We start from the raw sequence: 57,671 nt of genomic DNA, 5'->3' as shown, positions 1-57,671 counted from the left end.
GCGTTTTTCAAATCATGGATCAATTGAGCCAAATCCTCGATTGAATAAATATCATGGTGAGGCGGTGGTGAGATTAGGCCAACACCTGGCGTAGAACCACGTACGTCTGCGACCCAAGGATATACTTTATTCCCTGGCAGTTGTCCGCCTTCTCCAGGCTTTGCACCTTGCGCCATTTTAATTTGCAGTTCATCTGCATTGACTAAATAATGACTTTTCACACCAAAGCGGCCAGAAGCAATCTGTTTAATTGCACTTCTGCGATCATCCCCGTGCTCATCTACTGTGAAGCGTGCAGGGTCTTCCCCGCCTTCTCCGCTGTTGCTTTTGCCGCCAATTCGGTTCATCGCAATCGCTAGTGCTTCATGCGCTTCTTTACTTAATGAACCAAATGACATCGCACCTGTCTTAAAGCGGCGTACAATGGATTCAGCAGATTCAACTTCTTCCAGACGAACTGGCTTTTGTTTTGAACGAAAAGCAAATAGATTTCTAAGGAAACCAATTCGTTCTTCATCCGCTGCCTTCGTATATTGCTTAAATAAATCATAATCTTCGTTGCGGCATGCCCACTGAAGGGTATGAATGGTTTTTGGGTTAAAGGCATGATGCTCTCCATTTTTTCTCCACTGGAATTCACTGCCTGATTCTAGCGTTTGATCAGTTGATGCCTGATACCCAGCCTCATGACGAAGCTTTGCTTCACTTGCAATGGTGTCAAGATCAATACCGCCTAACTGCGAAGCTGTTCCTGTGAAATACGCCTGGATGACATCTTCACTAATACCGACTGCTTCAAAAATTTGTGCGCCTCGATAGCTTTGGACAGTGGAAATTCCCACTTTAGACATTACTTTAACTACGCCCTCAGTCACACTTTTCCCAAACTTTGTGACAGCTTCATCAAAGCTAATCGCAATCGCTTCTTCAGCAATAAGCTGTTTGTATGTTTCGTAAACGAGGTACGGATGGATCGCATCTGCGCCGTAGCCAATCAGTGCGGCAAAATGATGAACCTCTCTTACTTCTCCAGATTCGACGATTAAGCTCACCTTTGTTCGTAAGCCTTGACGCACAAGATGCTGATGAAGTGCACTCAATGCAAGAAGTGGTGGAATCGGCACTTTTTCTTCTGTCATGTCACGATCAGAAAGAATTAGTAAAGATACCCCTTCACGAATGGCTTTTTCTGCCTCTTCAAACATCGCATCAAGACCGCGTTTTAGGTCATCAGTGAAAAGTGTATGAATCGTTTTGCTTTTAAAGGCGTTATGAACAATCGTTTTCAAGCCGTTGAACTGCCCGCTTGTTAAAACGGGTGTATAAAGTTTAATTCTTCGGCATGAATATTCATTTGGATGTAAAATATCTCCCTCAGCACCTAACCAAGTCATGGTCGATGTGACAAGCTGCTCACGAATGGCATCAATTGGCGGGTTCGTCACTTGAGCAAACAGCTGTTTGAAATAAGAAAACAGCGACTGCGCACGATCTGATAACACAGCAAGCGGTGTATCACTTCCCATCGAGCCTATTGGGTCCTTGCCTTCTTCTAGTAAAGGAATTAAATACTTTTGAATGTCTTCGTACGTATAATGGAAAGCACGCTGACGCGTTAACAAATCACTCATTATACTAGAATTTTCTGAATTTTCTTCCGAGCGATTGACGTGAACCATTTCTTCATCGAGCCATTTTTGATAAGGAAGTTCATTCGCAATCGAAGATTTCACTTCTTCATCAGAAATAATGCGTCCTTCTTCTAAATCGATTAACAGCATTTTACCTGGTTCAAGACGGTCTTTATACTTCACATCTTCTTCATTCGTGTCGATGACGCCAACTTCAGATGAGAAAATGATATGATCGTCATTTGTCACGTAGTATCTCGCGGGTCTTAATCCGTTACGATCTAAGATGGCGCCGATTTGTTTACCATCCGTAAACGAAATCGCTGTTGGGCCATCCCATGGCTCCATTAACGAACTATGGTATTCATAAAATGCCCGTTTCTCTTTTGACATGTGCGTATTCTCCGTCCACGGCTCAGGAATCAGCATCATCGCTGTATGAGCAGGAGTACGCCCTGCAAGCACGAAAAATTCAAAGGCATTGTCTAAAATGGATGAATCACTTCCGTCTGCATTCAGCACTGGCAAAATCTTGTCTAGATCTTCTCCGAAGGCTTCAGACACGAATTGTTGTTCTCTTGCTCTCATCCAATTGATGTTTCCTCTTAATGTGTTAATTTCTCCGTTATGAATTAAGTAACGGTTTGGATGCGCTCGTTCCCATGTCGGGAATGTATTTGTACTAAATCTTGAATGAACGAGTGAAAATGCAGAAACAAATGTTTCATCCTGTAGATCAAGATAAAAAGCATCAACTTGATCTGATGTTAAAAGCCCCTTATATACGATGGTTTGACTCGACAGGCTGACAAAGTAAAATTGTTTTTCCTCTGCTGTTCCCCAGTTTTCAGCCTGCTTACGGATGACGTATAATTTTCGTTCAAATGACAAACGGTCTGTTATGTTGTCGTTTGCTCCGATGAACACTTGCCGGACAACCGGACAGCTCTTCGCTGCAACCGTTCCAATTTTCCCAGCATCAACAGGAACCGTTCTCCAGCCAATTAATGTTTGCCCTTCTTGTTTAATGAAGCCGTTGATCTTTTGTTCGATCGCTTGACGCGTTTTGGCATCATCATCTTTTGAAAAGAACACCATTCCTACCCCGTAACGGCCCTTTTCAGGAAGTGCAAGGTCTTGACAGTTCTTTCTAAAAAAAGCGTCTGGCAGTTGTACCATTAAACCGGCACCATCACCTGTATACGGATCACTGCCTTGCCCGCCGCGGTGATCAAGCTGGCACAGCATTTGCAATCCCTTTTTGACGATACTATGTGTCGCCTCCCCTTTTAAATGGGCGTACAGTCCGATTCCACATGCATCATGTTCAAATTCAGGACGGTAGAGACCTTGTGGTTGTGGTAGTTGATTATAAGTCATCGTTTCTCTCCCCCGTTTAAAAGATCCGTTTTTTCACAGTAATAAAATCTCACAAACTCTGTAACTTATTTTAAGTTTTCAAATTAATATAAACAATATATAATTTAGATCAAAACAATCTCTTTTTGAGATAGATGGGTGTGAAGTGCAAAAATGGAGCTTCGTCAATTACGTTATTTTGTAGAAGTTGCTGACCGTGAACACGTGTCAGAAGCGGCTGAAAACTTACACGTTGCCCAATCTGCCATCAGCCGGCAGATTGCCAATTTAGAAGAAGAACTTGGAGTGGCTTTATTCGAACGAGAAGGACGAAATATCAAATTAACGAAAATCGGCAGACAATTTTTGGACCATGTCAGAACCGCCCTAAAAGCGATAGATTACGCCAAAGAACAAATTGATGAATACTTAGACCCTCACAAAGGGACAGTGAACATTGGATTTCCTACAAGTCTAGCAAGCCAAGTGCTCCCTTCTGTCATTTCCGCATTTAAGCTGGAATATCCAGAGGTCGATTTTTTACTTCGGCAAGGTTCCTATAAGTTTCTGATTGAAGCTGTCAAAAATCGAGACATTGATCTTGCCTTTTTAGGACCCGTCCCGACAAACGATCCTCAAATAGAAGGAAATATCTTGTTTTCCGAAAGCATTTATGCCCTTTTACCGGTTAGCCACCCCTTTAGCGGACAAAGGAGCATTCATTTAAGTGATTTAAGAAAGGATCATTTCGTGTTATTTCCTGAAGGGTATGTGCTGAGACAAATTGCGGTTGATGCTTGCAAGCAGGCAGGCTATGAGCCTACCATTTCATCTGAAGGAGAAGATTTGGATGCCATAAAAGGTCTCGTATCGGCAGGAATGGGTGTTACCTTATTACCCGAAAGTGCCTTTTATGAAACAACACCGCGATTTACAGTGAAAATTCCCATTGATTTCCCTCAAGTGAGAAGAACGGTCGGAATTATTGCTTCTAAATCGAGAGAGATGTCTCCTTCTGCCCATGATTTTTATATGTTTGTAAAGGACTTCTTTTCAAAAATTGAACAATATAAATAATTCATTAAAACAAGACATTTCATTTGTAGAAATAATCCCTCTTTGTATATGATGAGTTACAGAACAACAGACTATATGGAAGAAAGGTAATCGTATGAAATCAATTTTATCGTTTTTAAAGCCCTATCGGCTATCCGTTGTGTCCATTGTGATTCTCACCTTTTTAAGCAGTATGCTCCAGCTGTATTTACCAACTTTGACAGCAGATATCGTTGATGTCGGGATCGTCCAAGGAGATGTCGCTTATATATGGAAGGTTGGGGGCTGGATGGTGGCTTGTTCTTTACTTGCCATCTTACTCACAATTTGGAAGTCCTACTTGTCATCTAAGACGGCTCTAGGCTTCGGGCGTGATATGAGAAGACAGCTATTTGTGCATGTCGAACAATTTTCATTAGAAGAATTTCAAAAAATCGGGACATCTTCCTTTATTACAAGATCCACAAATGATGTGAAACAAGTTCAAGATGTCACGATCATGATCTTACAAATGATGACACGGGCGCCTCTTATGCTCGTTGGTGGAATTATTTTGGCTATATCTAGAGATGCTGTGTTATCTCTCATCTTTTTAGCAGCTCTCCCCCTTCTTGGCGGGTTCATTTATTTGGTGTCAAGAAAAGCGATCCCCCTCTTTGGACAGCTTCAGAAAAAAACGGACCGTCTGAACTTGATTATGAGAGAGTCGCTTTCAGGCATTCGGGTCATTCGTGCGTTTAACCGAGTAGATGACGAAAAGGAACGTTTTCAAGAAGCCAATACATCGTATAAGGATACTGGCCTTAAGGTCAATCGATTAATGGCGTACTTGTTCCCTTTTATGCTCATTATCATGAACTTCACGAATATCGGCATTGTCTGGATTGGCGCTAATCGGATTGATGCCGGACAGATGGAAGTCGGGAATCTGATCGCCTTCATTCAATATGCGATGATGATTTTAATGGCACTCATTATGCTGTCTATGAGTTTTATTATGGTGCCTAGAGCTCAGGCATCAGCTAAACGGATGAATGAAGTGTTAAATCTAGAACCAAGAATTAAAGACAAAAAAGAGGCTGTCACTAAACTTGATCAGCCAGCCCAGTCCATTCGCTTTGAGAATGTGTCATTTTATTATTCAAATGCTGAAAAACCAGCCGTTCAAGACATGACGTTTGAAGCCAAAAAGGGTGAAACGACGTCGATCATCGGCAGTACAGGTTCCGGGAAAACGACCCTTCTTCAGCTGATGACACGTTTTTATGAAGCCACAGAAGGAAAAATTACATTAGATGGTGTCGATATTAGAGAATTGCCTCAAGAGAAACTGAGAAGTCAGATGGGTTATGTTTCTCAAAAAGCCATTTTATTTAGCGGAACCATTGCTGATAATGTGCGCTTTGGCAAACGAGATGCAACAGATGACGAGATTTGGCAGGCACTGCGGACGGCACAGGCCGAAGGATTTGTTTTGCAAAAAGATGGCGGAATTCACGCAGAGATAGACCAAGGGGGTTCGAATCTCTCTGGCGGTCAAAAACAACGTCTTTCGATCGCAAGAGCACTCGTAAGAAAACCTGCATTCTACCTGTTTGACGATAGCTTCTCTGCCCTTGATTACAAAACGGATGCAAAACTTCGGTCAGCGCTAGAAGCTGAAAAAGAGCATGCTGCTTTGATTATTGTGGCTCAAAGAATCAGCACAGTGAAGCATAGCGATAAAATCATTGTGTTAGATGATGGAAAAATAGCAGGTATCGGTACACATGAACAGTTACTGAAAGATAACCTTGTCTATCAAGAAATAGTCGCATCACAGGAAGGTCAGGAGGTGGAGCAAGGATGAGTAAAAAAATGTCTTCTGGAATGGGACATAAAGGCGGTCACCCAAGGGGCCCAGTACAAAAACCGAAAGAATTTAAAAAAACACTTCTTCGTTTAACGGGCTATTTAAAACCGAGGAAATTTCAGCTGATCATTGTCCTGATTGCAGCGATCGGTTCAACCGTTTTTAATGTTGTCAGTCCAAAATTACTTGGGGATGCCACCTCTTCCCTATTTGAAAGTTTTACACAAGGAACTGGCGTTCAATTCGATGTCATTTCACGCATTTTATTGCTGCTTGTTCTATTATATGTCGTAGCATCTCTCTTCTCATTCGTGCAGCAATATGTAATGGCGGGTGTCTCGCAGCAGACTATTGCTGAATTAAGGCAAGAAGCAAATGACAAGCTCACACGTCTCCCCCTTCGTTATTTTGATAAAACAACACATGGAGACACGCTGAGCCGGGTGATGAACGACATTGATAATATTAATACTTCTTTACAGCAGGCACTCACGCAAGTGATCACATCTGTCATTACAGTCATTGGAATTGTCGTCATGATGCTTTTCATCAGTCCGCTGCTGACGCTGCTTGTTTGTTTGACGCTGCCTCTTAGTTTGTTTGCGATTCGAGGCATTACATCATTTTCGCAAAAGCATTTTAAAGCACAGCAAAAAGAACTAGGGATGATCAATGGACATATTAATGAAATGTTCACAGGACATCAGACGGTTCGTGCGTATGGCTATGAAAAGAAAGCCATTGATACATTTGATCAATTAAACGAACAACTATATGAATCTTCAAGAAAAGCACAATTTATCTCCGGCTTAATGATGCCGATGATGACCTTTATTGGGAATCTTGGCTATGTGGCGGTAAGTGTTGCTGGCGGAATTCTTGTCATTAATGGGAATATTCGTGTTGGGGATGTGCAAGCATTTATCCAATACACACAACAAATGTCGCAGCCACTTGTGCAAGCATCCAGTGTTGCAAACTTAGTTCAATCTGCTATCGCTTCTGCTGAACGGGTGTTTGAAATTCTAGATGAGGAAGAAGAACATGCGCAAGAAGATGCAGCGATTGATCTTAAATCCCTTTCCGGAGATGTGGCCTTTGAGCACGTTCACTTCGGTTATGAGAAAGATCAACCCATTATTAAAGATTTGAATTTACAAGTCCGAGAAGGACAAACGGTGGCCATTGTTGGGCCAACAGGCGCTGGAAAAACAACGATTATTAATCTGTTAATGCGCTTTTACGAGCTAGATCAAGGCTCCATTCGCATTGGCGGCGTAAAAACAACCGACCTCAGCCGAGAGCAAGTGCGTGACTTATTTGCGATGGTTCTTCAGGATACATGGCTCTTTGAAGGCACAATTTATGACAACATCGCATATGGCAGACCAAATGTTTCAAAAGAGGATGTGTTGAAGGCCGCTAAACATGCCTATGCAGACGATTTCATCCGCACCCTTCCAGATGGATATGACACACTCTTAACAGAAGATGCCGGCAACCTCTCACAAGGTCAGCGTCAACTGTTAACCATCGCCCGTGCCATCTTATCTGATCCGAAGATATTAATCTTAGATGAAGCAACAAGCAGTGTCGATACACGGACAGAGATGCATATTCAAAAAGCGATGAATCAACTAATGAACGGCAGAACAAGCTTCGTCATTGCACATCGACTTTCAACGATTAAAGATGCCGATCTCATTTTAGTCATGAAAGATGGCACGATCATTGAAAAAGGAACTCATCGTGAGCTTTTGAAAGAAAAAGGCTTTTATGCCGACCTCTATATGAGTCAATTTGCCGAAAACCAAGTCGGTTAAACAGCACCAAAAAGGATAGACAGCATGTGAAAATGCCTGTCTATCCTTTTTGTGATGCCTTAAGCTTCCCGTTTTCTGACTTTCACACTAAGTTTCGTCATGTAATCCGCTTCATTTTTAGACATCAGAGAATGAAGTAAATACTCCTCAAAGACATCACCATCCAGTATCATATCCTCTGCTTCGATTCGATCTAATAAACGTGAATAGGCAGTCTCCATCTCTTCATATGTTCCTTGTTGATACATGACTGCATATAGACCCGCAGGCTTTTTGACTGCATCCGGCCCTTCCATTCGGCAAAACAGCCTATCAGATTGATGATAATGACGCTGCAAAAACTGCTCCTTGTTTAAAACAGAACCATTTGCCGCGGCACCTTTAATACCAATCCCTTTCAGAAATTCTCCTACAATTCGAGAAATTTCTTCTATAGGTGTGTTTGAATCAATCGGGTTTGATGTACTAAGGACGATCGGTTCTTCTGGCAGTTCTTGAAACAAGACCTCCCCTGTTTTCACTGATGATAATTCATTCGTTGTCTCGATCACACGAAAAAGAAAAGATTGAATATCCTGTAGTTTTTGGATCTCCTCCCCGACCTTTTCTGCTTGCTCAACCGCAAGACTTTGCAATTTATCCTGAGAAGGCTCAGTAAAGTATTGTTTTAATTGTTTGATCGGAAATTGAACAGCACGAAGAGATTGAATGGCCATGAAATGATCAAACTGTTCAAATGTATAATAACGGTACCCATTTTCCTGAACACCTGCCGGCTTAAACAAATCGATCTTATCATAATAGAGCAGTGTATCTTTTTTCACTTCAAATAATGCCGCAAATTCTCCAGTTAAAAATGTTTTTTGAACATCGCTCATCATTTTTAGGGCTCCTTTCTTGACTATGGAGTTACTCCATCCTTTATGATAACATGCAGAAACACCACATATGTGGAGAAAGGATTTACACATGAACAAAATCGCACAAGATCAAGTCACATTATCACTTGCAAATCAAGAAGACTTCCCTTTGATGAAAAAAGAACTGCAAGATGCTTTCACAGCTGGCATCATTGATGCATTTGGCGATGCAGAAGGTAGACCAATTCCTCCTGATGAGTCGATTGATGAATCTTTTTATTCGACTGAGAACCTTGTCTATCATATTTTACTAAACGGTCAAAAGGCAGGAGGGGTTGTTTTAAAAATCAACCCTCTCACACACCGCAATTCGGTGGACCTGTTATATATCTCTTCATCATCTCACAGCCGAGGCATTGGTCAGGCAGCATGGAAAGCCATTGAGGCGCAATATCCAGAAACGAAGGTGTGGGAAGTTGTCACTCCTTATTTTGAAAAGCGCAACATTCATTTTTATGTGAACAAATGCGGGTTTCAGATTGTTGAGTTTTATCACTTGCACCATCCAGATCCGAGCTTGCCTCATGAGAACGATCAAGAAAATGACCCTTTAGCGCCTGAGACATTTGAATTTTTCAAATTTGAGAAAGTCATGAAAAAAGACCGTTCAAGTTCATAAAAAAACTAGATTGTTGACAAAGGGCTAAAATGGACTTCATTTTAGCCCTTTGTCTTCTTTTTCAAGAGTTGTCAGTGCTTCAGCATCGTTTCCATGTCGTTCCCCTTTTTTCTCTCTTCTTTTCTCATACACTAAAAAAACACTACCCCAAGTTAGAAAGGTAGTGTTCGTTACATTCATTCTAGCTTCTAATCTGACCATCACCAGATAGAAGCAGCTTTGTTGTTGTCAGTGCAGGAAGTCCCATTGGCCCTCTTGCGTGCAGTTTTTGAGTAGAAATGCCAATTTCAGCGCCATATCCTAGTGCACCGCCATCTGTAAAACGTGTAGATGCGTTATGATAAACAGCGGCCGCATCGACTTCGTTTAGAAAGATTTGTGCGTTTTTTTCATCCTCTGTTACGATGGCTTCTGAATGTTTCGTTCCGTACTGATCAATGTGGTGAATGGCGTCCTCAATTGAGTCAACGACTTTCACCGCAAGATCAAGACTTAAATACTCATCTGTCCAATCCACTTCCTCCGCAGGAACCGCTTCGGAAAAGAAGGATTGAGCGTCTTGATCTCCATGCACAGTGACTTGGTGCTGAAGCAGTGCTTCATTCAATGCTGCACCATTTTCTTTCAGCCAATCGCGATGAACGATCAGAGTCTCAAGCGCATTACAAACGGCCGGACGATTTGTTTTCGCATTGATGACAATCTGAATGGCTTTTTCTACATTCGCTGTTTGATCAATAAAGATATGGCAGTTCCCTGTCCCTGTTTCAAGAACTGGAATGGTCGATTCTTCTACAACTGTTTTGATTAAAGAAGCCCCGCCTCTCGGAATTAAAACATCAATCCACTCTTTTAGATGAAACATCGCTTGAACCGATGAACGGTCTGTTTGTTCAATAAACTGTACCGCATCACGAGGGATCTTTGTTTGATCCAATGCTTCATGAATGACGCGGACGATGGCTTTGTTGGAAGAAATAGCGGAGGAACCGCCTTTTAAAATCACTGAGTTGCCTGCCTTAAGGGCAAGCCCTGCTGCATCGACAGTGACATTCGGTCTCGCTTCATAGATCATCCCGATCACGCCGAGCGGTACTCTTCGGCTTTTCACATGTAAGCCGTTCTCAAGAGTCCATTCATCCAATATTTCTCCAACAGGATCTGTTAATCTCGTCACAAGCCGCAAACTTTCCGCAAACTCATGAATTCTCTCTTCATTTAACATTAATCGATCCATTAATGCTTCAGAGAAGCCCTTTTCTTTTCCTGCCTCTAAATCCTTTTGATTTTCCTGTAAAATAAAATCACTTTGCTGTTCGAGTGTTTCTGCTATTTTCAGCAGCGCCTCATTTTTTTCCTCTGTTTGAAGTAAACCTAGTTTTTTTGATACGTGCTTTGCTTTTTTCGCTTTTTCTTTGACCGTTGTGACAACTTCAGCTGTCAGTGTCATGAAATTCCTCCCTTATAATTAGCAAACTGGTATTGATAAATCTAAATGACAAACAAATGCTTCAAGATCTACGACATGCACCACTTCATCCTGTAGCAAGTCACCGTTCAGTGCGAGTTCGTCGGACGCATAATTGACAATGCCAAGCCCTATTTCTCTTTCATCTTGATCTAAAATACGGACAACATCGCCTTTTTTAAACGAACCCTTTACATCGACTATGCCGTCAGAATCCAGACTTTTCTCACGATGCATGAGAAGCTCCTGTGTTTTCTCTTGAACAACGATTTCGCCTTTTGGGCCAGAATGAAAAGCAATCCACTGTTTTTTATAATTCAGCGGCGCTAAATTTTCGTCAGCTGTAAAATAAGTGCCGTCCTCTGTCCCATTAATGGCTTTGTCTAAAATGTGAGGCGTATCGGCTTTTCCCAAAAAGCCATTGATGCCTGCGGCCATTGAAATTTTAAAAGCATCGAGTTTTGATTTCATTCCGCCTGTGCCAACGCTGCTTCCCGCATCTCCAGCGGCTGCTTCGATGTCTTCTGTAATTTCTGTGACTTCTAGAATTCTCTTCGCATTCGGGTTTGTATGAGGGTTATCTTCATACAAGCCGTCAATATCAGATAAAATAGCGAGGAAATCCGCATCAATCAGTCCAGCTACTTTTGCAGACAATGTATCATTATCTCCAAACTTCAAACGATTGATCGTCACTGTATCATTTTCATTAATAATCGGGATGATCCCTCGATCTAATAACACATTCATTGTATTTCGCACATTTTGATAGCGCGTTTCATCTGAAAAATCGCTTCTTGTAATTAATAGCTGTGAAGCAATATAACCGTGCGATAAAAATAAAGTAGAATATGACTCCATTAAAAGCCCTTGCCCTATTGAGGCAGACGCCTGTTTTTCTGGCAGTGTTTTCGGTCTATCAATAAATCCTAATTTTCGGTAACCAGCTGCAACCGCACCAGATGAGACCAAAATGACTTCGTGTCCTTCATCTTTGAGTTTTACAATTTGATTGACGAGGTTTTCTAGTTTTTTTAAACTAATCTCACCTTGAAAGCTAGTAAGAGAGCTGCTTCCGATTTTCACAACAATTCGTTTTCTCTCTTTATCTGCGTACACCTTATCACTCCTGTATTGAGGCTCTATTTATATCGTTACTTTTTGTTTTTGCTGTTCACTTATTTCTTTTGATCGATTGGCGGCATGTTTGACGGCCTGCTTGATGGCTTCTCCTCCGCCAAAATCATCTAATGCATCTAGTCCTGCAGCCGTTGTTCCATTAGGTGACGTAATTTTTTCTCTGAGGACAGAAGGATTTTCAGCTGTTTCTTGCAGCATCTTCGCTGCACCGAGAAGTGTCTGTGTACCGATTTGACGGGACATTTCTTTTGATAAGCCAGCTTCTTCTCCAGCCTCTTCGATTCTTTCCATTAAGAAATAAAAATAAGCTGGACCGCTTCCGGCAATTCCTGTGAAAATATCCATTTGCTCTTCCTGAATGGTATACACTTCTCCCATTTCAGATAAAAGAGCCCGACTCATGCTTACATGTTCATTTTTCACATCACGTCCAGCAGATAAAGCGGTCGCCGACGCCCCAATCGTACTTGACGTATTTGGCATTACTCGCATAACAGGCTGCCCTTCATGCAGCATGTCTTCAATATACGATGATTTCACACCTGCAAGTACAGACAGGATGAGCTGATCTTTCTGAATATGAGGTTTTAATGATTCAAGTGCTGTTTCAGCATCCTTTGGCTTCATTGCCAGGATCAACATATCCATTTCTTCAAAAGGAAATGAATCCATTGTGGCTGTTTGGATTCCGTAGCGTTTCGTTAGTTCGTTTAATCGCTGCTTATTTTGCTTGTTTGTTGCGTAAATTTGGCTGAGAGGCATCTGACCTGATCGCACAATACCTGCAATCATTCCTTCCGCCATAGAACCTGCTCCAATGAAAGCAACTTTCTTTTGATCAATGATATTGATCCTCTCCCTTGTTCGCTTTTTGTTCGTGTTTTTCGCACGTTAGTTATCGTAACATGATGAGAAATCGTGTCAAGAAAGAGCCAGCGCTTTTCAAAAGTCCCGAATACACGCTGAACAGCTTGCGGTATGTATGTTAGCCGTGTTTTTTAAAATCATCAATTTAGATCAAAGGAACTATACAGATTTGAATCATAGTACCCTTTCGTTCGACTGAATTCACCATTTTATTTTTGGTTTCGGTGACTTCAATTCTAGTTTTTAGAAAGCGCTATCATTTTGATGACTTTCTATTTTCCTATAGGATGAATGTGTTTGAATCTTTCGATTAGACTATTGACATATTTTAGAAAACATGTCCGTTGAAATGCGTTTTTCGTGGTGATACCGTGAAAGGGAATCAAGAGAAAAAGGAGCGTTCATAATGAAAGTAAAAGAAAATTACGTCAATGTCATCCCAATGAAAGAAATCCGATCTACAGATGACCTTCTTTTCCCATTCCCTATCTACAATGAATTAAGATCGCAGGGTGATATTCGATACGATGAAACGAGAAAGTGCTGGGATCTCTTTCGATATGCTGATATTCAGTCCGTTCTGAAGCAGCCAAAAGTGTTTTCATCACAGCGAGGAAGAAGTACATCTAAAACGAGTATTTTAACAATGGACCCTCCAAAACATACCAAAATGAGAGCACTCGTCAATAAAGCCTTCACGCCAAAAGCGATCAAACAAATAGAAGAAAAGATCAAAGACTTGACCCATGATCTATTACATCAAGTAAAGGATCAACGAACCTTCGATATTGTGCAAGATCTGGCCGCTCCCCTACCTGTCATGATCATCGCCGAGCTTCTCGGTGCAGAAGTGAAAGACAGAGAGCTGATCAAAAAACATTCAGATGCTCTAGTTGCAGGAGCCAAAGATGATTCAAAAGAAGCTATTCAAGCCGTTGTCGACATGCAAAAACAAGCAGAAAAAGAGCTGTCAGCGTACTTTGCTCATTTGATCCAAAAACGAAAAGAAACGCCAGCCGATGATTTAATCTCCCTTCTCATCCAAGCGGAAATTGACGGTGAGCGTTTATCAGAAAATGAACTACTTGGCTTTTGTATACTCTTACTCGTTGCTGGTAATGAAACAACAACGAATTTAATCACAAATGCAGTACGACTTTTAACAGAACAGCCGCATATCGCCGAATCAGTGAGGAAAGACCTGTCTCTCATTCCTCAATTGACAGAAGAAACGCTACGCTATTATCCGCCTGTTCAAGCGATTGGGCGAGTTGCAGCAGAGGATGTTCAGATTGCCGGTTCTCACATTGAAAAAGGAGACTATCTCATCAGCTGGGTGGCATCTGCGAATCGTGATGAACGGAAGTTTGACGATCCAGATACGTTTCGTCTTGACAGAAAATCAAATCCACATTTGAGCTTTGGCTTCGGCATCCATTTTTGTCTTGGTGCCCCTCTCGCCCGGCTTGAGGCTCATCTAGCACTTGAGATTTTACTCCGTACGTTTCGAGAAATCACCTGTACGGCAGATCAGCTGAAACCAATTCAAAGCACGTTTGTGTTTGGGGTCAAAGAATTCCCTGTGCAGGTCACCCGCTTTTAAAAGTCCCTTTCATTAGGGGCTTTTTTTCATATGCTTATCCTTACCTTCCTCGTCTGAACATGCTAAAATAAAGTCCATATGTACAGTGATCACGGAATTCGGAAAGGAAGCTAAACGTATGACCGATTACACAGCAATGAAAGACGGAATATTCAAATCAGTTTGTTCGTTAGATTGCCCTGACCAGTGCGGTCTTTTAATCCATAAAGAGAACGGAAAGATCGTTAAAGTTCAAGGAGACCCAGATCATCCAGTCACTCAAGGAAACATTTGCAATAAAGTGCGGAATGTCACAGCTCGTTTATATGATGAAAAACGTCTGACAACGCCATTAAAACGTGTAGGTCAAAAAGGTGACCGGCAATTTGCACCAATTACGTGGGAAGAAGCGATTGAAACCATTCGTCAAAAATGGACAAAGCTGATCGAAGAAAAAGGACCAGAAAGCATTTTGCCTTACAGCTTCTATGGGAATATGGGGAATCTTAATGCAGAAGGAATGGACCGCCGCTTTTTCTATCGACTTGGCTCAAGTCAGCTAGACCGAACCATTTGTCAGTCAGCCGGAACAACTGGGTATAAATATACAATGGGCGCAAGCATCGGGACAGACCCAGAAGAGACCATTCATACGAAACTATTTATCTTTTGGGGCATCAATGCGGTTTCAACCAATATGCATCAAATCACGTTGGCACAAAAAGCTCGAAAGCAAGGGGCTAAAATTGTCGTCATTGATGTGCACAAAAACCAAACGGGCCGGATGGCAGATTGGTTCATTCCGCTTCGCCCTGGCACTGACAGTGCGCTAACTCTTGGGATCATGCATGTCCTTTTTAAAGAAGACCGCACAGATGCGTCATTTTTAGAGACTTACACGGTCGGTCACAATGAACTTCGCGAGCATGTGAAGCAGTATGATCCAGAAACGGTTGAACAAATCACGGGTGTCCCGAAAGAAGACATCATCACACTTGCGAGAATGTACGCAGAGACAACGCCGTCTCTCATTCGTATTGGCAATGGGCTACAGCATCACGATAATGGCGGCATGAGTATTCGAACCATCTCCTGCCTCCCTGCCCTCACCGGTCAATGGCTGCACAAAGGCGGCGGTGCGATGAAATCGAACTCTTCTTTTCTTAGTTATAATGAAACCGCTCTTCAGCGACCGGAATTATTAAAGGAACGCGAACCTAGAACATTTAATATGAATCAGCTTGGCAGCGTGTTAACGAACGCAGAACCTTCAATTGATTCTCTTTTTGTCTACTCTTGCAACCCGGCTGTTGTGACACCTGAAGCAAATAAAGTAAGAGACGGTTTGATGCGGGAAGACTTATTTACGGTTGTCCATGACTTGTTCATGACAGAGACAGCCACTTATGCGGATATTGTTCTGCCAGCGACATCTGCCTTTGAAAACGAGGATTTTTATACTTCTTACTGGCATCATTACATTCAAATTCAAGAACCTGTTATAGAACGTTATGGAGAAAGCAAATCAAACACTGAAGTGTTTCGTCTTTTGGCTCATGCGATGGGCTTTGAAGATGAAGCCTTTAAAGAGACAGATGCGGAACTAATGGAACAAGCTCTTCATCATCCTGAAAACCCGCACTATGAAAACATTTCATATCAAGCGTTAAAAGAGAAAAAGTGGATCAAAGCAAAACGAGGGCCTTTCGAAGATTTAAAGCTCCCTACCCCAAGCGGGAAAATTGAACTTTACTCTGAACAAATGAAAAAAGATGGATATCCAGCCCTTCCAACCTATGTACCTTTATTCAAGGAAAGTGATTATCCACTAACGTTTATACCGGGACCAAACCATAATTTTCTTAATTCCACCTTCTCTCTTCATGAGAAGCATCAAAAGCTTGAGAAATTTCCGAAGCTTCATATGAATGAACAAGATGCAAAAGAAAGACAGATTGAAGATGGGGACATGGTTCGTGTGCTGAATGATCGAGGAGAATGCGAGCTGATCGTGTCAGTCGGACAAAATGTGTTATCTGGTGTTGTTGTCAGTCAGGGATTATGGGCAGACCAAAAAGGCAAAAAACATTTGGTGAATGGCCTCACACCTGATCGTTTGGCAGATATGGGCGGTGGTGCGACGTTCTTTTCCGGCAGAGTCGAAGTTGAAAAATTATGATAGAAAGAGCCAGGAGTTTTGCTCCCGGCTCTTTTCTTTGACTTTTTTAGTTGCCAATAAACAGCTGATTGGTCATCACATTTGCACTTCCGCTGCTTTGGTAGCCTTCTACAGTAAATGCCGTTTCATACATTTTCCCCATTGGCATCCCTAAGCTTTCCCATTTTCTAAAATGCGCACTGACGGAGACCGTTCCGCTTGTACGTTTCGTTTGACGTACACTCCAATATTGCTTGAAGGTTGCGATCCCGATAATGGAAGGCTGATTGACACGGGTTGTTTCATAAATGTCATATGTGCCTCCATCAGCATAAAATGATCCTTTATACGCTCCTGTTGGACGATACGTGCCCCATGAATCAACAATGTAATATTCTGCTAATGGAGATTGTGTCCAGCCATAGACACATAGATAGGAATTCCCGCCTGGGTTAAAACTTGCGTTGTAATTGATGGAGATGTTGCCAAGCTGATGGTGAGTTCTAGTGGAATCAAACTTTTTCCCTTTTCTAAATAAAGCATTTCCGATATTGTTCCAGCCTGCACTAAATGCCCCGCCGTTATTGAGTGTCATCGAGGTATTTCCATAATCCTTCCATAATTCATAATCGTACCCGCTATGGTTACCCATTTCATTATTCGTAATGGTTCTCGCATGGGCTGGTACAGCCGTCAGTATAAGCGTCAGTCCAATACACATCACAAACAACAGTCTTAATTTTCTCAAATTCATCGTCCATTCCTCTCCTTTTTCATCCTTTTGATTCTGTCATCTCTAAGATGAAACGAATTCATCACCTCCTTTCATGCCCCCACTCACTGCTAGATTATCGATACTTTGCTAGACCCGCATGAATGTCTCTTGTGTATGTATAAATGCTTTGATACAAACGAAAGAGATGATCATATACATCGACATGCTGTTGATTTGGTGTAAATACGGCCGCTTGATGAATAAACTGATCCGCGCACGCCTCAAGTGACTCGTACCAGCCGCATCCAACTGCTGCAAGCATCGCTGCACCTAACGCGGGCCCTTGCTCATTTTCAAGCTGAATCACTTCAGCTTGAAAAATGTCTGCCTGCATTTGAAGCCATGTATGACTTCTCGCACCTCCACCAATGGACACAATAGCATCTATTCTTTTTCCGGCCTGCCTGAATAAAGCGATCGATTCATTTAATGAAAAAGTGATTCCTTCAAGCACAGCTCTAACCATATGCGCTTTTTCATGCCGGCTGTCTAATCCAATGAAGCTTCCACGAATGACTGAATCTGCATGAGGCGTTCTTTCCCCAACTAAATATGGCGTAAATAGCAATCCATTTGCGCCAGGCGCTATATCCTTTGCTCCGGCTAAAAGGGCTTTAAACGAATCATTTGGAGCAAGTAAAGATTTAATCCAATCGAGGCTATAACCTGCTGACAAAGTGACTCCCATTGTATAAAAAGCGTCTTTTTTTGCATGATGGAACAAATGCAAGTTTCCATTCAGCTCTCTGTTATGATTTTCTTCATAGGAAAGAATGACACCTGATGTGCCAATGCTGCATAGTGTGTGACCTGATGATAAAATGCCGGCACCAATGGCACCGCAAGCATTATCCGCTCCACCCGCAAAAACCTTCACATCTTCTGTCATCCCGGTTGCCTTTGCGATCTGTGGCAAGAGTGTTCCAACCTCCGCCTCCGACGAAACGAGCGGCGGGCAAATACGAAGCGGAATATCAAAGGTTTTGCAAATCTCCTCACTCCATGTTTGTTCTCCAATATCCAACAGTAACGTACCAGCCGCATCAGAATAGTCCATATGAATAGCGCCGGTTAATCGATATCTGACATAATCTTTTGGAAGTAAAAACAAATGGATTCGTTGATCAATTTCTGGTTCGTGTTCCTTTACCCATAACAACTTTGGCAGTGTAAATCCTTCTAACGCCTGGTTTTTTGTGATCGCTTGCAGCCTGCCTCCTAGCTTTTCTGTCATGCGCACGCATTGCGGTGTTGTTCTTGTGTCATTCCACAAGATGGCAGGCCTGAGCACTTGAAGGGATTCATCCAATAAAACAAGTCCGTGCATTTGTCCAGAAAAACTGATGCCTTCTACTTGCCTTGACTGAACAGGCTTTCTCTCCATAAGTTCTGTCATCGCGGCCATCGTCTGCTCTACCCAGTCTTCAGGATTTTGCTCACAATAACCTGGTTTGCTTTGAATGAGGCGGTAAGATTTAGTTGTCTCGCAGCATACCTTCCCGCTCTCATCTACTAATATCGCTTTGACTCCGCTCGTTCCAAGATCAATTCCCATCACATACTTCATGTGTTCACTCCTTCAAAACATCCACCTGCTCCATTAATCTTCTAACAAATATTGATTTAATCTGGCTTTCAGCTGTTCCTCTCTGCCAGATTCGTTTCTGATGAGCGGATGTTTCAGTGCATATTCTTCTAATGTATGAAAGTTTGCCTTTCCTTCTGAAATCTCCCGTCCAATTCCTTCAGAAAAACTGCGGTACCGGTGCTTGATCACATCTTCAAACACACGGTCTTCTATGAGTCTATGAGCCACCCGCAGCCCTTTTGCGAATGCATCCATCCCCGCAATATGGGCATACAGAAGATCTTCCAGTTCAAAGGAGGCTCTTCTGACTTTTGCATCAAAATTGAGACCGCCTGTTCCAAGTCCGCCATTTTGCAAAATTTCATACATGGCGAGTGTTGTGGCATATAAATCCGTTGGGAATTCATCTGTGTCCCATCCTAGAAGGGAGTTTCCTTGGTTGGCATCAACGGAACCGAGCAGTCCATGAATTCTTGCTACACGCAGCTCATGCTCAAACGTATGACCCGCTAATGTCGCATGATTGGCCTCGATATTTAATTTAAAGTGTGAATCCAATCCATATTGTTTTAAAAAGGCGATCGATGTCGCTGCATCCGTATCATATTGATGAGTAGTCGGTTCCTTCGGCTTTGGCTCAATTAAAAATTGACCTGTAAATCCAATTTCTTTTGCATAATCGACCGCCATATGCAAAAAGGTCGCCAAATGGTCAAGCTCTCTTTTCATATCTGTATTCAGCAGTGTGTCGTAACCTTCTCGTCCTCCCCAGAAAACATAATTTTCTGCGCCGAGTTCCTTTGCTGTTTCGATGCCCTTTTTCACTTGTGCTGCTGCATAGGCAAATACATCTGCATGACAGGATGTCGCTGCACCGTGAACAAATCTTGGATGCTTAAACATATTAGCCGTGTTCCATAGAAGCCGAACCCCGCTTTGCTGCATGTAATCTTTCATTCTTTCTATGATGATGTCTAACTGCTGATTGGTCTCTTGAAGCGTGTCGCCCTCTGGTGCAATATCACGGTCATGGAATGAAAAATACGGAACATCCAATAGATCAAAGAGCTGAAAGGCCACTTCCAATCTAGCTTTCGCCAAATCCATTCCACTATAAGAATCCCAGGCCCTTTTCATCGTGCCAGTTCCAAACATGTCTGTTCCATCAGCAGTCAATGTATGCCAATAAGCGACGGAGAATCGCAGGTGATCTTTCATTGATTTTCCGCCAATCATTTCGCTCGGATCATAATATTTAAATGCGAATGGGTTCTTTGAATGTTTTCCTTCATATTGAATGTTGCCAATCCCTTGTAAACTACTTAACGAAGTCATATTTGATTTGACCATAAGTGATTCCCCCTATATATTCACTTAGTAAGTTGATTCAACAAACAAATGAACAAGTTGACCAACTAATCTCTTTGAATTTTCCATATTTTTTAGTTTTTTAGAAATATTTTCGTTATAATAAAGTGAAAAGCATGTTTTATAGAGAATAAACACGACAAAAAATGGCTTTTCTTCACTTAATCTAAAGACGAAACAAATGGAGTGGATACAATGGATATTGCGGATCAGAACTTTGTGAAAAAAATAAATCAAAAGCTATTGCTAAACGAAATTCTTCACCATGCACCAATTTCCAGAGCAAAATTATCTGAACGCACTGGGTTAAATAAATCGACCGTTTCTTCTCAAGTGAGTACTTTAATGAAAGAACATCTTGTTTATGAAATCGGTCAAGGCGAATCTAGCGGCGGAAGAAGACCCGTGCTCCTCATGTTTAATAAACGTGCAGGTTACTCTATGGGCATTGATGTCGGTGTTGATTATGTCAACGGCATTTTAACAGACCTTGAAGGGTCAATTATCCATAATGAGCAGCTCAAGCTCCCATCCAGCACACCTGATGTGACCGTCCGAATATTAATTGAATTGATTCAGCAGTTACGTTCACACATTCCTTCTTCTCCATACGGGCTGATTGGTATAGGCATTTGTATACCAGGTCTGGTCGATGCAGATGAGCAAATTGTGTTTACGCCTCATTCAAAATGGAAAAATGTCGATCTAAAAACAAGTCTCCAAGACACATTCCAAGTACCGGTTTTTATCGAGAATGAAGCAAATGCCGGTGCTTACGGTGAAAAAATCTTCGGTGCTGCTAAACATTATGACCATCTGATCTATGCAAGTATAGGCACTGGTATTGGAATAGGCATCATTATCAATCATCATTTATATAGAGGCACAAACGGTTTTTCTGGTGAAATGGGACATATGACGATCGACTTTAATGGACCGACATGTAGCTGCGGAAATCGTGGTTGCTGGGAACTGTATGCATCTGAGAAAGCACTGTTCCAATCGCTCCAAACAGATGGTCAGTCATTCACCTATCAAGATATTGAGCGGCTGGCGAAGTTAAATGATATGAAGACACTCAATGCCTTGCGTAACTTTGGCTTTTACATTGGGGTAGGTCTCACAAACGTTCTGCATACCTTCAACCCACAAGCCGTTATTTTACGAAACAAGGTCATTGAATCTGAGCAGGCCGTTCTAAGTGTCATTCAAGATGAAGTATCCTCTAGAATGGATGCACAATTCAGCTCACGGGTGGAGCTGCTCCCTTCGTCATTAGGACAAAACGCACCAGCCTTAGGGATGACATCTCTTGTCACTGAAGCTTTTTTGCGTGATGTCACGCCTTCACCATAATGGAATACATGTTAAAGAGAGACAGCCTTTAGAGTGTTGTCTTTTTTTATTCAGTTGTTTCTTCGTATCGAAAATACTTAAAATCGGCAGGCAGACGCTCGCCGCTTGTGTCTTGGCACTGCATTCCGACAAAAGCCCCTGTAAAGAACCCCCCTCCTCGAATAAAATCATCTGATAAATGAGTCGATTCAAGCGGTACATCTATTTTTTCCCACTCTTGTTGATCAAAAGAATAAGAATACGCGTACGTCTCTCTCTTAACGGTCACTTTTAAATACACATACGGAATCTCGTCTGGGATGATGATTTTTTTGATTAGCGGCTGAGAAAAGGCCAGATTTTCACACACAGATAATTCAAGGATACGGCCAAGCGCCTCGTCATAAGTCACCTGAAGTGCAGTCCAATTTTCCGTATTATAATAATTCACAAGACCTGCCGCTTGCTGAAAGTTTTTCGGAAAGAAGGAAACCGCTGTCTCTGCTTCAAAATAAAAGCTTTGCCAGCGCCTCGCAACAAACGCTTGGGTAAATTTAGACGTTAAAGATTCCTGCCCATACAGCCTTAAATGATGAGCATTTTCCGTCACTGAACCAATCTGATCCGTAAATGGGATTCTTAATGTTTGGAAATGTCTATTTAACGATGAATCTTTAAATTCATCGACTATGTGATAGGTTGGAGAGAACTCTTTTACGCTCATCGCAGGCGCTTCAACCTCTAGAAGCCCCTCTTTTCCGCCTACCACATACGGCCAGCCATCTTTCCATTCAAGCTTTTGTATGGCTGTCTCTCTTCCTAAAGGACACCAGCCTCTTTGCTGAAAAATGGATTCCTTACTTGAATGAATTGGGCGGCCAGTCAGATGAGCCAAATACCATTCATTTGTATGCGTTTGTACAATGGAAGCATGCCCGCATTTTTGTAGTGGATGGCTAGGCGCATGAAAAGCCGTTAAAATTGGGTTGTCAGGATGAACCTCGTACGGCCCATCAATACGCGAGGAACGGGCGATTGTGGCTGCATGTTCGTAACGTGTTCCCCCTTCAGCTGTTAATAAATAATAGACATCATTGATGTAATAAAGATGCGGGGCTTCTGTCAGTTTGATTGGCGTGCCTTTAAAAATGACCTTCCGCTCACCGACCAGTTTTTTTTCAGATACACTATATTCCTGCAAGGCTATACCTGCAAAGGAGTGATGTTTTTCTCGATGGTCCCACAGCATATTCAACACGTATTTCTTTCCGCTTGGATCATGGAACAAGGAAGGATCAAACCCAGAACTATTGAGCCGAACCGGATCGCTCCACTCACCATCTACTGCATCAGCTGTGACCAAATAATTATGACCATCCTTAAACGGACCATCTACTACTTTAATATCTGAATAGATGAGCCAAAACTGACCATCCGCATAACTTAAACACGGTGCCCATACCCCGCCGGAATCAGGATTTCCTTTCATATCGAGTTGAGAAGTTTTTTGCAAGGGACGCGCGGCGAGCCGCCAGTGGACGAGATCCTTCGAGTGATAAATTTGCACCCCCGGGAACCATTCAAATGTAGAAACCGCCATGTAATAGTCCTCTCCCGCACGGCAAATACTTGGGTCAGGGTTAAATCCTTTGAGCACTGGATTAGTAATCTTCAATTGAACTTCCTCCTCTTTCAGAGAACTACATTTTAAAATCGTCCATATGATCGATATACACCTTGTCTCTATTCTCAAGCTCTCGTATGACTTTTTTATGTTTTTCTTCATCTAGGTTATAAAAATTAATATCAACCATCGCTAAAATGAGTAAGCATACAGGAATCACCGTTGTCGTGATTAAAATGCCCAGTAAAGCTTCTGGTGTTTGCACTTGATTTGCAATATAACCAAATCGGTCAAGGACAAGCCCTGGAACGATGCCGCCTAAGGCCATCCCAAATTTAAAGAAGAAGCCAATCACTGCGTAAATCAGTCCACCCATTCTTTTCCCTGTTTTATATTCGCCATATTCAACGGTTTCAGGAATGAGTGCCCACATGTAAGCACCTGCTGTAATACTCCCTGCAGCCGCAACGAGCCTGAAAATAAGTATTAAAGTGATTTGACTCGGCGGGATCACAAGTAAGGCAAGAAGGCCTACAATATTCAGCAATAATGAATAATTCAGCAGCTTTTTCTTTCCTAACAACTTGTGTAGCTTAGGAATAAACGGCAACACCATTAAAGCTGGCAGACTGCCAATCAGGCCGTACCACTTCACTAAATCTTCTCTGCCGAGGTTATACGTCACATAATAGATCCCGACTGAGTTACTGATCGAGTTCACACCAAAGATAATGATAAAGAAAATGCTTAACACAACAAGCGGACGATTCACTCGTAACTGGACAAAGAGATCACTGAACTTGATCTTTTCCTCTGGCTTTTGAAGCGTGACGCGCTCATTCGTACTTTTAAAACAGAAAATCAGTAATCCGCCCCCAAGTACGCCGAGAAATGCCATCGTGATCTGCCAGCCAAGTGCTGTATTTCCTGTCGTATCACTCAAAAACGTCGCAAGAAACGGAACAAAAAAAGCAACCACTAAACCACCAAGATTTGCAAAAAGCATACGAACAGACGTAATACTGACGACCTCTTGGTTATTTCTTGTCATTGCGGAAGTTAAAGCACCATAAGGAACATTGATGAACGTGTATGTAAGCGATAAACCAACATACGTGATGTACGCATAAATGAGTTTTCCCATTTCGGAAAAATCCGGTGTCGTAAAACAAAGAATGGCAAGAACGGCAAAAGGTAACGCACCAAATAACAAATAAGGTCTAAACCGGCCAAAACGGCTGTTCGTTCGGTCAACCATCGCCCCAATAAACGGATCTGCAAGCGCATCAATGGCCCGAACCACCAAAAACATCGTCCCTGCTGCTGCTGCTGATAATCCATAGACATCCGTATAAAAAAATAATAGATACGTAGAGACAGTTGCATAAATTAAATTACATGCGAAATCTCCTGAAGCATACCCCACTTTTTCAGACATACGAATCTTCTTTAAATTCTCACTCACCATGAGTTTTCTCCCTTCTTCACTTAGCCTCTTCTAGCGGACAGATGGTGCAGGGCAGCAGCAATCAATAGGTCGAAAAATAAAGCGCTTTCAATTTGTTGTAAAAATGAAGCTGAACATCTCTTTCTTTCAGCTTAGCCCACACAGCAGCAAATCATTCGCTTTAAACAATAGATCAATAGATGATCGCTATCTTAGTTTATCGATTAAACAAACTAAGATGAATTCATTTTATAAAATATGATCTGACTTTTCAATATTTTTCGAAAAAATAATCCAAATAATTGATTTCTTGTCATTTTTTCTAAGATATGAGGAGATGAACCTTCTTTTTATATTCCAAAAACAAAGAGAACTCAAATAATGGTTGCATTCATACCAATCCCATGCTATATTAATCAAGCGATGAGCTGAATTGTGTAAGTCGGGTAACACGTCTCTTTGAGACACACACGAATGTGGCGTGTGGTTATTCCGCCTCAATACGCAAAAGACATCTTCTGATGAAGATGTCTTTTTTCTTACCCTATTTTGGTGCCATTTTCAACCGGCTCATCTGTGGCAAGCAGGACAACGTCTTCTTTTGACGGCATGCCTCCTAAGACAAGCACCTCTGATTTAAACCCGGCAATTCTTCTTGGCGGGAAATTGACCACTGCAATAATTTGTTTCCCAGTGAGATTCTCAGCCTGATAACGTTTTGTCAGCTGTGCACTAGATTGTTTTATGCCAATCTCATCCCCAAAGTCAATCTTCAGCTTGAAAGCAGGCACTCTCGCTTCTGCAAAGAACTCTGCTTCTACTATCGTCCCAACACGAATGTCTAATGCTAAAAACTGTTCAATATCTGCCATTAGAATCTCTCTCCTTTCAATCTTTCATAAAAAAGGTCACATTTTTCTTCTGCTGGATGACCACTTGTCTTCCACTAATTTCTTTATTGTAGCACACCCTACTCTTCTAAAAGAAAGGGTTAAAAAGACTATTGATTGAAAATTTTCACTGTTTACATAATAAATTTATAGTAGTCTATTAAATATTTGCATCATGAAAATGAATTCGGTAAAATGGCAAATAATCCTACTGCTTCCTCTCGAATATTTCAGGGAGGGTTAACACTTGTTTACATTATCAGATATGTGGACGTTTTGCTGGTCGTTTTTCGTCATTCTTCCTATCGTTGCCATCTTGCATCAGCTGGGCCATATTGTGGTCGCATGGCTGTTTGGAGCAAAGGTTTCGTTTGCGCTTGGCAGAGGTAAAAAAGTATTGAAAATAGGCGTCGTTGAAATTAGAAGAATCTATTTTCTAGATGCTTTTTGCCATTATGAAGAAATGAGGAGAAATAACCGTTTCTCACACATTCTTGTCTACTTAGGCGGATCATTATGCAACCTGCTCAGTGTTCTCATATTGAACACAATGATCGCCAACGATTTCCTGCCAGAACATCAATTTTTCTATCAATTTGCTTACTTCTCAGTCTACTATGTATTTTTTGCACTGCTGCCAGTCCAGTATGCAGATCATCATCCGAGTGATGGGCAAGCGATTGTGAACATCATTCGGCACGGTGAACCATGTGACATCATTGATTAAAATGAGTGGCTTTCACTGTCGATTTGATACTGAATCGTTAAAAAAGGAATGCCGAATAGCTTCATTTGATGAATTGCTGTGAGACTTTTTTCCGTCTCCGGTTTCATATGAAAGCTTTCTTCCATTGGCAGTTTCATGGTGATGAAAGACGTATGCAAATACAATCCTTCATCACCCGTACTGCCATTTGGACTTTTACTTTTTAATAGAAAATCTTCCTTTTCATTCAAAGGTTTTAAAATAGCCGTAAGCTGTGAAAAAGGAAGCGGCAAAGCAATATTCATATAGACTGTCTCTTCATCATGGTGCTGGGCATAGAGCGCATAAAAGACTTGCTCGCCTTTCTCATTGCGCCTGATCCACACACGTACATTCTTCCTTTCTTCAAGAGGATGTTGAAATCTTGAAAGACTCCCCGGCATTTCATATGGCATTCGTGATGACCCTAAATAGAGCTGTCCTATTTGTCTAAAAACAGGTTGAAGCAAAAAGACAAACGGCCTTACCCACCAATGAAAACAGACGGCTGCTTTTAACGTAAAGGACATCGGGTCCTCATAAAATCTGCGAATAACAGGTGACACACTCTCTGCTGAAAATGCCTTTCCATTTAATTGGTCAAGAGAATCGACTAAACCAATCTTCTCATCATGCTGCATGTGGTCATGTTGAAAAGACATGACCTGAAAACGACCGTGAACTCTCGATACCGGAAAATCCTTCTGTTTCAATCGATCAGCTGGTCTTTCAATCAACCACCCAATGAGACCTGGTAAAATAACCAAACTTGCATTGATACTGCCATGAAACCAAATCATTTGATCCATGCTGATGTAGGTAACATGTAAAAGCATTCCGGCAGAATAAAGGAATGATAGGACGATGGTTCCCATTAACATGATGCTAGAAAACACAACGAACCCTTTTGCGACAGTTGAACGAAAAGAAGTTTTCATACACAAAATTCCATACAAATAAAGTGCGATCACATACAAAATGACGCTGAACGTATCAAACAGGCGAGAATAGTTGATTCCAACAGCAATCATCACTGGCGACAGTAAAATAACCCAGCCGCCCACTTTGTATAGCGTCGTCTCTTTTTTGCGCTGCCTCCCCAATAATCCATAAAAGATAGGGATAAAAAAAGCCGAATAATGAAAATGAATAGCTGTCAAAAGAACAATCATCGGTGAAAATGTCATCACTTGTATATCTGCTATGTACAGCCAGAACCAAAGCCCACCTAGAGCGATATACATACATGCGCCATCGATCATCAGCTCATGAAGCGGATGGGCCCCTCTTTTCAGCAAACGGGTGAAACCAAATAAAGCCAGAATCATTGTAAAGAAAAGCCATCCCAATGCAAGCCAAAGAGAATGATAGATGAATGCGCCTGTTGCACATAGAGCTGCTACTGGAAAGGCTTTCATTATGAAACCGATCAGCCCCTTCTGCTGCCGTTTCTTCTCTTCCTGATAAAAAAAGTGTAAGAAAGCGGGAAGAAAAAATAAAATCGCGATGAGAACAAAAAATTCTGGTATGGGAGCTGTCGTCAAACGTGTAACGAGAAAGCAGGACATCAACACGATGCTACACATCAAATGCCATTTATTCATGAGGTGACACCCTTTCCGTAAACCGGCCCTTATAAGTAAAAAGAGTGCCAAAAAGGCGATTTTTCACTTGAACATCAATCGTATACTCACCTGCACGCTCATCGTACCCTTCTGTTACATCAGATTCACCATAAAGCCAAGAAGGGAGCGGCCACTCCCGCCCAAACAGCAAAAACCTTTGCTTACCTGATTGAATGTGCAAGAACCCTTTTTCCGTGACTGTAAAATGAAGCTCTGACACAAGAAGCCTAGGTTTTCCAAAGTAGTCTAGTACTTGATGGCTCTTCTGATCAATGATCATATCTGCATCAAAATGTCTTTCCTTGTCAGGAAAATAGAACGTTCGAAACCAGTGCATCCCTTCTTCTCCCTTACTTGTCGTAAAAGGCTTGTTCACAATTTGGAAGGGAATATTTCGCCCTCTTTCAGGAAAAAAACAGCGAAACAATGGGCCGATTTTGAATAACAATCGGATGAGCTTTGTCCCGCCTCCTATTTCCTCCATGATGCCTTCAGCCGTAAACGCGCGGTTATAACGTTCTTTTAATGTTGGATGCAACTTATCGTAGTCCTTTACTTGATGATGATGAACGACCATGTCTACCTCCCCTTTTTCGTTTGATCGAAAACACATCTACACAATCTTTTAAGTTGATCATTCCTGCAACAGATAAAATCAAAAATGCACTCAGCACCAGCGGCTCGTGCAGAGTCGTTTCTGGCGATAAAATCCCGCTACCAAGCATCAGCAGCAGAAAGATGCTTTGAAGGATGAATATATATTTCTTTGGAAGCTTAGGCATAAGCCATGATACGCCTAATAGCGCATAAAACAATCGAAATCCGGTGCTATGTTCAAAAGCAGAAGGTGAAAAAGGAATGATCGCTTGACATAACCAGACGATAGCAAACAACAAACAAATGCCATAATGGGCAAGTGTTCTCTCTAGCAGCAACCGGGGATGCGTGCCCTTTTCAAGCCACGTCTTTAATGCGCCAAAGCTAAAGGCAGTCATAAACCCCATCATTGGTCGAAAAAACAAACGGTCTGCCCATTTCCACCCATTTCCTTCCTTTGTTTCATAATCAAATTGCGTTTGAAACACAATGTGATCATTCGTTTTCATGTATTTCCAATACCCTCCGCCTTCTTTGATGAAAGACAAAGGGTGTGATGATTTAAATTGAAGTGAGGATGCTCTTTCATGACGTTCATCCTTCACGCTCGTTCGATACGCTCCTGTCCCAGTTACACTAATGCCGAATCCAAGGTGTTTCTCATACAAAAAGGATTGGGGCTGTTCATCACTAGGTCCATTTAATGAAATGGTCGAAAATCGCAAATCCCATTGTTCATGAAGCTTTGGATTTTGCGTATACTCCCATACTTTTTCAATAGGTGCTTGAATGGTTGTTTCCACATAAACAGGCTTTCTTTTCATCTGCCTCTACTCCTCTATGTGAATTATTTCACATAATAAGCATACCATGTTTCACAAAACTGTCAAATCTTTATTGGTTTTTTGCCCAAAAAATGTTTTGATTTGTTTACATCTCCTTCATCATATCGGTTCGATACATAAAAAAGACCTGTCAATGAGACAGATCTTCTTGCTCTTTGATGCCTGCAATATAAAGACGGACCGCATAGCTCACACTATCTTCAAGCTGTTCTTTCCGTTGAAATCCTTTTTTGTTTGAAATATCTCCAAAACCGTGCAGTAAGCTTCTGAGCCCTCTCACGACATGCGTCATGTCCTCTTCTTTTACACCAAAACGAGACATGATGGATTGGACAAAATCAGCAAGATTCTCTGCAGCCACACTGACTTCTTTTTCATTCATATGTGAAAAAGCAGCCTCATAAAGACCGGGATGCTGACGAACAAATTGAACATATTGTCTTGCAAATGCTAAAACAGCGTCTTCTTTTTCCAGCCCCGCTGTTACTTGTTTGCCGGCCTCACAAAGCATTGTCAGCCCCTTGACAGCAAGAGCTGCCTGTATTTCATGAAGACCAGATATATGGTTGTAAAGAGATGGTGGTCTGATGTTAAGCCGTTTGGACAATGTAGCAATAGTCAAAGCGGAAAAGCCCTCTTCATCGACAAATTCGATGGCAGATTCAACAATTTTTTCTTGTGTGATACCCATTCTTGGAGACATGGCTTACTGTCCCCCCTTTTGTAGCTGCTGCTTCCTTTTTTCGATAGCGGCTCTGAGCTTTGCCTCAGGCTCTATGATGAGATCACCATGCCCTGCTGCGAGACAAGACAAGGGAAGTGCCAGTAATTTTTCAGCGCTTTTTAGTGCTGTTTCTGCATCCCAAGTGGCAAAAGCCGGGAATGGGAAGGTCAAGCGAAACTCACCCGTTACAAATAAACCGCCTTTTGTCACAACTGCATCACCCGCAATGACAACCCCTGACTTTTCATCGTATAAAGAGATGCTTCCTGGTGTATGTCCTGGTGTGGCAATGACTTTCAGTGACCCAATCTCGCCCCCTTCTTCAACAAGCACGTCTGGTTTTGTGTGAATGTCTTTTGAAAAACTGCCTTTGACTTTTTTCTTCGGCTCACCAGGAAGTAAAGAGAAATCGCCAGCAAACAGGCGAGCATCTCGTTTCGATAAATAAACAATTGCCTCTGGAAAAGCCTTTTTCACTTCATCTAGTGCGCCAATATGATCCATATGACTATGAGTCAGAATAATTTTTTTAATGGGTTTGTTTAATTGATGTGCAAATTCAATTATTGAGCTTGCTGCCATTTTCAAAGCTGCATCAATTAAGATGAGTTCATTCTCTTCCTCAAATACATAACAATTTACCGGAAAAATACGCGGCATTAATGTAAGCTGGTGCAAACGGTCAAATGTTGTCAATCTCATCTTGTTTTCCCCCTAAAACTAATGTCGTTAGTTTTATATTAACTAATAGTATTAGTTTTAGCAACTATTTTTTCATCGACAGTAATATAAATATCAATTTGCGCTTCTTTTGGATCAATCGATCGTTCGTCGTACCATTCAAAATCGCCAGTATATGTTCGCAAATAACGCTGATCCCAACTCCAAATCTGCTGCCATGTTTCAAACACAACCTCTTCAATCGGGCCCTTTCTCGTTTGAAATCTTGCGTAGGTGGAGCCTGGAATCTCTTTTGCATCTTGTGCTAGCTGCTGGTCAACCAATTGCCCCGCTGTGAACAAATAAGCGCCATTTTCATCCTTTTCATAATCTGAATACAGCCCTATGACTGGCGCATGTCCTCCGCGAAGCTGCTGCGTGAAAAATTGCTGCCAAAGCGGTGCAATCTTCCGCTCGTTTGTTTGCTCCATTTCATTTGTTGTTCGAACTGATAATCCCTTGATCCATTGTTTCTGTAAAATCACGATATCGTACATACATTCTCATCTCCTTTTTTTCCATCATATAAAAAGAAACCTGACAACATTGTGTCAAGTTCCTTTTGGTTTTTGAAATTGTTTCAACTTGAGATCAAATGCTTCCCGAACGGATAGCGGAGAGACAATCTCGATATCTGGCCCTAAATAAAAAAGAAAGCTATATAACCAATCATCCTGAGGCAACGTGATTGTGGCAAGATACGTACCATCTGCACATACGGTGAATTCATTTTCATCTATCCATTCCTTCACTTTACCAACAGAATCTTCAGTCAACCTGAGCGTTAGTGTACTGACGGAAGGTTCTTCGTGCCAAGAATCATTCCAAGGCTTTTCTTCATTTTTTATTCGTTTAGGAAGAAAAGATAATGAATGGGTGATAAGGTCTGACATTCTTTTGAGTTTAAACAGGCGAAACGCTTTTTTCACGCAGCAATACGCATACAAATACCAGTGTCTTCCTTTTAAGACAAGTGTATAAGGCTCTACTTTTCTAGGAAGTGTTTCGCCTTTTGCATTGCGATAGGTGAACTGGATATATTGATGCGCTGTGGCAGCGGTATGAATGAGCTGGAGCTTCTTTTCTAAATAGCTGTCTTTCCCCCAAGAGCTTAAATCAATAAATACATGTTGCTGTTTTTCATTTTGAGGCGGAATCAGGGATTTCATTTTCTTTAGAACATGTTCACTTTCTTTAAAGGTGTATGCACTCGTAATGCTTTCAAGAGCTGTTAAAATCAGTTCAATATCATCATCGGTGAATAATTTTTTCTCTAGACGATAGTCGTCAACGAGTGAAATTCCACCCCCTGCACCTTGTTTTGTGACAACTGGAATCCCCGCTTGATTAATCGTATCAATGTCACGGTATATGGTTCTTACGCTCACTTCATGTAGTTCAGCGAGGTCTTTCGCCTGTACTTGCCGTTTGCTAATTAGTATCATCACAATGGACAAAATGCGATCGATTTTCATGACTTTTCCTCTTTTTCATAAATATAGGTTTTGATTTGATAAAAAAAGAAAGAATGGTAATGATAAGTAACAGCCAGCATTCGTTTACATCCCTGCCTGTGCAGGAGGAGGTTGCATCATGACACATCACGTATGGCAGTTGTTCATGATCGGGATCGTCATGCTCGTCTGGATCATCATTCGAATGAATCGAATGAGACGCTATCAGCTTGTGCGCCCGGTAAATCTTTTCATGAGAATGTATGTATTTAGTCTCACTGCCCTTATTCTCTTATCAGAAGGATGGCAAAATCAAAGTATTTTTATCTATGCCGTCATTGGCATGATCTTCGGGAGCAGTCTCGCCGTTCACGCCTATCAGACGATTCAGATGAAATTAGAAAATGGCCGGCTGTATATGAAAACAAGTAAATGGATTGAAAGCTTTATTTTATGTTTGTTTTTATCTAGGCTTGCATTTAAATCGGTCAATCTGACAACACATGCGATCACCAAAATGGATATCGTTGAATTGTATCAGCATATTGTCAGCGATGATGCGTTGACAATACTCAGCTTTTTCCTTCTAGCGGCTTACTATATTGTGTTTTCTTATCAAATGATGAAAGCAAATAAACGATCAACCCAAGTACATCATGCATAAAAAACCTTCCTATATAAAAGTAGGAAGGTTTTTTCTCAATCATGCTGTGCATGGTGTATCATTTGTTCAAGCACTTCCATCACATGCTGATCTTCAGGACTGTAAAAAATCGAGGTCCCTGCTCGTCTAGATTTCACGAGACGAAGATTTTTTAAAAAGCGCAGCTGATGAGATACGGTTGATTGCATAAGGTTTAGTGTTTCTGCTATATCATTTACTGAATGTTCACCTTGAGACAGCAAATGCAGAATACGAATACGCGTCGGATCAGATAAGGCTTTAAATGTTTGGGAGACAAGAAATAGACTTTCTTCGTCCAGCTCCATCCGTTCCTGTTCTTGATTTGTATTCAGTTCTTCCTTCATTTCGCTTCACCTTTCTTGTCAGTCAACTCACGACTTATTCTATGTATCATCATATACCAAAACGTGTAGCATGCAAAGCTTCCACACCTTTTGAAAAAAGATTTATTCAAATAGCATTGACACGTGGTAGCATTCTTTTTAAAATGAGCATTATTTATACATTTTTTTAGAGGAGCTGATAGGCAAATTGACTGAAGAGCCAAGACTAAAACGCAGCCTGACTGTTTTTCCGCTTGTTGTGATCGGGCTTGCTTATATGGACCCACTTGTCGTATTTGATTCATACGGCATTGTTGCTCAGCTGACGAAAGGACACGTTGCTGCAGCTTATATCTTTACTTTACTGGCATTACTATTGACAGCGCTTAGCTATGGGAATATGGTGAAGGCTTTTCCAAAAGCAGGATCTGCATATACATACGCGCAAAAAAGTATTCATCCTCACGTTGGCTTTCTTGTAGGCTGGACACTATTGCTAGACTATTTATTTTTGCCTATGGTGAATTTTGCAATCGGAAGTGCATATTTAACCGCAGCCTTTCCTGATGTACCTCATTACATTTGGATCATCATACTTGCTATCGCCATAACGACTGTCAATGTAATCGGTATACGTCTTACAGCCAACATTACAGCGCTATTTGTGACCTTTCAGGTGATTGTCGCTGTTACATTTGTTGGGTTTATTATTTATGGGCTCACGCAGCATGCAGGCACGGGAGAGTTACTGTCAACCCGTCCGTTTTATTCAGCGAGCTTAGATCCCGCCCTTATTTTTTCCGGCGCAACGATTTTATGTTTTTCTTTTCTAGGATTTGATGCGATTTCGACCATGTCTGAGGAAACAATTAAGCCAAAAAGAACGATTCCTCTCGCCATATTTTTAACGGTCGCTATTGGAGGTGTGCTGTTTACCCTTACCTCTTACTTTTTACAGCAGGTGTTTCCAAATTTTCAACAGTTCAAGCATCCAGATGCGGCATCACTTGAAATTGCGGAATTTGTGGGCGGCGCGTTTCTCCACTCATTCTTTTTAGCCGGCACCATGGTCGCTGTCATCTCTTCCTCCCTATCATCACATGCAAGTGCCGCAAGACTCTTGTATGCGATGGGAAGAGATCAATCATTACCAAAGCGTTTCTTCGGTTATATTCACCCAACATTGAAAACGCCTGTATTTAATATTTTATTAATTGGTGTTTTTTCGTTAACCGCAGTTGTTGGTGAGCTTGAGGTCATTTACTCGTTTATCAGCTTCGGGGCATTAATTGGATTTACGTTTGTTAACTTGTCTGTTTTCGCTTACTATTTCATCAAACAAAAACAAAGAGGTGTATTAAACACACTGAGGTATGCCATCATCCCTCTTTGCGGAACGGCTTTTTGTATTTGGCTCTTAACAAGCATCAGTACAAATGCATTAATCATTGGCATGGTGTGGCTCATGATCGGTTTTGTTTATTTCTGCTATAGACTGAAAACAAGAACAGAATTTACGTTTGGCTATGATTGAATATAAGGTTTTCACTTGGTATCCTGTGCAGGATATGGCATAATATAAAGGCTGTACTTCCCTTTTAAAAGCGGGGCAAAACAGGGGTGAACTGACCTTGAAAAAGAAAAAAACAGGATGTTTTGCCATTTCAGGCTGTTTCACGATTTTTCTGTTTGTTTGCGTATTAGCGGCCATTGTCATTTCCTTTAATCAAAAGGAGTTAAAAAAGCTGCCGATTGATACGGAATCAATTGTTTTGTCGAGATTGGATGATTACAAACCGCTTGTAGAAACAGAGTTAAGAGATCAAGATTTAGATCAATATACCGCGTTAATTCTCGGTATGATGTATCAAGAATCAAAAGGCAGAGGCGGAGATCCAATGCAGTCCTCTGAATCTCTTGGTTTGAAACGAAATGAAATCAATGACCCTCAGAAAAGCATTAAACAAGGAGTCCATCATTTTTCGACCATGTACAAGCATGGGAAGAAAAAAGGCGTTGATTTGGAAACCATTATTCAAAGCTATAACATGGGAATCGGCTATATTGATTTTGTTGCAAAAAACGGGGGAAAACATTCCGAAAAATTGGCAAAGCAATACTCCAAAAAGCAAGTGAAGCGAAACCCTGAAGTCTATACATGCGGGGGCGACAAAGATAACTTCCGCTATCCGTATTGCTACGGTGATTTCACTTATGCTGAAAAAGTAAAAGAAAAAACGAAAACAGTTGAAGAAAAGATGAAATTGGCTTCATCATCCACACCATCATCGTAAAAAAAAGCACTTCCTAAACGGAAGTGCTTTTCATTTTATGAATGCTCTTTCCCGATTTCCGGCAGGATCGTTTTGGCTAAATGCTGATCCATTTCTTCATATTCATCATAATGAATCGTTTCATATAGCTCTTTTCTCGTTTGCATGTCCTCCAGCATTCCCTGCTGCGTCCCTTTTTCCTTAATCTCTGTAAATAAACGCTCATACGCTTTTGCAGCAACTCTCAGGGATGACACTGGATAAATCACCATTTGAAAGCCAAACATAGAAAATTCGTCTGTATGATAATAAGGTGTTTTTCCAAACTCCGTCATGTTTGCAAGAAGCGGCCCTTTTATATTGTTTGAAGCATACGTGAAATCTTCTGCTGTAATCAGCGCCTCGGGAAAAATGGCATCTGCTCCTGCTTCTAGATAGAGATTAGCCCGGTGAATGACATCCTCCATCCCGTTTACTGACTTCGCATCCGTTCTTGCGATGACGAGAAGTGTAGGTGCCGCTTGTTTGATCGCTTTGATTTTCGCCATCATGTCTTCTACAGAAACGAGTGATTTTCCGTTTAAATGTCCGCATTTCTTCGGCATTTGCTGATCTTCAATTTGAACAGCCGCTACCTTGCTCTCCACCATTTCTTTTGCTGCCCTGGCTGCATTTAATACACCGCCATAGCCAGTATCCATATCTACTAAAAGAGGCAGCTGAGAAGCTCGAATGATTTCCTTTGCCTTTTCCGCCATTTCAGTGGAATGAATCATACCGAGGTCAGGAAGCCCTTTGCTTGCGCAAAAAGCGGCACCCGATAAATAAAGCCCTTGAAATCCCATTTTCCTCGCATAGAGCGCAGACATTCCATCGTGAACGCCTGGAATTTGAAATAAAGCGGATTTGTGCATTTGCTCTTTAAAAGCTGCGGCTAAGTCAGCTTGATTTACTTCATCATTCACGATCCACACACTAGCTCCCCCTTATATGACAAATAAGTCCATAAATGCTGGTACTGTCGTTGTTTTTAATTGATTTGGATTTTGACAAAGTGAAACAATTTGATCGACTTGTTTTTGTGGAAATCTCGTTTTCAAATGATACACCCATTTCTTTTCAAGCAGCGGGATCCCTTCCTGCCTTCTTCTGCGATGACCAAGCGGATATTCAATTTCGATTCGATCTGTCATCGTTCCGTCTTTAAAGAAGATTTGAACACAGTTTGCAATTGATCTCTTTTTCGGATCTAAATAGTCTTCTGTATACCGTTTATCTTCTTTCACGATCATTTGATCACGCAAACGGTCAATGAGCGGATTCTGCGCCGTCTCTTCTTCATAATGATCAGCGGTCAGCTCACCATAGATTAACCCAATGGCCGTAATATACTGCAAGCAATGGTCACGGTCTGCCGGGTTGTAAAGCGGTCCTTTTTTATCAATAATTCGAATGGCTGATTCATGTGTCGTAATCTCAATCCTGTCAATCTCATCTAAACGGTCTTTTACCGCGTCATGTAGAATGACAGCGGCCTCAGCGGCAGTTTGCGCATGAAATTCTGCTGGATAGGCAATTTTAAAGAGTACATTTTCAATCACATATGACCCGAGCGGCTGGGCAAGTGTGAGTGGTTTTCCTTTCATTAACACATCTTCAAACCCCCACTTTTCTGCACTGAGGGGCGTTTGATAGCCCATTTCTCCTTTCAATGTCATCATCGCTAGTCTCACTGCACGGCTTGTGGCATCCCCTGCTGCCCACGATTTCCTTGATCCTGTGTTCGGGGCATGCCGGTACGTTCTAAGCGGTGAATTATCCACAAATGCTTGTGATAACACATGCTGCACATCTTCTTTCGTTCCGCCAAGCATTGCACAAACGACTGCACTTGATGCCACCTTGACAAAAAGAACATGATCCAAGCCATTTCGATTCAAACAATTTTCTAAAGCAAGCACACCTTGTATTTCATGTGCCTTTACAATCGCATGCAGTACGTCATTCATCGTTAGCGGTTCTTCTCCGTTTGCAAGCCTCGTTCTGCTGATATAATCGCTTACAGCCAATATCCCGCCCAGGTTATCTGATGGATGGCCCCACTCCTGTGCAAGCCACGTGTCATTATAATCTAACCAGCGGATCATACATCCTATATTAAACGCCGCTTGAACAGGATCTAATACAAATGAAGTGCCGGGCACTCTTGCTCCGTTAGGGACAACAGTTCCAGGTACGATTGGTCCAAGATGCTTTGTACATTCTGGAAAGTTGAGCGCCAGCATACCGCAGCCGAGTGTATCCATGAGTACATACCGAGCTGTTTCAATGGCCTCTTTGCTCGTAATTTCTCCATCCACGGCATAAGCTGCGATGTCTTCTAATAGTTGATCTGTTTGATTGGCTACTGCTGTTTTATTCATCTTCATTCCCCCGTTTTTCCATCATCATTTGAGACTTTTAATCCTCTTGGTCCTAAATACCGTACTCTCGGTCTAAAAATCCGATTGTGTGAATGCTGCTCGATGACATGCGCTGCTAATCCGCTTGCTCTCGCAGCAAAGAAAATCGGTGTATAAAGTGAAATAGGAATGCCGAGCACGTAATAAATAGGTGCTGCGTAATAATCAAGGTTTGGATAGAGGTTTTTCTTTTCTTTCATGTATGCCTCGCCTGCGACGCACATGTCATAAAGCGTCGTGTCTCCTTTTGATTCGGTAAGCGTTTTCAACGATCGTTTTAAAAGTGCCGCTCTTGGGTCCATTTTTCTCATGTATACCCGGTGTCCAAAGCCCATCATTTTTTCTTTTGCGGCTAATTTACGTTCGATGAGCGCAAGGAAACCTTCTGTTGTTTTGCCTTCGAGCAGCATGTGCATGACTGCTTCGTTTGCGCCTCCGTGTAAGTCACCTTTTAATGAAGAAATCGCTCCAGTAAAAGCACCATACATGTCAGAGTGAGTAGATGCAATGACTCTTGCTGCAAATGTTGAATTCGGCAGCTCATGCTCACTATAAAGCGTGAGCGTTTGGTCAAATGCTTTGATTTCGTCTTGTGCCGGAGTGCGGCCTGTTAACATCGCTAGAAAGTTTTCAGTGTAGGATTTGGTCTGGTCTGGAGTAGGTGTGGTGTCTTGTGTGAGAATATGATAGCTTCCCGCAACAATCGCTGGCAGCTGGCCAAGTAATCGAACGGCACGCGCTTGTTGGCATGCTTCTGATCGATCATTCAGTTGTTCATCGTACCCTGCAAGAGCAGATAAACACGTTCTCATGGCATCCATTGGGTGAGTGGTTTTTGGCAGTTTTGTCAAAATGGTTTGAATGGTTGGATGTAAGCTTGTTTGTGAGGAAATATCTTGCTGAAATTGGTGATATTCCATTGCATCTGGTAATCTTCCATAAATGAGCAGATAGGCTGTTTCTAAGTACGTCTTGCTTTGTGCCAGCTCGATGAGGTCATAACCGCGAATCACAATTTCTTCTTGCTGGACATCTAGGAACGAAATTGACGTTTCGCTTGCCACAATGTCTTCAAGCCCCGGTTTGTACTGCAATTGTTCAGTCATCATATAACCCCCGTTTCGTTCAATTGTGTTCTCCAAACGAGCAAACGGCCAGACATGATGTGATTCTATAGGTGGGAAGATACCGTGCAAGTCGGATACCCAATTCCCATTTTATCCAAAGCACTTCATCTTGTAAATAAAAGAACGTATGTCCAGATGGACATACGTTAGCTGTAATATGGAGAAATCATAATATATACGATGACACCTGTTAGACTGACATAGAGCCAAAGAGGCATGGTCCATCTGGCAATTTTACGATGACGTTCGACTTGCATTTGTGCGCCTCTAAAGAGAGTGATCAGTGCAAGCGGTACAATGACGGCAGATAAGACGATATGTGTGATGAGAATAAAGAAGTAAATCGGACGAATGATTCCTTCTCCCCCGAAGTGTGTATCAGCTGCCATTGAATGATACGTCACATACGAAATTAAAAAGACAAGTGTTGTTGAAAAAGCCGCAAAGATAAATCGTCTATGGGCTTTAATGTTCTTTTGTTTAATCATAATGAGCGCTGAAAGTAAAAAGATAAACGTAAAACTGTTCATCACGGCATTCAGTAACGGCAGAAATGTAATATCCAGATGACTAAATTTATCTGTTTTTGGCATGAAAAATAATAAAGCAATTAAGCCGTTTATGGCAATTGTTAAAAAGACAACAATGCCGGTGAAATTTTTCGGTTTTTGATTCTGTTCGTTCATGTTTGAAAACCTCTCTTTATTAGTTCCGACTAAGAGTATGTTATTTAACTTTCTCTCTAAAGTCAATGAATTCGCTGTCTTCGTCGAATTTTAGACAAACTTGCCGATTGCCTGCCTTCTAGCGGCTTGAAAGATCCACACACTTCCTTTAGAATGGGAATTTGTGTGGTTTTTATCAACTCTTCTATGAAAGGAGCAATAGACTTGTCAATCTTACAGGAAACAACAAAAGATGTGAAGACATTAGAGCAAGAATTACAGCAGTTGCAGTTCCAAATGTATCGAATGCAAGAAAATATAAAAGATATTTCAAAAAAAGCAAAGATTATTGGCATTGATCAAGCGAAGGAAGATGAATGGATGATCGTCTCTGCAATTGAGAATGCAGAGACGTGCAAAATCATGTTAAGCGATTGTGAAAAAGCTTTTCGCGGACAATCTGATTTTTCCTTGATCGCGGAATATCCTGAAGAAGGAAAGATTCACATTGCCGATATTAAAGGCCCGCCTGATAATGGCTATGGATCAATTTGTATGAAGCATTTAAAAGAAATCGCAAGAGAGCAAAACATTCCAGTCATTACTGGGGATCTCGTCAAAAGAGATTGGAACCATGTGGACCGCCTGATTCATTTTTATGAAAAACACCATTTTGATGTCCAAATTAATTGGAAAGAGCAAAGCGGAGAAATTTATTGGGTGGACAGCTAACGACACAAAAACCAGCGTTGAGATGGGCTTATACGCTGGTTTTTGTCGAAAATGCGAATTTTTCAGAAAAATATGTGTATTTTTGCCCAAAAAAAGGTATAATAAAAGCATCAGGCCGCCACCTGATGCTTTCTTCCAAAAACAATAGACTACTAGTTAAGTACTTTCACTTTGACTGATTTTACGCCCCAATTTTTAGCTTGGGATTTGCTTGGTACGTGTACATCAATTTTGTTACCTTTAATTGCGCCGCCAGTATCTGCTGCGATGGCTTCACCGTAGCCTTCAACATAAACCTTACTTCCTAATGGAATGACATTAGGATCTACTGCGATTACTTTTGCATTTGGGTTTTTGTTTAAGTTTACCCCTGTTGCAGTGATACCTGAGATGCCACCATCATTTGCTGTATAAGCCGTAGCCGTTACAGTCATTTCTTTTTGAACACTTTGACTAGCAGAAGATGATTCTGCTTTAGCTGTTTCCTTTTTAGGAGCAGCTTTTTTCGTTGTTTGCTCTTTTTGGACAGGTGCCTGTTTTTGAACAGGTTCTGAGCTTACCGGAGCTGAGCTTTGACCAGCAACACTTAATGTTGAACCAATCATAATTATATCTGAGTTTAAGTTATTCCAAGACTTAATATCGCTAATTGACACATTGAATTTTTGAGCGATTTTCCAGAGGCTGTCCCCCTTCTGGACTTTGTACTGCTCCTGAGTTTTCTCTTTTGAAGAGATTGTCAATTTATCTCCTACATAGATCATGTCTGTAGATAAATTGTTCCAACCCTTTAGGTCCTTTAGAGACACATCATTTTTTTGAGAGATTCCCCAAAGTGTATCACCTTTCTGTACAGTGATTTCCTTTGCAGAAGCTTGCTGTGCTCCTAATGCTGTTGTTGAGATTGCTGCAACAGCAACCAAGGACATAATAGTCTTCTTCATAAAGTAAATCCTCCCTTGTTAGCTTTTTATGGCGGCTAACGAGTGCTATCGTAACATATGTAAATGTCATTTCAATAACAAAACGATATGTTTTAGATTACAGTTCCTTTACATGAAACATCTCTCTCCATTGGTAAATCAGCCCACTAAATGGCTCAATTCCGCATCATATCAAGGTTTTGTAGGGATGGAAATCATCATGATGAAAACGCGTCCAAGTGAAACGAAAAAAATTTATTTTCCTTCTTCAAACTCTTTAGTTTTTCTCTTTTTCTATAAATAAACGAATTTCTTCTAAAAAAACATCTCCATATTTCTCTCTTTTTTGTGCGCCGACACCTTTAATATTTAAAAGTTCTTCTTCTGTTTTAGGCTCTACTGCTGACATTTCCTTCAATGTTTGATCAGAAAAGACAACAAATGGCGGAACGCCCTGCTCTCTTGCCAACTTCATTCTGACCATTCTTAACTGCTCAAATAATGCATCATTTTCTTGAATAGCCTCTGCCTTTATCGCCTGCTTTTTATAGACGGTCTCCTGCCCCACTAGCACTTTCTTTCCTTTTTGTGTCACTTTTAGTGTTGGAAAAGCTCCTTCAGACATGTGTAAATACTCTTCTGTAATTAAAAATTCAATGAAATCACTAATATGTTGGGCTGAATGCTGTTTCATTAAAGCATAAGTAGGAAGCCGGTCGAAACCAAAATCAAGTACTTTTTTGTTTTTAGAGCCGGCTAATACTTGAGCTATCATCATTTTTCCGAATCGTTCGTTCATTCTAACGGTACATGACAAAACCATTTGTGCTTCTCTCGTGACGTCTTCACGCTCTCTCTCGTCTAGACAGTTGCTGCATTTTTGACAAGGGGCACTTGATGATTGGTCAAAGTAATCCATCACAAATTGCTGAAGGCACTGTTCCGTATGACAGTAGTCTACCATTTGTCTCAACTTGAGCAATTCATGCTGATACCGCAATTCATCTTCTGTTGATTGTTCAATGAGAAAGCGCTGCACGCGTACGCCTTGCGGTGAAAACAGCAAAATACATTCACTTTCAAGCCCGTCTCTCCCGGCACGTCCTGCTTCTTGGTAGTAACTTTCAATATCTCTTGGAATTTGATGATGAATGACAAAACGTACATTAGACTTATTAATCCCCATACCAAATGCAGATGTAGCTACCATTACTTGAATATCATCATTTAAAAAAAGATTTTGCTGTTCTTCTCTGACTTCATCATCTAATCCTCCGTGATAAACACCCGCTTTGATCTTTTGCTTTTTTAGACGATGATAAATTTGATCTGCTTCTTTTCGTGTGGCTGTATAAATAATGCCTGACTCAAGACTGTTTTTCTTCATATATTGTGTGATGAATTGGTCGCTGTTTTGCCCTTTCACCACTTGAAAAGACAAATTTTCTCTAGCAAAACCAGTAAAGATTGTTTCTTCTTCGTCCATGCCAAGCTGCTCACATATATCCTGTTGGACTTTCTTTGTAGCAGTGGCTGTTAATGCTACAATAACAGGCCTTTTTGAAAGCTTGTTTACACATTCTTGTATAAAGCGATAGCTCGGTCTAAAATCATGTCCCCACTCAGATATACAGTGCGCTTCATCAATAGCCATTAAAGGAATCGTCAATCGATCAAGCAGCTGAAAAAAACGTTCATTTTGTAAGCGTTCAGGGGTGATATAAAGCAAATCATACTCCCCCTGTTCACATTTTTTCAGCCTTGTATTCATTTCACCTGCTGAAAGTGTACTATTTAAAAAGGACGATCGTATTCCCATCTCATTTAACGCATCAACCTGATCTTTCATTAAAGAAATAAGCGGAGATACAACGATTGTCGTTCCTTCCATCATAAGAGCAGGAATCTGGTAGCAAACCGATTTCCCTCCGCCTGTCGGCATAATGCAGACCGTATCCTTCCGTTTATTCACAATCGATTCAATGGCTTGTTTTTGTCCTTGTCTAAAAGTATCAAAGCCATAATATTGTTTAAGAAGTGCTTCTGCTTGTTGTAACATCCAATTCCCTCTCCGTCGTTTGTTTTGTCTATTTTAACATACATTTGTACAACCACATTCGGTCTGTTCAAAATCGTCTTTTGGACAAAATAAAAAGCCATTTTCCAAAAATGGAAAATGGCTTGAATCATCCTAGGAAAAGCTGCGGATGCCGTAATCTAAGTAAGAAAGTTTTAAACCACCACTCCTCAAAGTGGGTGTTTGCAGAAACGTTCCTGTCTTCCTCTCGAAGGAGGCGTGACATTCCGGCTTCAATATAAAACTCCCTATTACAGCTTAAAGGTTAAAACTTAATTAACATTACGCGCATCGCAGCCTTTAAACTATACTACACGAAAGTTTATTAAATTTCAAGATATGTTTTTTCTAAAAAAATACTCATGTATACAAGATTTTTGTCCATGTAGACGGGGAAAAACATTATGTTGAGAAAACATAAATTCCTCTCATCATGTTATTTTTCCTCATCTACATCAACATCTTGCTCTTCTTCTAGCCTTTCATACGTATCTGAATGTAATTGATCCATTGTTTCTCTATTTGTTAAATCACGCATTTGCTCAGAGAACGAACGGTCAAATTCATTTGGATCTTGATTGGTTTCTTCATTTTTCTTTGCATCAATTGAATAACGAGTATAGGGTACTGCTTTCAAACGTTCATATGGAATGTCTTTTCCTGTTTTTTCACAAATTCCATATGTTCCGTCTTCCATCCGCTTAAGCGCCGCATCAATTTCACCTTCGAGCTGATCATCGACTTGATCCAGCGTCTGTTCGGTCATGCGGTCTAAATAGATGCTTCCGTGATCTGCGATATGGTTTCCAACACCATTTGAAATCTCATTCGATTCGGCCAGCATGGATTCTTCTTTCTTTTTTGATCCTTTCACATCTTCTTTTAATTGAATAAGTCTTTCATATAAATCAGCTTTTTGCTCTTTCGTTAAGCTCACGGTCAATCACTCCTTTCTCTTTACCTTCCCGCTCCATGCGAAATGAAAACATCAAAAAAGCCGCCGCCTTTGGCAGCAGCTTTCTTCATTTAAAGATTGCGAAGTGCTTCTTCTACTGGTGTATCACCTTTGATTAAGTCAAAAGCTTTATTTTTCACATTGGATTCCGTTAAGCTTTCCACTAATACAGTGGCTACATCTTCTCTTGAAATCTCAATGTCACGATCGTCTGGAATATGAGCCGCTGCTTCTATTTTCCCTGTCTTCTCCTCATGCAGCAGTGCTCCTGGCCGCACAATGGTGTAAGAAAGACCAGACTGTTTTAAATGTTCATCGGCTTTTCTTTTCGCTTCATAATAAATCTCCATACTACCTTGTCCTTTTCCTTGATGAGGATCGTCGGCATTATAAGAACTCAGCATCACAAAATGCTGAATATTTTCTTTTTTGGCTGTATCTACGAGGCGTTTTGCCCCCTCTTGATCAACAGCGATGGTTTTATCTGCACCTGTTTTTGAGCCTGAACCAGCTGCAAAGATGACAGCTTCTGCTTGCTTCACAGCATCTGTCACATCCTTTTCAAGATCACCGATGACAGGCGCTGCCCCAAGTTCTTTTAGCGCATCTGCTTGTTTTTCATCTCGAATGAGAGCAAGTGGCTCATGTCCTTTTTCTTTTAAATATCGAATGACAAGTCTCCCTGTATGTCCGTTTGCTCCAGCAACTAATACTTTCATTGTTCATTCTCCTTTCTGTATCTGTTTCATCTTTATCCTTTTTTGATGTGATTCAAACACACGAATAGAAAAAAGCCTTTCCCGCTGTAATGGGAAAAGCTCAAGAGATGTGCGATAGATAAAAATAAGAACAAAGAATGAGAAAAGTGCATGTGATCTATGTAATCGCATCGTTGATCAGCAAAGATGTTTTGTTAAAATGGCCTGCACGTCACTCAAATCTGTATCTTTAGAAAAATCGAGTTCAAATACTTTTGAGCTTGTAACAAGCAGCATACCAGTGTCCTGATCAAACACGCCAGCTTCTTGAATGGCAAAACTTTCTATTGATCGATACGGCAAGGAGACCCTGACTTTCTTTTTAGAAAATACGCGGTTATCGCCAAAGATCAGTCGTTTATTAGTGAAACAAATTTGGTCGTGACGCAGTCTGTAAACAGCCTCAATTCTTTCTCCTTCAATTAATAAGGATTCGAATTTTTTATGATCATTTTGTTTACTGACAGAAAAAATACCCACGTAAACCCCCTCTTCCTGCATCAAATTCCTTTATGACAAAACGGCCACACGGCTCTGTGGGTACGTTTTATTCTCACTTATAGAATACGCTATAAATCGTCGTTATTCCATTACGAATAGATTAAATTTCATTTAACTTTTTCTTTTTGATCCGATGCTCTTTCCTCTACTTATTTAGACTGTTAAAGCAGGAAAAAAGTTTCATTTTTTTTCAAGAAATCATTCGTTATGGGACCATAAAAAAACAGTGATTATGTAAAATCACTGTTCAGCGTGTAGACAAACCCTCGCATTCTTTGTCATTCCTGCGCTCTGGTGCTCACGAATGGCAAATTCGCTCCGCAAAAGTAGCTGTCCTTCCTAGACTTCAAAGGTTTTCTATCACGCTGAAAAGAAGACAAAGGGCTAAAATAAAGTTCATTTTAGCCCTTTGTCAACAATCTGAACAGTGATTATGTAAAATCACTGTTTTAAATGACTATTCATCTTTTGGGGTATCAATCGTTCCTTCGGCATACACATCAGAAATCTGCTCAAGTGTAATCGCCATATCAGCATCTTCATTGTCATGCCAAGCATTTTGATGTTTCTGCTCTTCTTGCTGTTGCTTTTTCATCTTCATCACCCTTTACTGTTTTTCTTAGTATGAGTGATGACCATCAAAATCATTCAGCAGAATTGTCTTCGAAATACTCTTTGTAGTACCCGCCTACTTTACCCGTATTATCAACGACAAAGAGGAATTCCTCTGTTTCATTTTTCACATCATATGTGTGTCCAACCGTTAATGCCCGGTCAACCATATATTTTTTCGCATTTGTATGTACACATTTTACTTGTTTTACCGTTTCAGCCGTTTGCCAGTTTTGATGGATCATGATTTAAAAACTCCTTTTTTCATCTATACATTTATTGTAGCCAATTTTTCGTGAAATGCAATGAGTGTTATCGATTGCTTTCAAACATGTCGTGTAATATGATAAATGTATACGTTTACAAATGTGTGCGTATACAAAATGCTTCATGTCCACTTTTTCCACCTAGAACTCGCAGAACAAAACCCATATCTTTAAGGAGGTTTGTTTATTTATGAGCTCTACAACACTTCAAATCAGTTCAAAACTCGAATCTTTTCTCCAAGGGACGAAAAAACTCTACATTAACGGTCAGTTTATCACAAGTCATGATAACAAAACATTCTCTACACCTAACCCTGCCACAGGAGAAACCCTTATTGATGTATATGAAGCAGGTGCAGCCGACATTAATGAGGCAGTAAAAGCTGCTAAAAAGGCGTTCCATGGACCTTGGCGTTCTATGTCTGCAGCCGAACGTGCCCGCTTGATGTTTAAGCTGGCAGATTTAATGGAAGAACACCAAGAAGAACTGGCCCAGCTGGAAACACTTGACAATGGAAAACCAATTAATGAAACAACCAATGCGGATATCCCTCTTGCCATTGAGCACATGCGCTATTATGCAGGGTGGACCACAAAAATGACTGGACAAACCCTTCCTGTCAGCCAGGGATATTTTAATTATACCCGCCATGAGCCTGTTGGCGTTGTGGGACAAATCATTCCTTGGAACTTCCCGCTCCTCATGGCCATGTGGAAAATGGGTGCTGCACTAGCAACAGGCTGCACCATCGTTTTAAAGCCAGCTGAACAAACACCGCTATCTGCTTTATATTTAGCTGAATTAGTGGATAAAGCCGGATTCCCAGAAGGCGTGATTAACATCGTTCCTGGATTTGGTGAAACAGCCGGTGAAGCATTAACCGATCACCCTGATGTCAATAAGCTGGCTTTCACTGGATCAACAAGTGTTGGGAAATTGATCATGGAAAAAGCAGCCAAATCCATCAAGCGTGTTACTTTAGAGCTTGGCGGAAAATCGCCGAATATTATTTTACCAGACGCCGATTTAAAGAAAGCCATTCCAGGTGCATTAAACGGCGTGATGTTTAACCAAGGCCAAGTGTGCTGTGCAGGATCAAGGGTCTTTGTGCACCGGAGCCAATATGATGAAGTTGTCGATCAAATGGCTAAATATGCGACATCCTTAAAACAAGGAGCTGGTCTTCATCATGATACCCAGATTGGGCCTCTAGTGAGTAAAGAGCAGCATGAACGTGTGTTAGGTTATATCGAAAAAGGGAAGTCAGAAGGTGCAACAGCCGTAGTCGGTGGTGACTGCCCTTATGAAGCAGGCTATTTCGTCTCCCCTACTGTCTTTAGAGATGTAGAAGATGAAATGACAATCGCAAAAGAAGAGATCTTCGGTCCAGTTCTATCTGCGATTCCTTACGATTCCATTGATGAAGTGGTCGAACGGGCCAATCAATCTGACTATGGGTTAGCGGCAGGACTTTGGACAGAAAACTTAAAGCATGCCCACGATATCGCTGCACGCCTAGAAGCAGGAACCATTTGGGTCAACTGCTATAATGTCTTTGATGCCGCCTCCCCGTTTGGCGGATATAAACAGTCAGGCCTTGGCAGAGAAATGGGATCATATGCCCTTAACAACTATACAGAAGTCAAAAGCGTGTGGATTAATCTGCAAGACTAATCATTTAAGAAAACCGATGACGATGTCATCGGCTCAGATTGTTGACAAAGGGCTAAAATGAACTTGATTTTAGCCTTTTGTCTTTTTTTCAGCGTGATAGAAAACCTTTGCAGTCTAGGAAGGACGAGTACTGGAGCGAATTTGACATTCGTGAGCACCGGAACGCAGGACTGACAAAGAATGCGAGGGTTTGTCGACACGCTGAGCCGGTGACGATGTCATCGGCTTTTTTTGAGCTGTCATGTGACAGGCCGACTCCTGAATATAGTGATAAAGGAAAGGAGCATGGCCGAATGCAAGATTTAAAAACGAGAGTCAACGAATATATCGATGAACTGCACATGCAGGTAGAACGTAGACAAAGAGAAGATGGCGCATTTATTTTCTGCTTTGAAGGACCTATGATGACAAATGCTTTTTTCATTATGCTGTTAAAAGCCGTTGGTGACCCCGATCAGCAATTGATCCATCAATTGGCCGAAGCAATACATGCCAAACAAAATGAAGATGGTTCCTTTTCTTTGTATCATGACCAGTCGGGACATCTCACAGCTACAGTACAAGGTTATTGCGGCATGCTCGCATCTGGCAGATTTCAAAAAGACGAGCCCCATATGGAAAAAGCAGCACAATATATTCGCTCAAAAGGTGGACTAAAGAGCGTTCATTTTATGACAAAGTGGATGCTTGCCGTAAATGGCATGCACCCTTGGCCCTACTTCTATGCACCTCTTTCCCTTTTACTCATCCCTACGTCTTTTCCGCTGCACTTCTACCACCTTAGTGCCTATGCAAGGATTCATTTTGTCCCCATGATGATCGCACTGAACAAACGGTATACCTCTCATGGTGCGTTTCCATCATTAGCCCATCTTGATGAAAACATGTCTAAAAATCCATTTGACTGGTTTATGGCAAGAGAAGAACGTTCGACTGATCACTTCCTCATGTATATGCGGTCATATACAGCCCTCGACAGCCGGCTCGACTTTTTCGGATATGAAGCGGCAAAGCGATACATGTTTGACCGTCTTGTACTTAAGTGCAACCATCTTTATGGTCTATGCCCTCATGAGCCTTGGGTACTCCCCTGGACATCATCTCATTCAAAAAGCAGTCAGGGGTATGAAAAATCTCGTCACCTCCTGTCAAGGCAAGATATATGCTGAGAATTCCACCTCGACTGTGTGGGATACAGCGCTTGTCAGTTACGCTTCTCAAAGAGCAGGAAGAAAACGAGAAGATCCCATGATCATGAATTCCTTCACCTATTTGCTGGACCGCCAGCAAATGAAGAAAGCGGATTGGGCAGTTCATAACCGGCATGCTGCTCCTGGTGGCTTTGGTTTCTCACATATCAATACGAATAATCCTGATTGTGATGACACGCAAATTGTGTTAAAAGCGATCCCAAAAGAATACGCTCCACTTCAGTGGAAACGAGGATATGACTGGCTTCTCTCCATGCAAAACCGTGATGGCGGCTTTTCTGCTTTCGAAAAAAATCAAGATCACTTTCTGCTTCGTCACCTTCCGCTTGAATCTGCGGAGGATGCGGCGATTGATCCATCAACTCCTGATATTACTGGTCGTGTGCTCCATTTGATTGGTTTAGAAGAAAAAGATACTGCTTCACCCTCGATTCTCAGGAAAAAAGATCGATGTGTAAAATGGCTCATTGACCACCAAGAGAAAAACGGATCATGGTTTGGCAGATGGGGTGTTTGTTATATTTATGGAACTTGGGCAGCGTTAACAGGACTGAAAGCGGCTGGCATTCCCTCCTCACACCCTGCTGTGCAAAAAGCGTGCCGTTTCCTAAAGCAGATTCAGCTTGAAGATGGCAGTTTCGGAGAATCGTGTAAAAGTGCAGAACTGAAAACCTATGTCCCGCTTCCCTTTGGCACAGTGGTTCAAACCGCATGGGCGACAGAGGCGCTCCTCCAATATGAGAAAGCAAATAACGCAGGCATTTTGAAAGCTGTCTCCTTTTTAGTGAACCATCACCATACTGAAGAAGCCATGTACTATCCAGTCGGCATTGGACTGCCAAAACAATTTTACATCACCTATCATAGCTACCCATTTGTGTTTCCGATGATGGCTTGTTCTACATTTTTAGAGGAAATGAGGCGTATACATGAATAAAGAAGAATATCGCTCACAGCTCAAAGAGTGGCTTAGCACGATTCAACATGTGTGGCAAGATGATAAAATTCATCGAAAAGTGGAACATTTACGACTCAAAATGGAGGATGACCATTCGAGTGAACAAGAATGGTACGAACTAGCCGAAAGTATTGCAGAAGACATGCAGCCACACGAAGAAGTGCGCGATGTAGCAGCTGGAAATCATCAGTTACCACCACTGCCTTATCGGTATGACGCGCTCGAACCTTATATTTCAAAAGAAATTATGTACTTGCACCATCAAAAGCATCATCAAACTTATGTTGATGGGCTAAATCAAGCTGAACTTGCACTAAAAAAAGCAAGAAGAACCAATGACTTTACCATGATCAAGCATTGGGAACGTGAGCTTGCCTTTCATGGGGCAGGACATTATTTACATTGTATCTTTTGGTTTTCCATGAGTCCTTCAGGGAAAAGAAAACCTACTGGTCAAATGCTTCGTCTCATTGATCAATCATTTGGCAGCTATGAGGCGTTCAAGTCACATTTTTCAGCTGCTGCCAAACAAGTAGAAGGTGTCGGATGGGCGATCCTTGTATGGTCCCCGCGATCTCAACGTTTAGACATTTTACAAGCAGAGCGCCATCAGTTCCTCTCGCAATGGGACGTCATCCCCCTTCTTGCTCTTGATGTGTGGGAGCATGCCTATTACCTCCAATATCGAAATGAAAAGGCGCAATATGTAGACCGGTGGTGGCATGTCGTTGACTGGCGTGAGCCAGAAGCAAGACTAAAACAGGCTCAACAAGTGATATGGACACCTTTTTGATCGCATACTCCACATAGTTCATTTACTATGTGGGTTTTTATTAGTTTACATAATAATATTATGAACACCCATTACAAAATCATAGGTTGTTTTTTCAGAAAATTCATTTAAAATAGAAAAGATATGAAAAGAAAGAGAGTTGAAAGATAGTATGAACACCCTTTTACACATTAGTCACTTTGCAGGAAGAACATTCGCTATATGGGTCATTGTCTTTGCTTGTCTAGGTTTTACTTTTCCTGCGGCATTTTCTTTGATTGGACCTTATATCCCTTTTTTACTGGGCATTATTATGTTTGGCATGGGGCTCACGCTGTCTTCTGAAGATTTTAAAGAGCTTTTTAGAAAGCCTCTTTATGTATTGATCGGGGTTTTAGCGCAGTATACACTGATGCCACTCATAGCATTTTTATTGGCCTATGGGTTACATTTGCCTTCTGAAATCGCTGTTGGTGTCATTCTCGTCGGCTGCTGTCCAGGCGGGACTGCATCCAATGTAATGACCTTTTTGGCGAAAGGAAATACGGCCTTATCCCTTGCCGTGACAACGATCTCGACACTACTTGCTCCCATTTTGACCCCTGTTTTTATTTATATTTTTGCAAAATCTTGGTTATCTGTATCACCGGGTGCTTTGTTTTTGTCGATTGTCCAAGTTGTCTTAATTCCGATTATTTTAGGTGTCATCGTCAAATTGTTTTTTAAAAAACAAGTGACGTATGCTGTACAAGCACTTCCACTTGTATCTGTTACTGGCATTGTCGCCATCATTGCAGCTGTTGTCAGCGCAAATAAAGAACAGATTCTGCAATCTGGACTGCTTATTTTTGCCGTTGTTGTTTTACATAATGCTCTTGGTCTATTATTGGGTTACCTCATTGCAAAATGGTGTAAAATGGACATTCCTTCTCAACGAGCAATTTCAATAGAAGTAGGGATGCAAAATTCTGGACTTGGCGCAGCCCTTGCAACCGCACATTTTTCTCCACTTGCCGCCGTTCCCAGTGCCATTTTTAGCGTATGGCATAATTTATCTGGCTCTTGGCTGGCAACATTTTGGTCAAAAAGAGGCTACTCAGAAAATAAAGACCAAAAAAGCTAGTACCCTCATCGGTACTAGCTTTTTCTTTCGATTATCCTTCAAGCAATAGCTGTTCAGGATCTTCAAGTAGATTTTTAATCGTGACAAGGAACCCAACAGCTTCTTTACCATCGACAATACGGTGGTCGTATGAAAGAGCTAAATACATCATTGGACGGTTTTCAAAGCGTTCTTCATCAATTGCAACAGGACGAAGCTGAATTTTATGCATACCTAAAATTCCAACTTGAGGACTGTTTAAAATTGGTGTTGAAAGCAGAGAACCAAATGTTCCTCCGTTTGTGATCGTGAATGATCCACCTTGTAATTCATTGAGCGATAATTTGTTATCTCTTGCTTTTTTCGCAAGATGACCGATTTCTTTTTCAATTCCTGCAAATGATAGTCTGTCTGCATCACGGACAACTGGTACCACAAGCCCTTCATTGGCGGCTACAGCAATACCGATGTCATAGAATTTTTTAATGACAAGCTCATCACCTTGAATTTCTGCGTTGAGAAGTGGATATTTTTTAAGTGCTGCTACCACTGCTTTTGTGAAGAAGGACATGAAGCCCAGTTTCACATCGTTTTGTTCAAGGAAGGCATCTTTGCGACGCTTTCTTAGATCCATGACAGCTGTCATATCGACTTCATTAAATGTTGTCAGCATCGCTGCCGTTTGTTGAACTTCAACTAAACGTTTTGCAATGGTTTGTCTGCGGCGTGACATTTTTTCACGCTCAACTGGTTTCCCTGCTTGATCATTTTGCACCGCAGCATTTGCTTTTGGCGCGGCTTTCGGTGCACTTGCAGGAGCTTCATTCTTTTGGTAAGAAGCTACATCCTGCTTTCGTACCCTGCCCAGCGGATCTGCGGTTGGAATCTCAGATAAGTCTAACCCCTTCTCTCTTGCTAGTTTTCTAGCTGCTGGAGAAGCGATCGTTCTGCCATTACCAGATTTCGGCTCTTCTTTTGCTGCCTCTTCTTTTTGTTCAGCTGCTGGTTCTTCTTTCGAAGCTGGTGCAGAATCTTGCTCAGGTGCTGGAGCTGCGGACTCGCTTCCGCCAGCTTCACCTGCTGCAATCGTTCCGATGACTTCTCCAACTTGGACAGTGTCACCAGAATCTTTCAGTACTTCTTTTAGAACACCAGATTCTTCAGCTGTCAATTCGACATTGACTTTATCTGTTTCAAGTTCTAACAGGTATTCCCCCTGCTCAACATAATCGCCCGGCTGTTTTAGCCACTGAGCAATTGTTCCTTCCGAGATTGATTCCGCTAGTTCAGGTACTTTAATTTCCGCCATTTTTCATTTCCCCCTTAGTTTTTGCGAGTCAAGCTATCAGATACAATTCGTTCTTGTTCTTTTTTATGAACAGTTGGATCACCCTCAGCCGTACTTGAACGTCTTCTGCGGCCGATGTAACGTACTTTTACTTTTTCAGATGCAATTTCACGTAAATATGGCTCAATATATCCCCAAGCGCCCATATTTTGCGGTTCTTCTTGCACCCATACGATTTCTTCTAAGTTCGTCAGTTTTGATAAAATGGCTTTAATATCTTTGGCTGGGAATGGATATAATTGTTCCACTCTCGCAATATGAAGCCAATCTTTTGAGTCTTCCATTTGAGTAAAACGATCACTAATATCGATCGATACCTTCCCGCTCGATAGCACAAGGCGTGTTACTTTTTCATGATCATGCACAAGGCCCGGCTGTTCAAGAACTGGACGGAACTGTCCATCTGTTAGTTCTTGGACTTCGGATAATGTGTTCGGGTTTCGAAGCAGACTCTTCGGTGTCATGATGACAAGAGGACGAATCTCTTCACGAAGCAGCATTTTCGCCTGTCTTCTAAGAATATGGAAGTATTGAGCTGCACTTGTCAGGTTCGCAACTGTCCAGTTATTCTCAGCAGCTGATTGCAAGAAGCGTTCTGTTCTTCCACTAGAATGTTCTGGACCTTGTCCTTCATATCCATGTGGCAAGAGCATCACAAGCCCTGACTTTTGTCCCCACTTGGCGCGGCCTGCTGAAATAAATTGATCAAAATACACTTGAGCCGCATTTGCGAAGTCTCCAAATTGAGCTTCCCAAATCACTAATGTTTCAGGAGAATAGACATTATAACCATATTCAAACCCGATGACAGAGCCTTCTGACAGTGGACTATTATGGACTGTAAATGATGCATTTGCATCACTCAGTTCATGAAGAGCAATGAATTCATCTCCCGTTTGACTGTCGTGAAGAACAAGGTTTCTTTGAGCAAATGTACCTCGCTCAGAATCCTGTCCGGTCATTCGAATCGGCGTACCGTCTTTTAATATAGATGCAAATGCAAGTGCTTCACCAAGTGACCATTCCACTTTGCGATCATCTGTAAACACTTTTGCACGTTTTTCAAGGATCCGCTTTAGCTTACCGAATACTTGGAAGTCTTTCGGCCAGCTAATCAATTCTTCATTCAGCTTTCTTAATACATCAAACTCTACAGATGTATCAACTGCAGGGAAGCCGTTAGATACAGGCTCTGGCAGTTCGATTTCTTGAATCGTATGTTCTTTCTTTGAAGGCACTTTTTTATAAGCTTCTTCAATTTTTGCCGTGACAGCCTGCTCAATTTCTTCTCTTTGTTCTTTTGACAGAAGGCCCTCAGTGACAAGCTTATCTGCAAAGATATTCTTGACCGTTTTGTGCTTTCTGACCGCATCGTACAGCATTGGCTGAGTAGTAGAAGGCTCATCCATTTCGTTATGGCCATATCTGCGGTAGCCAATCAAGTCAATTAAGAAATCCTTTTTAAACCGTTTACGGTATTCTACCGCCAGCTGAACAGCTGCTAAACAAGCTTCTGGATCGTCTGCATTGACGTGAACAATTGGAATCTCGAAACCTTTTGCAAGGTCACTAGCGTATTTCGTTGAACGAGATTCATTGCTTTCTGTGGTAAATCCAATCATATTGTTGGCAATGATATGGATCGTTCCCCCCACTTGATAGCCGACTAATTGACTTAAATTTAATGTTTCTGCGACAATTCCCTCTCCAGGAAATGCAGCATCCCCATGAATTAAGATGGCTAACGCTTTTTCAACGTCTTGAACTGGATAGCCTTTTTGAGTACGCGATTCTTGAGCAGCACGAGTGCTTCCTTCAATAATCGGGTCAATAAATTCCAAGTGACTTGGGTTATTGGCAAGTGTGACTCTTGCACTCTTTGTATCTTCATCTTTAATTTGGCGGTCAGCACCGAGATGATATTTTACATCCCCTGTCCATCCGTAGCTGATGCCGATAGAGCCTTCTGATGGTACAAGCTCTTTATTAGGCGCATGCTGGAATTCTGAGAAAATGATCTCATATGGCTTTCCTAACACATGTGCTAATACATTTAAACGGCCTCTATGTGCCATTCCAATGTTAATATTTGAAGTCCCTTGTGTAACAGACTCGGATATAATTTCATCAAGTACTGGAACAAGTGCGTCTAATCCTTCAATAGAAAAACGCTTTTGTCCAACAAATGTTTTATGAAGGAACTGCTCAAATTGCTCGACTTCTGTTAATCTTTTGAGCACAGAAACTAGTTTATCTGCTGGTTTTTTCTTAAATAATTCGCCAGACTCAATAGATTTAGAGAGCCAGTTGCGCTCTTCGAAGTCATGTACGTGATCAAACTCAAATGAAATGGTACGCTTATACGTATTTCTCAAATGGTTAATGGCTTCTATGCCGTTTGAAATGTGTTTAGGTGCATCTGGACTAATAATTGATATTGGAATATTCTTAACGTCTTCTTCAGTTAAACCGTATTCCTTTAATGGAAACAGCTCTTGTAATTCCTTTTCTTTGCGAAGAGGATTGACGGAAGCATTTAAATGGCCATACGTTCTGATGTCTTCTGCCAGTTTAACGACTGATGCTATCTTTTGGATTTGTTCAGAAGTAACTACGCTATTTTCTTTTTTCCCAATTTCCTCCTTCATTTCACTCGGTGGTGCACCAAGTTCATCAAATATGCCTCTTATGTCTTCATCAACACTAGTAGGATCCTGGACATATTGATCGTAGAGCTCGAGCACGTAGCCGAGGTTCGGACCATGAAATTCTTCCCAACTCAACGGTTGTTTCACATCATTTTGAAACATTTTGAACACTACCCCCAACTTTGATCATCAAGTGATTGAACACTATCTCGATATAACTTCCAGAACACAATGACCAAATTTATGTAATAAAACGCTTCCAATCATATTCTACCACTGTTTCGGATTACTTTCTACATTCTTTGTTCAATTAAAGATAAAAAATTCAAAGAAAAACAAAAAATTTAAATCATTCCGAAAAATATTTTAAAGAAAGGGGCAAAACCTTATGCCCCAATGCTTTTATGCAGCAATTTCTTGAGTAATGGATATAGCACATCTGGCAATGTATCGACATCCGGTACAAAAATGCTGAACTTGCCATACATATCTTGGATCGTTTTCATCTGCGCCTCTTCAATCGGAGAATTGGATAAAAACACATTGATCACTTCAATTCCCTTTTTTCTCGCTTCGAGAACCGCTTCATGTGTATCCACGATCCCATTTTGTTCGTAGCTGAATGCAGCCGGCTCTCCGTCTGAGAAAACAATGAGGAACTTTTGCTCTTCTCTTCGTTTTAAAATCATTTTTGTCATTTGGCGAATCGCATATCCATCCCGGTTATCCTCTTCTGGCTCAAGTGACATAATGGATGGTCCTGCGTCAAATAAGGAATCTTTGAACGATACGACGGTGTTAAAGTAGTTCGGCTGACTTGTTTCAGTTGCGTCATTTGTATCTTCCCAGAACCCTACAATTTGATGAGGTACCTGAACTGATTTTAAAGCTTCATGAAACAGAACAATCCCTTTTTTTGTCTCATCCATCTTGTCAAACATACTTGCAGAACAGTCAACTAATAAAGTGAACACAGCATCAATTTGAGAAGATGGCGCTTGTTTTTTATAAAATAGTCGAGGGTTAGACTCTGTAAAATAACGAATGAGCTTTTTACTGAGACGTCCTGCATGAAGATCTGTTTTTGGCCATGTTTTTTTATGCTCAAGTGTTTTTTGAATCATTTGTTTTAAGCGTTTCTGATAAGGTTCGATTGCCTTTGCGTGCTGCTTGTACACATCTATTTGCTCTGGTGAAGGAGGTTCTGGTGAAATCATGACTGGAAATGCATATTTGTTTTCTTTTCCATTCTCATGCGCATCTGCCCCGCTTTCTTCTCCTTCTGCCTCTTCTAGTGCTTCAAGCTTTGAATAGTCTTTTCGATGGGTTTGTTTGGCTGAACCTTGAACCGTTCCAAGCGCCTGATCTCCATCGTCACCTTCTCTT

The 57,671-nt window shown here is 41.3% G+C and carries 48 protein-coding genes, 1 other RNA gene and 1 pseudogene (2 of these 50 cut by a window edge); 16 read left to right on the top strand and 34 right to left on the bottom strand.

Annotated features, from left to right (window positions below):
- Nucleotides 1–3,011 carry the 5' portion of a glutamate synthase large subunit gene (gene gltB / locus FBF75_RS14735; protein ID WP_017367413.1) on the bottom strand. The gene continues 1,561 nt to the left of window position 1, outside the view, so only the first 3,011 of its 4,572 coding nucleotides appear in the window; it begins with the start codon at nucleotides 3,009–3,011; its stop codon lies beyond the left edge, outside the window.
- Nucleotides 3,012–3,164: 153 nt separating this feature from the next.
- Here gltB and gltC point away from each other — a divergent pair, with 153 nt between their 5' ends.
- From gltC to FBF75_RS14720, 3 genes are all read left to right on the top strand, one after another.
- Nucleotides 3,165–4,067, top strand: a complete 903-nt coding sequence (gene gltC, locus FBF75_RS14730; protein ID WP_008346581.1) for a glutamate biosynthesis transcriptional regulator GltC — start codon at nucleotides 3,165–3,167, stop codon at nucleotides 4,065–4,067.
- A gap of 94 nt (nucleotides 4,068–4,161) precedes the next feature.
- The gene (locus tag FBF75_RS14725; RefSeq protein ID WP_017367414.1) at nucleotides 4,162–5,895 is read left to right on the top strand and encodes an ABC transporter ATP-binding protein; all 1,734 of its coding nucleotides are present in this window, start codon (nucleotides 4,162–4,164) and stop codon (nucleotides 5,893–5,895) included.
- Entirely contained in the window at nucleotides 5,892–7,721 is a 1,830-nt protein-coding gene (locus tag FBF75_RS14720) for an ABC transporter ATP-binding protein (protein ID WP_017367415.1), read from the top strand. Before FBF75_RS14725 ends, FBF75_RS14720 begins: the two co-directional genes overlap by 4 nt.
- Nucleotides 7,722–7,780: 59 nt before the next feature.
- On the opposite strand, the gene FBF75_RS14715 is transcribed toward FBF75_RS14720, so the two are convergent.
- Nucleotides 7,781–8,602, bottom strand: a complete 822-nt coding sequence (locus FBF75_RS14715) for a MerR family transcriptional regulator (RefSeq protein WP_017367416.1) — start codon at nucleotides 8,600–8,602, stop codon at nucleotides 7,781–7,783.
- 88 nt (nucleotides 8,603–8,690) lie between these two features.
- Here FBF75_RS14715 and FBF75_RS14710 point away from each other — a divergent pair, with 88 nt between their 5' ends.
- Nucleotides 8,691–9,260: a GNAT family N-acetyltransferase gene (locus FBF75_RS14710; protein ID WP_017367417.1), complete on the top strand. Its 570-nt coding sequence runs from the start codon at nucleotides 8,691–8,693 to the stop codon at nucleotides 9,258–9,260.
- A 181-nt stretch (nucleotides 9,261–9,441) separates the two neighbouring features.
- Here FBF75_RS14710 and FBF75_RS14705 read toward each other — a convergent pair whose 3' ends face one another.
- The 3 genes from FBF75_RS14705 to proC are packed head-to-tail and all read right to left on the bottom strand — an operon-like array spanning nucleotide 9,442 to nucleotide 12,672.
- Nucleotides 9,442–10,710: a glutamate-5-semialdehyde dehydrogenase gene (locus tag FBF75_RS14705; protein WP_017367419.1), complete on the bottom strand. Its 1,269-nt coding sequence runs from the start codon at nucleotides 10,708–10,710 to the stop codon at nucleotides 9,442–9,444.
- An 18-nt stretch (nucleotides 10,711–10,728) separates the two neighbouring features.
- Nucleotides 10,729–11,847 (bottom strand): glutamate 5-kinase, encoded by a 1,119-nt coding sequence (proB, locus tag FBF75_RS14700; RefSeq protein WP_019743320.1) that lies wholly within the window; start codon nucleotides 11,845–11,847, stop codon nucleotides 10,729–10,731.
- A gap of 27 nt (nucleotides 11,848–11,874) precedes the next feature.
- Complete coding sequence (gene proC / locus FBF75_RS14695; protein WP_019743319.1) at nucleotides 11,875–12,672, bottom strand: pyrroline-5-carboxylate reductase; 798 nt, start codon at nucleotides 12,670–12,672, stop codon at nucleotides 11,875–11,877.
- 469 nt (nucleotides 12,673–13,141) lie between these two features.
- Between proC and FBF75_RS14690 the strand changes: the two genes are divergently transcribed.
- Together FBF75_RS14690 and FBF75_RS14685 are read left to right on the top strand one after the other, a co-directional pair.
- Nucleotides 13,142–14,338 (top strand): cytochrome P450, encoded by a 1,197-nt coding sequence (locus FBF75_RS14690; protein ID WP_035391784.1) that lies wholly within the window; start codon nucleotides 13,142–13,144, stop codon nucleotides 14,336–14,338.
- Nucleotides 14,339–14,456: 118 nt separating this feature from the next.
- The gene (locus tag FBF75_RS14685) at nucleotides 14,457–16,496 is read left to right on the top strand and encodes a molybdopterin oxidoreductase family protein (RefSeq protein ID WP_136944873.1); all 2,040 of its coding nucleotides are present in this window, start codon (nucleotides 14,457–14,459) and stop codon (nucleotides 16,494–16,496) included.
- A gap of 46 nt (nucleotides 16,497–16,542) precedes the next feature.
- Here FBF75_RS14685 and FBF75_RS14680 read toward each other — a convergent pair whose 3' ends face one another.
- The 3 genes from FBF75_RS14680 to xylA all read right to left on the bottom strand — a co-directional run bounded on the left by FBF75_RS14680 (nucleotide 16,543) and on the right by xylA (nucleotide 20,188).
- On the bottom strand, nucleotides 16,543–17,229 hold the full coding sequence (locus tag FBF75_RS14680) for a glycoside hydrolase family 11 protein (RefSeq protein WP_007500674.1): 687 nt from the start codon (nucleotides 17,227–17,229) through the stop codon (nucleotides 16,543–16,545).
- Between the two features lie 94 nt (nucleotides 17,230–17,323).
- Nucleotides 17,324–18,817: a xylulokinase gene (gene xylB / locus FBF75_RS14675; RefSeq protein WP_136944872.1), complete on the bottom strand. Its 1,494-nt coding sequence runs from the start codon at nucleotides 18,815–18,817 to the stop codon at nucleotides 17,324–17,326.
- A gap of 33 nt (nucleotides 18,818–18,850) precedes the next feature.
- Nucleotides 18,851–20,188 carry a xylose isomerase gene (gene xylA, locus FBF75_RS14670; protein WP_048002881.1) on the bottom strand — a complete coding sequence of 446 codons (1,338 nt, stop codon included), beginning with the start codon at nucleotides 20,186–20,188 and terminating at the stop codon, nucleotides 18,851–18,853.
- A 213-nt stretch (nucleotides 20,189–20,401) separates the two neighbouring features.
- Between xylA and xylR the strand changes: the two genes are divergently transcribed.
- Nucleotides 20,402–21,562, top strand: coding sequence for a transcriptional repressor XylR (gene xylR, locus FBF75_RS14665; protein ID WP_136944871.1), 1,161 nt, complete (start codon nucleotides 20,402–20,404; stop codon nucleotides 21,560–21,562).
- A 46-nt stretch (nucleotides 21,563–21,608) separates the two neighbouring features.
- Here the strand turns inward: xylR and FBF75_RS14660 are convergent, their stop codons facing one another.
- The 3 genes from FBF75_RS14660 to csaA all read right to left on the bottom strand — a co-directional run bounded on the left by FBF75_RS14660 (nucleotide 21,609) and on the right by csaA (nucleotide 25,484).
- A complete protein-coding gene (locus FBF75_RS14660; RefSeq protein WP_136944870.1) occupies nucleotides 21,609–23,216 on the bottom strand; it encodes a glycoside hydrolase family 43 protein in 1,608 nt (535 codons plus the stop codon).
- A gap of 25 nt (nucleotides 23,217–23,241) precedes the next feature.
- A complete protein-coding gene (locus FBF75_RS14655) occupies nucleotides 23,242–24,633 on the bottom strand; it encodes a glycoside-pentoside-hexuronide (GPH):cation symporter (protein WP_007500679.1) in 1,392 nt (463 codons plus the stop codon).
- Between the two features lie 518 nt (nucleotides 24,634–25,151).
- Nucleotides 25,152–25,484, bottom strand: a complete 333-nt coding sequence (gene csaA, locus FBF75_RS14650) for a chaperone CsaA (RefSeq protein ID WP_017367427.1) — start codon at nucleotides 25,482–25,484, stop codon at nucleotides 25,152–25,154.
- 265 nt (nucleotides 25,485–25,749) lie between these two features.
- Between csaA and FBF75_RS14645 the strand changes: the two genes are divergently transcribed.
- Nucleotides 25,750–26,229 (top strand): hypothetical protein, encoded by a 480-nt coding sequence (locus FBF75_RS14645; RefSeq protein ID WP_007500681.1) that lies wholly within the window; start codon nucleotides 25,750–25,752, stop codon nucleotides 26,227–26,229.
- On the opposite strand, the gene FBF75_RS14640 is transcribed toward FBF75_RS14645, so the two are convergent.
- The 7 genes from FBF75_RS14640 to FBF75_RS14610 form a co-directional block, all read right to left on the bottom strand.
- A complete protein-coding gene (locus FBF75_RS14640; protein ID WP_136944869.1) occupies nucleotides 26,226–27,851 on the bottom strand; it encodes a YndJ family protein in 1,626 nt (541 codons plus the stop codon). The two genes, FBF75_RS14645 and FBF75_RS14640, sit on opposite strands and share 4 nt — an antisense overlap.
- The gene (locus FBF75_RS14635) at nucleotides 27,844–28,449 is read right to left on the bottom strand and encodes a DUF4166 domain-containing protein (protein ID WP_136944868.1); all 606 of its coding nucleotides are present in this window, start codon (nucleotides 28,447–28,449) and stop codon (nucleotides 27,844–27,846) included. Before FBF75_RS14635 ends, FBF75_RS14640 begins: the two co-directional genes overlap by 8 nt.
- Nucleotides 28,412–29,293, bottom strand: coding sequence for a membrane protein (locus tag FBF75_RS14630; protein ID WP_048002177.1), 882 nt, complete (start codon nucleotides 29,291–29,293; stop codon nucleotides 28,412–28,414). The genes FBF75_RS14635 and FBF75_RS14630 overlap by 38 nt, the downstream gene beginning before the upstream one ends.
- Before the next feature lie 151 nt (nucleotides 29,294–29,444).
- Nucleotides 29,445–30,017: a TetR/AcrR family transcriptional regulator gene (locus FBF75_RS14625; RefSeq protein ID WP_008346533.1), complete on the bottom strand. Its 573-nt coding sequence runs from the start codon at nucleotides 30,015–30,017 to the stop codon at nucleotides 29,445–29,447.
- A 3-nt stretch (nucleotides 30,018–30,020) separates the two neighbouring features.
- Entirely contained in the window at nucleotides 30,021–30,740 is a 720-nt protein-coding gene (locus tag FBF75_RS14620; protein ID WP_136944867.1) for an MBL fold metallo-hydrolase, read from the bottom strand.
- Nucleotides 30,741–30,778: 38 nt separating this feature from the next.
- Nucleotides 30,779–31,255: a GyrI-like domain-containing protein gene (locus FBF75_RS14615; RefSeq protein WP_136944866.1), complete on the bottom strand. Its 477-nt coding sequence runs from the start codon at nucleotides 31,253–31,255 to the stop codon at nucleotides 30,779–30,781.
- 54 nt (nucleotides 31,256–31,309) lie between these two features.
- Complete coding sequence (locus FBF75_RS14610; RefSeq protein WP_136944865.1) at nucleotides 31,310–32,233, bottom strand: helix-turn-helix transcriptional regulator; 924 nt, start codon at nucleotides 32,231–32,233, stop codon at nucleotides 31,310–31,312.
- Between the two features lie 118 nt (nucleotides 32,234–32,351).
- On the opposite strand from FBF75_RS14610, the gene FBF75_RS14605 reads away from it, so the two are divergent.
- Entirely contained in the window at nucleotides 32,352–32,876 is a 525-nt protein-coding gene (locus FBF75_RS14605; protein ID WP_081114310.1) for a CcdC protein domain-containing protein, read from the top strand.
- 35 nt (nucleotides 32,877–32,911) lie between these two features.
- On the opposite strand, the gene czrA is transcribed toward FBF75_RS14605, so the two are convergent.
- Nucleotides 32,912–33,241, bottom strand: coding sequence for a Zn(II)-responsive metalloregulatory transcriptional repressor CzrA (gene czrA, locus FBF75_RS14600; protein ID WP_007500691.1), 330 nt, complete (start codon nucleotides 33,239–33,241; stop codon nucleotides 32,912–32,914).
- 187 nt (nucleotides 33,242–33,428) lie between these two features.
- Here czrA and FBF75_RS14595 point away from each other — a divergent pair, with 187 nt between their 5' ends.
- Both FBF75_RS14595 and FBF75_RS14590 read left to right on the top strand, forming a co-directional pair.
- Nucleotides 33,429–34,754 (top strand): APC family permease, encoded by a 1,326-nt coding sequence (locus FBF75_RS14595; RefSeq protein ID WP_017367435.1) that lies wholly within the window; start codon nucleotides 33,429–33,431, stop codon nucleotides 34,752–34,754.
- 97 nt (nucleotides 34,755–34,851) lie between these two features.
- On the top strand, nucleotides 34,852–35,514 hold the full coding sequence (locus tag FBF75_RS14590; RefSeq protein ID WP_017359484.1) for a lysozyme family protein: 663 nt from the start codon (nucleotides 34,852–34,854) through the stop codon (nucleotides 35,512–35,514).
- Between the two features lie 35 nt (nucleotides 35,515–35,549).
- Here the strand turns inward: FBF75_RS14590 and prpB are convergent, their stop codons facing one another.
- The 4 genes from prpB to FBF75_RS14570 all read right to left on the bottom strand — a co-directional run bounded on the left by prpB (nucleotide 35,550) and on the right by FBF75_RS14570 (nucleotide 39,768).
- Nucleotides 35,550–36,467, bottom strand: a complete 918-nt coding sequence (prpB, locus tag FBF75_RS14585) for a methylisocitrate lyase (RefSeq protein ID WP_058336748.1) — start codon at nucleotides 36,465–36,467, stop codon at nucleotides 35,550–35,552.
- Between the two features lie 12 nt (nucleotides 36,468–36,479).
- A complete protein-coding gene (locus FBF75_RS14580) occupies nucleotides 36,480–37,916 on the bottom strand; it encodes a bifunctional 2-methylcitrate dehydratase/aconitate hydratase (RefSeq protein ID WP_136944864.1) in 1,437 nt (478 codons plus the stop codon).
- 2 nt (nucleotides 37,917–37,918) lie between these two features.
- Nucleotides 37,919–39,061: a citrate synthase gene (gene mmgD / locus FBF75_RS14575; RefSeq protein ID WP_019743303.1), complete on the bottom strand. Its 1,143-nt coding sequence runs from the start codon at nucleotides 39,059–39,061 to the stop codon at nucleotides 37,919–37,921.
- Nucleotides 39,062–39,228: 167 nt separating this feature from the next.
- A complete protein-coding gene (locus tag FBF75_RS14570) occupies nucleotides 39,229–39,768 on the bottom strand; it encodes a DUF420 domain-containing protein (RefSeq protein WP_008346516.1) in 540 nt (179 codons plus the stop codon).
- 204 nt (nucleotides 39,769–39,972) lie between these two features.
- On the opposite strand from FBF75_RS14570, the gene FBF75_RS14565 reads away from it, so the two are divergent.
- Complete coding sequence (locus tag FBF75_RS14565; protein WP_019743302.1) at nucleotides 39,973–40,479, top strand: GNAT family protein; 507 nt, start codon at nucleotides 39,973–39,975, stop codon at nucleotides 40,477–40,479.
- Between the two features lie 152 nt (nucleotides 40,480–40,631).
- Here the strand turns inward: FBF75_RS14565 and FBF75_RS14560 are convergent, their stop codons facing one another.
- From FBF75_RS14560 to FBF75_RS14525, 8 genes are all read right to left on the bottom strand, one after another.
- Nucleotides 40,632–41,423, bottom strand: a complete 792-nt coding sequence (locus FBF75_RS14560) for a LysM peptidoglycan-binding and 3D domain-containing protein (protein WP_007500712.1) — start codon at nucleotides 41,421–41,423, stop codon at nucleotides 40,632–40,634.
- A gap of 256 nt (nucleotides 41,424–41,679) precedes the next feature.
- Nucleotides 41,680–43,461, bottom strand: coding sequence for a DNA helicase RecQ (gene recQ / locus FBF75_RS14555; RefSeq protein WP_136944863.1), 1,782 nt, complete (start codon nucleotides 43,459–43,461; stop codon nucleotides 41,680–41,682).
- A 135-nt stretch (nucleotides 43,462–43,596) separates the two neighbouring features.
- Nucleotides 43,597–43,782: non-coding RNA, 6S RNA (gene ssrS, locus FBF75_RS14550), on the bottom strand.
- A gap of 133 nt (nucleotides 43,783–43,915) precedes the next feature.
- The gene (locus FBF75_RS14545) at nucleotides 43,916–44,416 is read right to left on the bottom strand and encodes a TraR/DksA family transcriptional regulator (protein WP_017367441.1); all 501 of its coding nucleotides are present in this window, start codon (nucleotides 44,414–44,416) and stop codon (nucleotides 43,916–43,918) included.
- A gap of 89 nt (nucleotides 44,417–44,505) precedes the next feature.
- Nucleotides 44,506–45,153 carry an SDR family oxidoreductase gene (locus FBF75_RS14540; RefSeq protein ID WP_017367442.1) on the bottom strand — a complete coding sequence of 216 codons (648 nt, stop codon included), beginning with the start codon at nucleotides 45,151–45,153 and terminating at the stop codon, nucleotides 44,506–44,508.
- A 177-nt stretch (nucleotides 45,154–45,330) separates the two neighbouring features.
- Nucleotides 45,331–45,672 carry a PH domain-containing protein gene (locus FBF75_RS14535; RefSeq protein WP_008346505.1) on the bottom strand — a complete coding sequence of 114 codons (342 nt, stop codon included), beginning with the start codon at nucleotides 45,670–45,672 and terminating at the stop codon, nucleotides 45,331–45,333.
- 478 nt (nucleotides 45,673–46,150) lie between these two features.
- Nucleotides 46,151–46,288, bottom strand: a complete 138-nt coding sequence (locus FBF75_RS14530) for a YozQ family protein (RefSeq protein ID WP_017359491.1) — start codon at nucleotides 46,286–46,288, stop codon at nucleotides 46,151–46,153.
- Nucleotides 46,289–46,337: 49 nt separating this feature from the next.
- On the bottom strand, nucleotides 46,338–46,550 hold the full coding sequence (locus FBF75_RS14525) for a DUF6501 family protein (protein WP_017367443.1): 213 nt from the start codon (nucleotides 46,548–46,550) through the stop codon (nucleotides 46,338–46,340).
- 211 nt (nucleotides 46,551–46,761) lie between these two features.
- On the opposite strand from FBF75_RS14525, the gene FBF75_RS14520 reads away from it, so the two are divergent.
- From FBF75_RS14520 to FBF75_RS14505, 4 genes and pseudogenes are all read left to right on the top strand, one after another.
- On the top strand, nucleotides 46,762–48,246 hold the full coding sequence (locus FBF75_RS14520) for an aldehyde dehydrogenase family protein (RefSeq protein WP_136944862.1): 1,485 nt from the start codon (nucleotides 46,762–46,764) through the stop codon (nucleotides 48,244–48,246).
- Nucleotides 48,247–48,539: 293 nt separating this feature from the next.
- A pseudogene (locus FBF75_RS14515) lies at nucleotides 48,540–50,394 on the top strand (terpene cyclase/mutase family protein).
- Nucleotides 50,387–51,208, top strand: coding sequence for a superoxide dismutase (locus FBF75_RS14510; RefSeq protein WP_136944861.1), 822 nt, complete (start codon nucleotides 50,387–50,389; stop codon nucleotides 51,206–51,208). Before FBF75_RS14515 ends, FBF75_RS14510 begins: the two are co-directional and overlap by 8 nt.
- 151 nt (nucleotides 51,209–51,359) lie before the next feature.
- Entirely contained in the window at nucleotides 51,360–52,310 is a 951-nt protein-coding gene (locus tag FBF75_RS14505; RefSeq protein ID WP_035391745.1) for a bile acid:sodium symporter family protein, read from the top strand.
- 31 nt (nucleotides 52,311–52,341) lie between these two features.
- Here FBF75_RS14505 and odhB read toward each other — a convergent pair whose 3' ends face one another.
- The 3 genes from odhB to FBF75_RS14490 all read right to left on the bottom strand — a co-directional run.
- Nucleotides 52,342–53,598 carry a 2-oxoglutarate dehydrogenase complex dihydrolipoyllysine-residue succinyltransferase gene (odhB, locus tag FBF75_RS14500; RefSeq protein ID WP_007500721.1) on the bottom strand — a complete coding sequence of 419 codons (1,257 nt, stop codon included), beginning with the start codon at nucleotides 53,596–53,598 and terminating at the stop codon, nucleotides 52,342–52,344.
- A gap of 14 nt (nucleotides 53,599–53,612) precedes the next feature.
- The gene (gene sucA / locus FBF75_RS14495; RefSeq protein WP_035391743.1) at nucleotides 53,613–56,447 is read right to left on the bottom strand and encodes a 2-oxoglutarate dehydrogenase E1 component; all 2,835 of its coding nucleotides are present in this window, start codon (nucleotides 56,445–56,447) and stop codon (nucleotides 53,613–53,615) included.
- Nucleotides 56,448–56,671: 224 nt separating this feature from the next.
- Nucleotides 56,672–57,671, bottom strand: partial view of a vWA domain-containing protein gene (locus FBF75_RS14490; RefSeq protein ID WP_058214056.1) — the 3' portion only. It continues 917 nt past the right edge of the window; the window shows 1,000 of its 1,917 coding nt (coding positions 918–1,917); its start codon lies beyond the right edge, outside the window; the stop codon is at nucleotides 56,672–56,674.

The organism is Bacillus sp. S2(2019), from assembly GCF_005144805.1.
GTDB classification, from domain to species: Bacteria; Bacillota; Bacilli; order Bacillales; family Bacillaceae; genus Bacillus; species Bacillus altitudinis.
This window is presented reverse-complemented; position numbering and strand designations above follow the sequence as displayed.

Bases quoted from the DNA above. Each gene is read 5' to 3' on its own strand.
- gltC (WP_008346581.1), top strand. From the start codon at position 3,165: ATGGAGCTTCGTCAATTACGTTATTTTGTAGAAGTTGCTGACCGTGAA.
- FBF75_RS14725 (WP_017367414.1), top strand. From the start codon at position 4,162: ATGAAATCAATTTTATCGTTTTTAAAGCCCTATCGGCTATCCGTTGTG.
- FBF75_RS14720 (WP_017367415.1), top strand. From the start codon at position 5,892: ATGAGTAAAAAAATGTCTTCTGGAATGGGACATAAAGGCGGTCACCCA.
- FBF75_RS14715 (WP_017367416.1), bottom strand. From the start codon at position 8,602: ATGATGAGCGATGTTCAAAAAACATTTTTAACTGGAGAATTTGCGGCA.
- FBF75_RS14710 (WP_017367417.1), top strand. From the start codon at position 8,691: ATGAACAAAATCGCACAAGATCAAGTCACATTATCACTTGCAAATCAA.
- FBF75_RS14705 (WP_017367419.1), bottom strand. From the start codon at position 10,710: ATGACACTGACAGCTGAAGTTGTCACAACGGTCAAAGAAAAAGCGAAA.
- proC (WP_019743319.1), bottom strand. From the start codon at position 12,672: ATGGCGGAAGGAATGATTGCAGGTATTGTGCGATCAGGTCAGATGCCT.
- FBF75_RS14690 (WP_035391784.1), top strand. From the start codon at position 13,142: ATGAAAGTAAAAGAAAATTACGTCAATGTCATCCCAATGAAAGAAATC.
- FBF75_RS14685 (WP_136944873.1), top strand. From the start codon at position 14,457: ATGACCGATTACACAGCAATGAAAGACGGAATATTCAAATCAGTTTGT.
- FBF75_RS14680 (WP_007500674.1), bottom strand. From the start codon at position 17,229: ATGAATTTGAGAAAATTAAGACTGTTGTTTGTGATGTGTATTGGACTG.
- xylB (WP_136944872.1), bottom strand. From the start codon at position 18,817: ATGAAGTATGTGATGGGAATTGATCTTGGAACGAGCGGAGTCAAAGCG.
- xylA (WP_048002881.1), bottom strand. From the start codon at position 20,188: ATGGTCAAATCAAATATGACTTCGTTAAGTAGTTTACAAGGGATTGGC.
- xylR (WP_136944871.1), top strand. From the start codon at position 20,402: ATGGATATTGCGGATCAGAACTTTGTGAAAAAAATAAATCAAAAGCTA.
- FBF75_RS14655 (WP_007500679.1), bottom strand. From the start codon at position 24,633: ATGGTGAGTGAGAATTTAAAGAAGATTCGTATGTCTGAAAAAGTGGGG.
- csaA (WP_017367427.1), bottom strand. From the start codon at position 25,484: ATGGCAGATATTGAACAGTTTTTAGCATTAGACATTCGTGTTGGGACG.
- FBF75_RS14640 (WP_136944869.1), bottom strand. From the start codon at position 27,851: ATGAATAAATGGCATTTGATGTGTAGCATCGTGTTGATGTCCTGCTTT.
- FBF75_RS14635 (WP_136944868.1), bottom strand. From the start codon at position 28,449: ATGGTCGTTCATCATCATCAAGTAAAGGACTACGATAAGTTGCATCCA.
- FBF75_RS14630 (WP_048002177.1), bottom strand. From the start codon at position 29,293: ATGAAAAGAAAGCCTGTTTATGTGGAAACAACCATTCAAGCACCTATT.
- FBF75_RS14625 (WP_008346533.1), bottom strand. From the start codon at position 30,017: ATGTCTCCAAGAATGGGTATCACACAAGAAAAAATTGTTGAATCTGCC.
- FBF75_RS14620 (WP_136944867.1), bottom strand. From the start codon at position 30,740: ATGAGATTGACAACATTTGACCGTTTGCACCAGCTTACATTAATGCCG.
- FBF75_RS14615 (WP_136944866.1), bottom strand. From the start codon at position 31,255: ATGTACGATATCGTGATTTTACAGAAACAATGGATCAAGGGATTATCA.
- FBF75_RS14610 (WP_136944865.1), bottom strand. From the start codon at position 32,233: ATGAAAATCGATCGCATTTTGTCCATTGTGATGATACTAATTAGCAAA.
- FBF75_RS14605 (WP_081114310.1), top strand. From the start codon at position 32,352: ATGACACATCACGTATGGCAGTTGTTCATGATCGGGATCGTCATGCTC.
- czrA (WP_007500691.1), bottom strand. From the start codon at position 33,241: ATGAAGGAAGAACTGAATACAAATCAAGAACAGGAACGGATGGAGCTG.
- FBF75_RS14580 (WP_136944864.1), bottom strand. From the start codon at position 37,916: ATGAATAAAACAGCAGTAGCCAATCAAACAGATCAACTATTAGAAGAC.
- mmgD (WP_019743303.1), bottom strand. From the start codon at position 39,061: ATGACTGAACAATTGCAGTACAAACCGGGGCTTGAAGACATTGTGGCA.
- FBF75_RS14570 (WP_008346516.1), bottom strand. From the start codon at position 39,768: ATGAACGAACAGAATCAAAAACCGAAAAATTTCACCGGCATTGTTGTC.
- FBF75_RS14560 (WP_007500712.1), bottom strand. From the start codon at position 41,423: ATGAAGAAGACTATTATGTCCTTGGTTGCTGTTGCAGCAATCTCAACA.
- recQ (WP_136944863.1), bottom strand. From the start codon at position 43,461: ATGTTACAACAAGCAGAAGCACTTCTTAAACAATATTATGGCTTTGAT.
- FBF75_RS14540 (WP_017367442.1), bottom strand. From the start codon at position 45,153: ATGAAAGTATTAGTTGCTGGAGCAAACGGACATACAGGGAGACTTGTC.
- FBF75_RS14530 (WP_017359491.1), bottom strand. From the start codon at position 46,288: ATGAAAAAGCAACAGCAAGAAGAGCAGAAACATCAAAATGCTTGGCAT.
- FBF75_RS14525 (WP_017367443.1), bottom strand. From the start codon at position 46,550: ATGATCCATCAAAACTGGCAAACGGCTGAAACGGTAAAACAAGTAAAA.
- FBF75_RS14520 (WP_136944862.1), top strand. From the start codon at position 46,762: ATGAGCTCTACAACACTTCAAATCAGTTCAAAACTCGAATCTTTTCTC.
- FBF75_RS14510 (WP_136944861.1), top strand. From the start codon at position 50,387: ATGAATAAAGAAGAATATCGCTCACAGCTCAAAGAGTGGCTTAGCACG.
- FBF75_RS14505 (WP_035391745.1), top strand. From the start codon at position 51,360: ATGAACACCCTTTTACACATTAGTCACTTTGCAGGAAGAACATTCGCT.
- odhB (WP_007500721.1), bottom strand. From the start codon at position 53,598: ATGGCGGAAATTAAAGTACCTGAACTAGCGGAATCAATCTCGGAAGGA.
- sucA (WP_035391743.1), bottom strand. From the start codon at position 56,447: ATGTTTCAAAATGATGTGAAACAACCGTTGAGTTGGGAAGAATTTCAT.